General features: G+C 37.7%; 41 protein-coding genes and 1 other RNA gene (1 of these 42 cut by a window edge). 23 read left to right on the top strand and 19 right to left on the bottom strand.

Annotation, left to right across the window (positions count from 1 at the left end; genetic code table 11):
* Together dnaJ and ACE1ET_RS15270 are read right to left on the bottom strand one after the other, a co-directional pair.
* Positions 1 to 308, bottom strand: the 5' end (the start) of a protein-coding gene (gene dnaJ / locus ACE1ET_RS15275) for a molecular chaperone DnaJ (protein ID WP_375729291.1). It extends 847 nt beyond the left edge of the window; only the first 308 of its 1,155 coding nucleotides appear in the window; it begins with the start codon at positions 306 to 308; its stop codon lies off the left edge, out of view.
* 17 nt (positions 309 to 325) lie between these two features.
* Entirely contained in the window at positions 326 to 964 is a 639-nt protein-coding gene (locus ACE1ET_RS15270; protein WP_375729290.1) for a nucleotide exchange factor GrpE, read from the bottom strand.
* 308 nt (positions 965 to 1,272) lie between these two features.
* On the opposite strand from ACE1ET_RS15270, the gene ACE1ET_RS15265 reads away from it, so the two are divergent.
* Complete coding sequence (locus ACE1ET_RS15265) at positions 1,273 to 1,641, top strand: group III truncated hemoglobin (RefSeq protein ID WP_375729289.1); 369 nt, start codon at positions 1,273 to 1,275, stop codon at positions 1,639 to 1,641.
* Positions 1,642 to 1,753: 112 nt separating this feature from the next.
* Positions 1,754 to 2,137, top strand: a complete 384-nt coding sequence (locus ACE1ET_RS15260) for a DUF3276 family protein (protein WP_375729288.1) — start codon at positions 1,754 to 1,756, stop codon at positions 2,135 to 2,137.
* 53 nt (positions 2,138 to 2,190) lie between these two features.
* On the opposite strand, the gene ACE1ET_RS15255 is transcribed toward ACE1ET_RS15260, so the two are convergent.
* A complete protein-coding gene (locus tag ACE1ET_RS15255; RefSeq protein ID WP_375729287.1) occupies positions 2,191 to 2,931 on the bottom strand; it encodes a hypothetical protein in 741 nt (246 codons plus the stop codon).
* A gap of 248 nt (positions 2,932 to 3,179) precedes the next feature.
* Here ACE1ET_RS15255 and feoB point away from each other — a divergent pair, with 248 nt between their 5' ends.
* From feoB to ACE1ET_RS15240, 3 genes are all read left to right on the top strand, one after another.
* Positions 3,180 to 5,636, top strand: coding sequence for a ferrous iron transport protein B (feoB, locus tag ACE1ET_RS15250; RefSeq protein WP_375729286.1), 2,457 nt, complete (start codon positions 3,180 to 3,182; stop codon positions 5,634 to 5,636).
* 339 nt (positions 5,637 to 5,975) lie between these two features.
* Entirely contained in the window at positions 5,976 to 6,293 is a 318-nt protein-coding gene (gene trxA / locus ACE1ET_RS15245) for a thioredoxin (RefSeq protein WP_375729285.1), read from the top strand.
* 89 nt (positions 6,294 to 6,382) lie between these two features.
* Entirely contained in the window at positions 6,383 to 7,474 is a 1,092-nt protein-coding gene (locus ACE1ET_RS15240; protein ID WP_375729284.1) for a glycosyltransferase family 4 protein, read from the top strand.
* A 4-nt stretch (positions 7,475 to 7,478) separates the two neighbouring features.
* On the opposite strand, the gene ACE1ET_RS15235 is transcribed toward ACE1ET_RS15240, so the two are convergent.
* Positions 7,479 to 7,625 carry a hypothetical protein gene (locus ACE1ET_RS15235; protein ID WP_375729283.1) on the bottom strand — a complete coding sequence of 49 codons (147 nt, stop codon included), beginning with the start codon at positions 7,623 to 7,625 and terminating at the stop codon, positions 7,479 to 7,481.
* 105 nt (positions 7,626 to 7,730) lie between these two features.
* Here ACE1ET_RS15235 and ACE1ET_RS15230 point away from each other — a divergent pair, with 105 nt between their 5' ends.
* From ACE1ET_RS15230 to ACE1ET_RS15170, 13 genes are all read left to right on the top strand, one after another.
* Entirely contained in the window at positions 7,731 to 8,585 is an 855-nt protein-coding gene (locus tag ACE1ET_RS15230; protein WP_375729282.1) for a CvfB family protein, read from the top strand.
* 128 nt (positions 8,586 to 8,713) lie between these two features.
* Positions 8,714 to 9,172: a hypothetical protein gene (locus ACE1ET_RS15225; RefSeq protein WP_375729281.1), complete on the top strand. Its 459-nt coding sequence runs from the start codon at positions 8,714 to 8,716 to the stop codon at positions 9,170 to 9,172.
* A gap of 124 nt (positions 9,173 to 9,296) precedes the next feature.
* Complete coding sequence (locus tag ACE1ET_RS15220; RefSeq protein ID WP_375729280.1) at positions 9,297 to 9,944, top strand: ferredoxin--NADP reductase; 648 nt, start codon at positions 9,297 to 9,299, stop codon at positions 9,942 to 9,944.
* 6 nt (positions 9,945 to 9,950) lie between these two features.
* Positions 9,951 to 10,973 (top strand): dual-specificity RNA methyltransferase RlmN, encoded by a 1,023-nt coding sequence (rlmN, locus tag ACE1ET_RS15215; protein ID WP_375729279.1) that lies wholly within the window; start codon positions 9,951 to 9,953, stop codon positions 10,971 to 10,973.
* Positions 10,974 to 12,008: 1,035 nt separating this feature from the next.
* Positions 12,009 to 15,014, top strand: coding sequence for a protein translocase subunit SecDF (gene secDF / locus ACE1ET_RS15210; protein ID WP_375729278.1), 3,006 nt, complete (start codon positions 12,009 to 12,011; stop codon positions 15,012 to 15,014).
* Positions 15,015 to 15,374: 360 nt separating this feature from the next.
* Positions 15,375 to 15,779, top strand: coding sequence for a twin-arginine translocase TatA/TatE family subunit (gene tatA, locus ACE1ET_RS15205; RefSeq protein WP_375729277.1), 405 nt, complete (start codon positions 15,375 to 15,377; stop codon positions 15,777 to 15,779).
* Positions 15,772 to 16,425 carry an ABC transporter ATP-binding protein gene (locus tag ACE1ET_RS15200; RefSeq protein WP_375729276.1) on the top strand — a complete coding sequence of 218 codons (654 nt, stop codon included), beginning with the start codon at positions 15,772 to 15,774 and terminating at the stop codon, positions 16,423 to 16,425. The genes tatA and ACE1ET_RS15200 overlap by 8 nt, the downstream gene beginning before the upstream one ends.
* Before the next feature lie 1,711 nt (positions 16,426 to 18,136).
* Positions 18,137 to 18,532, top strand: a transfer-messenger RNA (tmRNA) gene (ssrA, locus tag ACE1ET_RS15195).
* A gap of 248 nt (positions 18,533 to 18,780) precedes the next feature.
* Entirely contained in the window at positions 18,781 to 19,905 is a 1,125-nt protein-coding gene (locus ACE1ET_RS15190; protein ID WP_375729275.1) for a site-specific integrase, read from the top strand.
* A 463-nt stretch (positions 19,906 to 20,368) separates the two neighbouring features.
* Positions 20,369 to 20,821, top strand: coding sequence for a DUF4231 domain-containing protein (locus ACE1ET_RS15185; protein ID WP_375729274.1), 453 nt, complete (start codon positions 20,369 to 20,371; stop codon positions 20,819 to 20,821).
* A 6-nt stretch (positions 20,822 to 20,827) separates the two neighbouring features.
* Positions 20,828 to 21,664: a hypothetical protein gene (locus tag ACE1ET_RS15180; protein WP_375729273.1), complete on the top strand. Its 837-nt coding sequence runs from the start codon at positions 20,828 to 20,830 to the stop codon at positions 21,662 to 21,664.
* Complete coding sequence (locus tag ACE1ET_RS15175; RefSeq protein WP_375729272.1) at positions 21,625 to 22,269, top strand: hypothetical protein; 645 nt, start codon at positions 21,625 to 21,627, stop codon at positions 22,267 to 22,269. The genes ACE1ET_RS15180 and ACE1ET_RS15175 overlap by 40 nt, the downstream gene beginning before the upstream one ends.
* Before the next feature lie 10 nt (positions 22,270 to 22,279).
* A complete protein-coding gene (locus ACE1ET_RS15170; protein WP_375729271.1) occupies positions 22,280 to 24,733 on the top strand; it encodes a hypothetical protein in 2,454 nt (817 codons plus the stop codon).
* 142 nt (positions 24,734 to 24,875) lie between these two features.
* On the opposite strand, the gene ACE1ET_RS15165 is transcribed toward ACE1ET_RS15170, so the two are convergent.
* The 3 genes from ACE1ET_RS15165 to hsdR are packed head-to-tail and all read right to left on the bottom strand — an operon-like array spanning position 24,876 to position 30,464.
* A complete protein-coding gene (locus ACE1ET_RS15165; RefSeq protein ID WP_375729270.1) occupies positions 24,876 to 26,636 on the bottom strand; it encodes a restriction endonuclease subunit S in 1,761 nt (586 codons plus the stop codon).
* 1 nt (position 26,637) lies between these two features.
* Entirely contained in the window at positions 26,638 to 28,119 is a 1,482-nt protein-coding gene (locus ACE1ET_RS15160) for a type I restriction-modification system subunit M (protein WP_375729269.1), read from the bottom strand.
* The gene (hsdR, locus tag ACE1ET_RS15155) at positions 28,116 to 30,464 is read right to left on the bottom strand and encodes an EcoAI/FtnUII family type I restriction enzme subunit R (RefSeq protein WP_473774478.1); all 2,349 of its coding nucleotides are present in this window, start codon (positions 30,462 to 30,464) and stop codon (positions 28,116 to 28,118) included. The genes ACE1ET_RS15160 and hsdR overlap by 4 nt, the downstream gene beginning before the upstream one ends.
* Before the next feature lie 546 nt (positions 30,465 to 31,010).
* Here hsdR and ACE1ET_RS15150 point away from each other — a divergent pair.
* Positions 31,011 to 32,063 carry a saccharopine dehydrogenase family protein gene (locus ACE1ET_RS15150; protein ID WP_375729268.1) on the top strand — a complete coding sequence of 351 codons (1,053 nt, stop codon included), beginning with the start codon at positions 31,011 to 31,013 and terminating at the stop codon, positions 32,061 to 32,063.
* A 463-nt stretch (positions 32,064 to 32,526) separates the two neighbouring features.
* Here the strand turns inward: ACE1ET_RS15150 and ACE1ET_RS15145 are convergent, their stop codons facing one another.
* From ACE1ET_RS15145 to ACE1ET_RS15130, 4 genes are all read right to left on the bottom strand, one after another.
* Entirely contained in the window at positions 32,527 to 32,826 is a 300-nt protein-coding gene (locus ACE1ET_RS15145; RefSeq protein ID WP_375729267.1) for a helix-turn-helix domain-containing protein, read from the bottom strand.
* A 381-nt stretch (positions 32,827 to 33,207) separates the two neighbouring features.
* Positions 33,208 to 39,963, bottom strand: a complete 6,756-nt coding sequence (locus tag ACE1ET_RS15140; RefSeq protein ID WP_375729266.1) for a carbohydrate-binding protein — start codon at positions 39,961 to 39,963, stop codon at positions 33,208 to 33,210.
* 230 nt (positions 39,964 to 40,193) lie between these two features.
* Entirely contained in the window at positions 40,194 to 41,099 is a 906-nt protein-coding gene (locus ACE1ET_RS15135; RefSeq protein WP_375729265.1) for a helix-turn-helix domain-containing protein, read from the bottom strand.
* 578 nt (positions 41,100 to 41,677) lie between these two features.
* Positions 41,678 to 42,661: a hypothetical protein gene (locus ACE1ET_RS15130; RefSeq protein WP_375729264.1), complete on the bottom strand. Its 984-nt coding sequence runs from the start codon at positions 42,659 to 42,661 to the stop codon at positions 41,678 to 41,680.
* 590 nt (positions 42,662 to 43,251) lie between these two features.
* Between ACE1ET_RS15130 and ACE1ET_RS15125 the strand changes: the two genes are divergently transcribed.
* Both ACE1ET_RS15125 and ACE1ET_RS15120 read left to right on the top strand, forming a co-directional pair.
* On the top strand, positions 43,252 to 46,572 hold the full coding sequence (locus ACE1ET_RS15125; RefSeq protein WP_375729263.1) for an arabinofuranosidase catalytic domain-containing protein: 3,321 nt from the start codon (positions 43,252 to 43,254) through the stop codon (positions 46,570 to 46,572).
* Between the two features lie 89 nt (positions 46,573 to 46,661).
* On the top strand, positions 46,662 to 47,861 hold the full coding sequence (locus ACE1ET_RS15120; protein WP_375729262.1) for a vitamin K epoxide reductase family protein: 1,200 nt from the start codon (positions 46,662 to 46,664) through the stop codon (positions 47,859 to 47,861).
* 308 nt (positions 47,862 to 48,169) lie between these two features.
* On the opposite strand, the gene ACE1ET_RS15115 is transcribed toward ACE1ET_RS15120, so the two are convergent.
* From ACE1ET_RS15115 to ACE1ET_RS15090, 6 genes are all read right to left on the bottom strand, one after another.
* On the bottom strand, positions 48,170 to 48,826 hold the full coding sequence (locus tag ACE1ET_RS15115) for a glycosyltransferase (RefSeq protein ID WP_375729261.1): 657 nt from the start codon (positions 48,824 to 48,826) through the stop codon (positions 48,170 to 48,172).
* Between the two features lie 511 nt (positions 48,827 to 49,337).
* The gene (locus tag ACE1ET_RS15110) at positions 49,338 to 49,769 is read right to left on the bottom strand and encodes a T9SS type A sorting domain-containing protein (protein WP_375729260.1); all 432 of its coding nucleotides are present in this window, start codon (positions 49,767 to 49,769) and stop codon (positions 49,338 to 49,340) included.
* Positions 49,770 to 49,771: 2 nt separating this feature from the next.
* Positions 49,772 to 50,980: a hypothetical protein gene (locus ACE1ET_RS15105; protein WP_375729259.1), complete on the bottom strand. Its 1,209-nt coding sequence runs from the start codon at positions 50,978 to 50,980 to the stop codon at positions 49,772 to 49,774.
* A gap of 137 nt (positions 50,981 to 51,117) precedes the next feature.
* Positions 51,118 to 51,759, bottom strand: a complete 642-nt coding sequence (locus ACE1ET_RS15100; RefSeq protein ID WP_375729258.1) for a class I SAM-dependent methyltransferase — start codon at positions 51,757 to 51,759, stop codon at positions 51,118 to 51,120.
* A 374-nt stretch (positions 51,760 to 52,133) separates the two neighbouring features.
* Positions 52,134 to 52,907: a T9SS type A sorting domain-containing protein gene (locus ACE1ET_RS15095; RefSeq protein ID WP_375729257.1), complete on the bottom strand. Its 774-nt coding sequence runs from the start codon at positions 52,905 to 52,907 to the stop codon at positions 52,134 to 52,136.
* Between the two features lie 761 nt (positions 52,908 to 53,668).
* A complete protein-coding gene (locus ACE1ET_RS15090; RefSeq protein WP_375729256.1) occupies positions 53,669 to 53,920 on the bottom strand; it encodes a DUF2061 domain-containing protein in 252 nt (83 codons plus the stop codon).
* Positions 53,921 to 54,137: 217 nt separating this feature from the next.
* Between ACE1ET_RS15090 and ACE1ET_RS15085 the strand changes: the two genes are divergently transcribed.
* Positions 54,138 to 54,425: a hypothetical protein gene (locus ACE1ET_RS15085; protein WP_375729255.1), complete on the top strand. Its 288-nt coding sequence runs from the start codon at positions 54,138 to 54,140 to the stop codon at positions 54,423 to 54,425.
* 219 nt (positions 54,426 to 54,644) lie between these two features.
* Positions 54,645 to 55,502 (top strand): Cbp1 family collagen-binding glycoprotein adhesin, encoded by an 858-nt coding sequence (locus ACE1ET_RS15080; RefSeq protein ID WP_375729254.1) that lies wholly within the window; start codon positions 54,645 to 54,647, stop codon positions 55,500 to 55,502.
* Between the two features lie 114 nt (positions 55,503 to 55,616).
* Here ACE1ET_RS15080 and ACE1ET_RS15075 read toward each other — a convergent pair whose 3' ends face one another.
* A complete protein-coding gene (locus ACE1ET_RS15075; RefSeq protein ID WP_375729253.1) occupies positions 55,617 to 56,051 on the bottom strand; it encodes a c-type cytochrome in 435 nt (144 codons plus the stop codon).
* Between the two features lie 23 nt (positions 56,052 to 56,074).
* Complete coding sequence (locus tag ACE1ET_RS15070) at positions 56,075 to 57,361, bottom strand: PQQ-dependent sugar dehydrogenase (RefSeq protein ID WP_375729252.1); 1,287 nt, start codon at positions 57,359 to 57,361, stop codon at positions 56,075 to 56,077.
* Positions 57,362 to 57,671 lie beyond the last annotated feature (310 nt).

Genomic DNA, 57,671 nt, shown 5'->3' with positions numbered 1-57,671 from the left:
TGCCCTCCGAATATATCACCAAACGCGGAGAAGATATCTTCAATATCACTGAATCCACCAAAACCACCACCATTGGAAGCACCACCTACTCCGGCATGTCCAAACTGGTCATAACGGCTCCGTTTCTGCGGATCCCTCAGTACCTCATAAGCTTCAGCTGCTTCCTTAAATTTCTCCTCAGCTTCTTTATCTCCAGGATTTTTGTCGGGATGGAACTGAATAGCTTTCTTACGATACGCTTTCTTTATCTCATCTTCCGATGCACCTTTCGATACACCTAATACTTCGTAATAATCTCTTTTTGACATACCTTAAATTTTTAACCTCACTCTCCTATCACAACTTTTGAATAACGGATAACCTTGTCATTCAACATGTACCCCTTCTGTATACAATCCACTACTTTGCCTTTGAGTTCTTCGTTTGGAGCAGGGATCTTTGTAACCGCTTCATGCAAATCTGTATCAAACTCTTTTTCTTCAGTTTCAATAGGTTTAACACCATTCTGATTTAAGAAACTTACAAATTTTGAGTAGATCAGTTCAAATCCCTGACGCACACTTTCAATGTCAGCGGCATCATGTAACATCTGCTGTGCACGTTCAAAATCGTCTATAACCGGAAGAATATTTACCAGAATACTTTCACCGGCTGACTTTGTCAACTCCATTTTCTCGCGCAATGTACGTTTTCTGTAATTGTCGAATTCAGCCTGCAAACGAAGATGCTTATCATTCAGTTCTTCATATGCTTTCTTAACCAGAGTCAGATCGTCAGCTTTATCCTCACATTCTGCCTTTAACTCTTCCTTTTCAGTATCAACATCATTAACAACTTCAGGATCAACTTCTTCAACTTCAATTTTCAAACCTTTATTTTCACCATTATCCTTAGTGTTCTTAGATGTCTCCCCCTGAACAGACTTTTTCTGCTCTTTTTCGTTGGTTTTCTGTTTCTTGGACATATTTTATTTTGATTTTTTCATTTTATGCGGCTAAGATGCAATTATCCTGCCATTACATTTTTTAAGCCAAAATGACATTTAATACATTTCTGGCTGCAAAAAAAATCGAAAAAATGACAATTCACAACAATAAAACACGAATATTTGGCATAAGCATTTCAATAAAGATTGAGATCGATTATTTTTGCCACTGATTAGTATGAATTAAAAAATCAGTGTCTGTACACGTAAAATGTTTACAACACATTGCAGCTTTGATTTAAAATTTGGACCGTTTCCTCATATTTGAATTTGTAAATCGTTTAATTATGAAAAAAGATATTGAAACTTTTGATGACATAAAAATGCTGGTAGATACTTTTTATAACAACGCCCGGAAAGATGCACAGATAGGCCCTGTGTTTGAAAAATACCTTGCCGGACACTGGGATGAACATCTTGAGAAGCTTTACAGATTCTGGCAGACCATCATACTTAAACAGATGGCGTATTACGGAAAACCTATTCCTGTTCATTTTAAAATGTTACTTGATGATAAGCACTTTGGAATATGGCTCGAAATATGGAACAGCACAGTAACGTCACTTTATGAAGGTCCGCTGGCTGACCGTGCAAAACTTCGGGGAAGAACCATGTCGGAAGCATTTCTTAAAAAAATTAAAAAAAGTTCGGTTTAGTTATTTAGAAATGGTATATAATTGCCACTAAATCAAAAAAAAAGCTGTTAAGATTTGAATTGTTAAATCTTTTTCACAAATTTGAATTCATAAATTATCAAATAAGTGTATTATGGAAGGATCAGAAAAGAGAGACAGAGATGAAGTGTTTTCTAAGATCGTAAGAGCCGGTAAACGTACATATTTTTTTGATGTGAAAAAAACCCGCAAAAAAGATGATTTTTACCTCACAATCACCGAAAGTAAAAAACGATTTGGTAACGACGGTGAGTTTCGCTACGAAAAACATAAAATTTTCCTGTACAAGGAGGATTTTGACAAATTCAGAGAAGCATTTTTGGAGTCTACCGAATTTGTTAACGAAGCTGTCGAAGGAAAGATTGAAATCGATTCCGATGGCTATTCCAACGATTCCGAACTGAACACCGAAGAAGAAGTTGAATTAACGGTCAGTTCAGGATTAACGGATGTTGATTTTGACGATTTAGGAAAATAAAATAAAACCCCGGAATTCCGGGGTTTTATTTTATTTAGTACTTTATTATTGAATTACCTGATATCTATCTCATCTATATCTTCCACATCATCACCGTTATCAATAAATTCAAAGATTTCGTTTTCATCCATTTCCTTTACATTGGTGATAATAAATTTATCGCTGATGAATTTACCGAACTGATTGCATGCATTAAATATCTTTACAACAATATCCTTGATCAGTACATCTATGGGAATCAGCGCAACAAAACTGATATAGGTCGATTTGGTTTCTCTTAATTCGAACTCACATCCTTCAAGATTAAGAACGAATTCAAATTCCTTACGTACAAAATCACGTTCAAAATCTGAAAAACCTTTGTCTTTATCGTGCGGAAACAATACAATAAAATAGCGCAGCATCTGCCCTTTTCCACCTAAACCGGTAGATATGAAGATTTGTTTCTCATCAGACAGCGAACTCTCCAAGCCCATCCTGGCCTCGATCAATGCCAGATAACTCCAATTCTTAAGTCCATTATCCTTTATTTTATAAAAAAAGTCTTCAATAATACGGTACGCTTTAACATCCTGCATTGATGCCAGCCATATAAGTATTTTCTTACGTTGTTCATCCGGCACATCATCATTCCAAAGACTTTCAGCCATGTCGAGCACATTATCCGGCATAAATTTCTTCAGGTGCTTCGACTTGTTGAAATATACCATCTGCTCTTCAAGGTCTATCTTCTTTTCCAGAATGTGAAAGTTACCCTTAAAATTTGCTATAATATCTTCTATCTTTTTTTCCATTACCTGTCACACAAAAATACACAAATAAAATGGCTATTTATCCTTTTTTATATAATTAACACCTATAAATGCACAATTATATTGGGGTTTTCGAAAAAAAAACGAAATTTGCACTTGTTTTGATTTAAACTAAATAAGACATTAAAAATCAACTTTTTGCGCCTGACAATCATTCAAAAACACTAGCAAATATGTTATTTTTAATTCTGATATAAAATTATATAATTTCGATTCGAAATAAGTTTGATATGAATCTATCCGAATTGCGGAATAATGAAGAGGCTGTTATTGTAAAGGTCAGAGGGCATGGGGCATTCCGCAGGCGAATTATTGAGATGGGATTCATCAGGGGAAAGGTGGTAAAAGTAATAAAGAACGCACCACTAAAAGACCCCATTGAATACCAGATTATGGACTACCAGGTTTCGCTTAGAAGAAGCGAAGCCGCCAATATAGAAGTTGTATCTGTCAGCGAAGGAAAAAATCTGCTTCAAAACGGATATGAAGGTGTTTATGAAGAAACGCAACTCCGTAATCTTGCCTTAGAAAAACGGAAACACATTAACATAGCATTTGTCGGAAATCCAAATTCCGGAAAGACAACGCTCTATAATAAGATAACAGGATCATACGAACACGTAGGAAATTTTAGCGGTGTTACGGTTGATGCCAAGCTCGGTGTGAGAAAATACAAGGGTTACGAGTTTAATCTTGTTGACCTGCCCGGTACATACAGCATGACCACTTATTCTCCGGAAGAAAGGTATGTACGGAAACATATCCTGGAACAAAAACCGGATATTGTTATTAACGTTATCGACGCCTCAAACCTGGAACGTAATCTTTACCTTACCACGCAGCTTATCGATATGGATATTCGCGTAATCGGAGTACTGAATATGTTCGATGAAATGGGTTCAAAAGGTATTGATTTTAACTATAAGGCACTCGGCGAAATGGTTGGAATTCCCTTTGTTCCAACAGTAGCATCAAAAGGCAGAGGAATCACTGAACTCATGGATGAGGTTATTGATGTGTACGAGGAAGTGGATCCGGTTGTACGCCATGTGCATATAAATTATGGCGACAATGCTGAATCTGCCATCCGAAAAATCAGAAGGGAGTTGTCACAGAATAAGGAAATCACCAATAGATTGTCCCCGCGTTTCCTGGCTCTCAAACTTCTGGAACGGGACGGTGATGCAGAATCATTTATTAAACAGTTCCCGGAATATGTGGCCATAAAAAATGTAACAAAAAAGGAGATCAGGCAGCTTGAAAGCATCTATAACAATGATAGTGAAACGATTATAACCGAAGCTAAATATGCGTTTATTGCAGGTGCTATAAGAGAAACTGTCAAGGTTGATCCTGAAATGGAAACGCTAAATACCTCCAGGGTTATTGATACAATCCTTACACATAAATTATTCGGGTTCCCTATATTTTTTCTGTTTTTGTATATCATGTTCAAAGCAACTTTTTCACTGGGACAATACCCAATGAACTGGCTTGATAGTGGCGTTGTATGGTTACAGGGTACACTGGATCAGCTTGTGAGTGATGGGCCGCTGCATGATTTGCTAATAAACGGTATTCTTGGAGGTGTAGGCGCGGTATTGGTATTCCTGCCCAATATTCTTATTCTGTATTTCTTTATTTCGTTTATGGAAGACAGTGGATACATGGCGCGGGCAGCTTTTATTATGGACCGGTTAATGCATAAGATCGGATTACATGGAAAGTCCTTCATCCCGCTTATCATGGGGTTTGGCTGCAATGTACCGGCCATTATGGCAACCCGTACAATTGAAGACAATAAAAACCGGTTGCTGACTATTCTACTGATTCCCCTTATGTCGTGCAGTGCGCGGTTACCCGTATATATTTTAATTATTGGCAGTTTTTTTCCTGAACATGCAAGTCTTTTACTACTAAGTATTTACGTACTTGGTATTTTGCTGGCCATAATATTTGCAAGGGTATTTAAGAAAACCATCATTAAAAAAAGCTCTGCACCCTTTGTAATGGAACTTCCGCCTTATCGTTTACCATCCATTAGAACCACGGGAATTCACATGTGGAAGCGCGGAGAACAATATGTGAAGAAAATAGCAGGAGTTGTTCTGCTGGCCTCTATCGCCATCTGGATGCTGGGATACTTTCCGCATAATCATGAGATGATTAATACATATGAAACTCAGATCGCAAAAATTTCGCAAAGTACGCTTCCACAATCCATACAACAGGATTCCATTAAAGCAGTACATCTTAAAATGAACGCAGATTTACAGGCCCATTCCTATCTCGGACAGGTAGGACGGTTTATTGAACCGGCACTCCGACCACTTGGATTCAACTGGAAGGTAGGCGTTAGTTTGTTATGTGGCATTCCGGCTAAGGAGATCATAGTCAGTACAATTTCCGTGCTTTATCAACAGGAAGATATTGAAACGGGAAAATTATCAGAAAAGCTGCGAAATCCTATAACAATTAACGGAGAAACATCACCCGGATTGAACAAAACAAGTGCCCTGGCGCTTGTAGTATTTGTACTGATCTATTTCCCCTGTCTGGCTACTTTATCATCAATTAAAGTTGAAACAGGAAGCTGGAAATGGGCTATGTTTACCCTGGGATACACATCAGTACTGGCTTATTTTCTGGCATTTGTTGTTAACAGTGCCGGAAATTTATTATTCTGAACATGCAGGAAGTAATAGTTTCAATAATAGGTTTAATTACCATAGTAATTATCGCGCGACGCCTGGTTAAAGTATTACAGAAACCGTCGTCCCCCTGCGATACCTGCCCTGGTTGTGATTTAAAGAAAAATTGGGAAGAATCGGGTAAACCAAAACATTGTTAAGCTGTTATAACAAGGTTTACAATTAAAAATGAATACAGGATACAGATTTACGATATACTTTGAGTTCTTTTTAAGTTGATATTTTGTTTAAAAAGACAGCCGGGAATAAATTCATATAAAAACCGGTAGACGTACTTTTGTTATCTGCGAAGCATAAAAATTAAAATAATATATCATGGCTATTGAAGTAACTGACAGTAATTTTGAAGAACTGATACTTAATTCAGACAAGCCAGCCCTGATCGATTTCTGGGCTGAATGGTGCGGACCTTGTAGAATGATTGGTCCAATCGTGGAAGATATGTCATCGGAATACGATGGAAAAGCAGTAATTGCAAAACTTAATGTGGATGAAAATCCTGAAGTCTGTTCAAAATACGGCATCAGGAATATTCCAACCGTTTTGTTTTTCAAAGGTGGTGAAGTTGCCGACAAACAGGTAGGCGCTGTGCCTAAAAATATTCTGGTACAAAAGATGGAAAATCTTTTATAATCAAACAGAAAGATTAAATACTACCCCGGTGCTTGCCGGGGTTTTTTGTTTTACTATCTTTATAATTGCTTTTAAATACCAACAACACGTTGAAAAACAACACACCCCGAATAACCATTGCCGTTATCTCTGATTTGAACACGGATCAGCGAATACAAAAGATTGCAACATCCCTTCATAATAATCTGGGGCAGGTAACTGTTATTTGCAGAAAGCTCAGACATGATAATCCAACATACGAATATAATGTCAGGAGAATAAGACTGCTGTTTAATAAGGGTTTTAAGTTTTATGCAGCCTTCAATATCCGTTTGTTTTTTAGGTTATTGATCCAACCATCAGACATCATAGTATCCAATGATGCTGACACACTTCTCCCCTGTTACTATGTCTCGAAACTTAAAAGATGCAAACTGGTGTTCGACAGCCATGAGATCATGTCAGAGGTTCCGGAAGTTATTCATCGACCTGCGGTTCAGAAATTCTGGAGATGGATAGAGCAAAAGTATATTCCAAAAATCCATTATAAATATACGGTATGCAAATCACTCCAAAACCATTACAAGTCAGGATTTGAAGTGATCCGCAATGTGCCGTACAGGTTTGAGATTTCTGAAAATAAACAAAAAAGGGAAGAAAAAATGATCCTTTACCAGGGATCAGTTAATATGGGCAGAGGCATAGAAGATATCATTGCAGCACTGCCGTTTATTAATAATGCTCTTTTTGTGATTGTTGGAGACGGTTACCTGATGAAGGAACTTCATTTAATGGTTCAGAACTCCAATGTGGCGGAAAAAGTTATTTTCAAAGGCAAAATGGATCCAAAAAAATTAAGCGTCTACACTCAGCTTGCAGATTTGGGAATCTCTATAGAAGAAAACCTCGGGCTGAATTATTACTATGCACTTCCCAATAAACTGATGGATTATATTCAGGCAGGAGTTCCTGTTCTTGTCAGTGATTTCCCTGAGATGAAAAATATTGTGAAAAAATATAAGGTTGGAGAAACACTTAAAAGCCGTGAACCGGAAGAACTGGCTCAACAAATAAACAGAATGCTTAACGACGAAGAACAGATACAAAAGTGGAAAGAAAACCTTAAAACTGCAGCCATTGAACTATGCTGGGAAAACGAAGAAAAAATATTGTTGAAACTGTACCGGGAAGTTCTGCACTAGCAAATCATACTTTATGAATCAGCTCAATAATAAACCTGGTAATGGTTCCGCCGAAGAAAATCAGTACCATTCCTTTTAAAAATAAAAACAGTAAACCCGCTGTTCCAAACCTTTTGATGATCCTCTTTGCCTTCTCGCCCATACCTTTCATAACCATCATATTTGAAATTAAACACACTGTTTTATCTTAAAGTTTATCCGGTTATGTTAAATGAAATGAAAAATATATACAGCAACTGAATTATAACATCTATTTTTGCAACACAAAGAAAAGTATATGATCCATATCGGTAAAATAAATAGTCTGACATGCGTTAAGAAAGTGGACTTCGGTGCCTATTTCGATGGAGAAAGTTTTGGTGAAATACTCCTGCCTAAACGGTATGAACCGGAAAATCTGCAACCGGGTGATTCCCTGGAACTATTCATTTACAGCGATTCAGAGGACAGGCTCATTGCCACAACCGAGAGGCCGCTGGCAATGGTTGGAGAAATTGCACGCATGAAAATAGCAGATGCGAATAATATCGGTGCCTTTGCAGACTGGGGACTAATGAAGGACCTGCTGATTCCTTTCAGAGAGCAGAGGTCAAAACTGAAGAAGGGACAGGAAGTTTTAATTGCCGTTGAATATGATTTTACGACACAACGTATTTTCGGATCAACAAAAATTGAAAAATACCTTGATAATATTCCGCCCGAATATGAAGAAGGACTGGAAGTAGATCTGGTTATATGGAATGAAACTGATTTTGGATACAAGGTTATAATCAATCAACAACATACAGGACTACTTTACAAAAACCAGGTATTTAAGCCTCTGAATCCCGGTGATGTCATGAAGGGTTATATTCAAAAAGTTCGCGAAGATGAAAAAATTGATTGCATTCTTACTAAGTCCGGTTTTGCCAAAACAGAAGGTTTAAGCGATCAGATTCTGGAAGCCCTGGAAGTAAATGGCGGAACACTGAATTTATCGGATAAAAGTTCACCTGAAGAAATCCAACAGCTTTTTCATTGCAGTAAAAAAGCGTTCAAAATGGCAATAGGAAGTTTATATAAAGACAAAAAAATTACAATTTCCCCAGAAAGCATTTCGCTAACACACTAATTATAAATTATTTTCAATACAGCGAACCATTTTTAATCGTTTAACTAATTGTTTATAAATACCTCTTTTAATCATTTTAAGTTTTAAACGGAATACCGAAATTTATATAATTTTAAAAACGCAATATCATGCAAAATATTCAAAACATTATTATTGGACAAGGACTTGGAGATTTACGGTTTGGTATGTCAATGGATGAAGTAAAAGGCATTCTGGGTGATCCGGACGAAATTGAAAAGTATACGGATGATGATGAAGATGATAACCTTACCGAGACATGGCATTATGATGAACAGGAACTTTCGCTTTCATTTGATGAAATGACCGGATGGATCCTGGTAACCATTGCTGTAAGTTCTGTAGATTATGCCTTTGAAGGCTTAAAACTGATAGGACTTTCATTCGATAGTGTTATGCAGAAAATCAAAAAACTGGAACTGGGTGACATGGAATCGGAAGACATTACCGATGATGACGGAATGAAACAAAAGCTGGTCAGTTTTGATGACGTCGCCGTCAGTTTCTGGTTCGAGGAAGACTTGTTATCTGAAATTATCTGGGCACCTGTCTGGGATGATGAAGCCTGAATACATTAAACCTTTTATTCCGGTTGCTGTTATACCCATTTGAAAATTAGCATAAAACAGACTGACCATTTTAATCGATAGTCTAAAAAACGGACTAAACGGATTGTGAAGGTTATAAATACTGATGGAATTAAAAAAGGTAAATATACTGGAGCATACACAGTTATCGCCTCAGGCTTTTCTTCTTAAAACAGAACGGATATTTGATTTTAAACCGGGACAGTCGGTTGCAATTTCTGTTGATGACTCTATCCCTCCCCGTTTGTATTCCATTTGTTCGGGTGTGAACCGGAATTATATTGCAATTTTATATAAAGTAATTGAAAACGGCACTCTTACACCGTTGCTTGCCAAACTAAAACCAGGCGATAAGATATGGATGTCAGAGCCACTAGGATCCTTTTTGCATGGCGTAGACAATGGTTTCTGGATCGCATCAGGAACAGGTGTCGCACCGTTTGTTTCCATGCTGGAATCGGGAGTTTCGCCTCCGGTTCAGCTTCTGTACGGATCACGGACATCCACCGAAACATATTTCGCTTCATTTCTGCGGGAAAAACTGGGGAACCGTTTTATACCATGTGTGACCCGTGAAAATATGGCTGATGCATATACCGGAAGGATAACAGAATGGCTCAAAGATGCTCATGATCTCCCTTTGGATTTAAAGTATTACCTTTGTGGCAGCCCCGAAATGGTAGTGGATGTGAGGGATATTCTGATTGAAAAAGGGGTGGAATTCAGGAACATCGCCTCCGAAATTTACTTTTAAGTGGATATGGATAAATTATTTGGGAAAACACTGGATGAACTGAAGGAAATTGTAGCAGAACTGGGACTTCCTGCATACACGGCTAAACAAATTTCAGACTGGCTGTACAAAAAAGATATTCATGATATTGATGCCATGTCTAACCTGGCAAAAAAAACACGCGATTTACTGAAAAAGCGGTTCGAATTTGGCCTTACTCCCAGTCATAATGTTCAGGAAAGTATTGACGGAACAAAAAAATACCTCTTCCCTACCCTAGACCGAAAGTTTATAGAGACAGCCATGATCCCTGAAGATGACCGGGTAACCGTTTGCGTTTCATCACAGGTTGGATGTAAAATGGGATGCCTGTTTTGTATGACAGGGAAACAGGGATTTCAGGGTAATCTGACTGCCGGTGATATCCTGAATCAGCTGAAAAGCATTGATGAATGGCAGAAGATTACCAACATTGTGTACATGGGAATGGGCGAACCGCTCGATAATCTGAACGAGGTATTAAAAAGCCTTGAAATCCTTACCTCGGAATGGGGTTTTGCCATGAGTCCCAGACGAATAACTGTTTCAACCATCGGTTTGGTTCCCGGGATGAAATCCTTTTTAGACAAAAGCGAATGCCACTTGGCTGTAAGCATGCACACACCGTTCGATGAAGAACGCCGGGAATTAATGCCCATTCAGAACGTATACCCACTGGAAGAAGTTTTAAAGGAAATCCGTTCATTTGATTTTGGTCGTCAACGCCGCGTTTCGTTTGAATATATCATGTTCAACGGGGTGAATGATACGCCAGCTCATGTTAAAGAACTCACCCGTTTGCTGAGCGGATTGCGCTGCAGAATCAACCTTATTCGTTTTCATCCTATTCCGGGCACACCGCTTACCGGTTCACCGGATCATAAAATTCAGGCATTTAAGGACGCATTGAATAAAAATGGAATTCTGACTACCATTCGTGCATCCCGTGGTCAGGATATATATGCCGCCTGTGGTCTGCTCTCTACCAAAGAGCTGATGAGAAAAGAATAATTCAATTACGAATTTATCCATTCCCTATAGCTACAAACCTGGTTACTGAGTGTGCCGATGCTAATCGGGATGTATCGAAGTAACCATATAATTCAATTACGAATTTGGAATTACGAATTTATCCATTCCCTATAGCTACAAACCTGGTTACTGAGTGTGCCGATGCTAATCGGGATGTATCGAAGTAACCATATAATTCAATTACGAATTTGGAATTACGAATTTATCCATTCCCTATAGCTACAAACCTGGTTACTGAGTGTGCCGATGCTAATCGGGATGTATCGAAGTAACCATATAATCAATTACAAATTACGATTCACAGTTCACGACTCACGATTCACGGCTTACGGGTGATGTTCTCAAAATATAAGCGTACCCTTATAACTTATTTCCCGCGGATTAACGCAGATTAAATCCACAGATGAACGCGGATTAATAACGAATTAAGATTCTTGACCTAACGCTCATGATGCCATTATAATCAAAAAAGCGCTGATCCTCCCCTTTGGGGGATTGAGGGGTAGCGAAGGAACATGTAGTAATTACAAATTACGAATTTGGAATTAAGTCCTAAGGTTTAAAGGTGAAGTTTTAAGGATATAGATGTAATCCTTTCATCTGTTTCTCGCAGATTAACGCAGATTAAAATCGCAGATGAACGCGGATTGTATAGGAATGGAGAATTACGATTCACGGCTCACGATTTACGGCTCACGAGAGATATTCTTTAAACATAGATGTACCCTTATAACTTATAACCCCCGGATTAACGCAGATGAAAAACGCAGATTTTCGCGGATTAATAACGAATTAAAGATGGCAAAACATGACTCGTGAATACGTCTTACAATTTATGTCTTATGTTTTATGTCTTGATTCCAGTATCTCGATACTTGATTCTAATTTGCCAAATGTTTTATAGCATCCGTAATAAAAGGGATTTATCTTTTTGTCTTCATAGGTTTTTAAAAAAGAACAACTATATTTGCACGTCAAAATTCAAAGTACTTAGAAATAGTAAAATTTAACCAAATGCAAAACAAAGGATTTGTAAGACTTTTCGCAATTCTTTTAGCTTTAGTGAGTATATATCAGTTATCATTCACATTTATAGCTGCCAACGTAGAGAAAAAAGCTAAAGAATATGCACAGGGCGATGCCCTTAAAGAGTTACATTACCTTGATTCTATGTCAAATGTAACTGTCTTTAATATCGGTATTGTTGACTATAATTACAAGGAATGTAAAGAATTAGAGATTAACCTTGGTCTTGACCTTAAAGGTGGTATGAACGTTATTTTGGAAGTATCAGTACCTGATATCGTAAGAGCGCTTTCAAATTACAGCCAGGATCCAACCTTTAATAAGGCAATTGAAATGGCCAAAGAGAAACTGACCAACAGTCAGAAGGATTTTATCACATTGTTTGGTGAGTCGTTTGAAGAGATTGATCCGGGAGCCCGTCTTGCGGCCATCTTCAATACCATGGAATTGAAAGATAAGATTTCCTATAATTCTACAAACCAACAGGTTATTGATGTTATCAGAGCCGAAGCCCGCGATGCCATCGATAATTCATTCAACGTGTTACGTACCCGTATCGATAAATTCGGTGTGGCTCAGCCAAACATTCAACGTCTGGGACTGGAGTCATCTGGCCGAATCCTCATTGAACTTCCGGGTGTAAAGGACCGTGAAAGAGTTCGTAAACTTTTACAGGGAACAGCCAACCTGGAATTCTGGGAAACTTTTGACAACTCCCAGGTCTATCAGTATTTGCTGGAAGCCAATAACATCATCAAAGAAATTAATGAGGATAAAGCTGCAAAACAGGAAAAAGAAACAGCTGCTAACACAGATTCAGAGGCTAATGCTGATACTACAGAAGCCAAAGATCAGACATCTGATGAATTCAGTGACCTTATACAGAATGAAAGTGCAACAAAAGACTCTACTGAAATTCAGACGGAAGAATCGATCCGGAAAAATTATCCGCTTTTCTCAGTATTACAGCCAAATACAAATCAGCAGGGTCAGTTAAGAAATGGTCCTGTAGTTGGTATAGCCCGTACGGCAGATACTGCCCAGGTTGACATATATCTTAACCTGCCCAGGGTGAAGGAGATCCTTCCACGTAACCTTAAGTTGTTATGGACCGCTAATCCAATGGATGAGGGCGGACAGTATTACCAGTTAATTGCGATAAAAGTTACCAACCGTGATGGTAGACCCGTTCTTGACGGTGACGCTATTTCTGATGCACGTGCAGACTTCGGTCAGAATAAAGCAAGTGCCGAGGTTGATCTTACCATGACTACTGATGGAGCAAAGGTATGGGCCCGTATTACAAAGGAGAATGTCGGTAAAAGCATTGCGATCGTACTGGATAATTATGTACGGTCATTCCCTAATGTAATTGAAGAGATCAAAGGTGGTCGTACGCAGATTACCGGTATGGAGTCGTTTGAAGAGGCGAAAGACCTTGCTAACGTACTTAAATCCGGTAGAATGCCGGCACCGGCACATATCATCAACGAAAACGTTGTTGGTCCGTCGTTGGGTCACGAAGCCATCACTGATGGTCTGATGTCATTTATAGTGGCATTCATCATTGTATTGCTTTACATGATCTTCTATTATGGTGTTAAAGCCGGTTTGATCGCTGACCTTGCCTTAATTGCCAACCTGTTCTTTATTATGGGTGTGCTTGCATCGTTCGGAGCCGTTCTTACCCTTCCGGGTATCGCGGGTATTGTACTTACCATTGGTACTTCGGTGGATGCAAACGTGCTGATCTATGAGCGTATCAGGGAAGAGATAAAGGCAGGTAAGGCTATCAAGAAAGCTGTTGCAGCAGGTTATAAAAATGCAATCTCTGCCATTATTGATGCCAACGTAACAACATTCCTTACCGGTGTTGTACTTTACACATTCGGTACCGGACCAATCAAAGGTTTTGCTACAACCCTGATGATTGGTATCGTAACATCGTTCTTTACAGCTGTATTTATGTCACGTTTAATTTTTGAACAACTGCTTAAGAAAGAAACACCGTTGAAATTCGATACAAAAATCACCAGAAACCTGTTTGCAAATGCACATATTCAGTTTATCAGTAAACGTAAAATTGCATATTTCATTTCAGGTGCTCTGATTCTGGTCAGCATAATTTCTCTTGCAACAAGAGGCCTTGATCAGGGGATTGACTTTACCGGTGGACGTACTTACGTAATTGAATTTGCAAAACCAGTTAATACAGTTGAAATACAGGATGCTATAAAAGGGCAGTTTGAGGGTGAGTTGATGGATGTAAAAACCTATGGTGAAGCAAACCAGGTTAAAATAGGTACAAACTATCAGATCTACAACGATGATCCGGAACTGGATAACATTATTGAAGACAAATTCTATAAAGCACTGAAACCATTCCTGGCTGAAGGAACAACCTTTGAGAAGTTCGTGGAAGATGACATCCGCTCATCCCAGAAAGTTGGACCAACCATTGCAGATGATATTAAAAAAGATGCCGTCTGGGCGATTCTTTTCTCGCTTGTAATTATCTTCCTGTACATTCTGATCCGGTTTAAAAACTGGCAGTTCTCGTTTGGTGCCGTTGCAGCACTGGCACATGACTCCATGATTACGCTCGGATTATTCTCACTCCTTTATGGCTATCTGCCATTCTCACTGTCGATAGATCAGGCATTTATTGCGGCTATCCTGACGGTGATTGGTTACTCCATTAACGATACGGTGGTTGTATTTGACCGTATCAGGGAACGTATCACAGAATTCCCGAAACGCAAACGTGAGGATGTAATTAACGAGGCTTTAAACTCTACTTTGAGCCGTACTTTGAGTACGTCATTGAGTACATTTGTGGTACTGTTGACCATCTTTATTTTCGGTGGCGAAGTGATCAGAGGTTTTGTGTTCGCGTTGATGGTTGGTGTTGTTGTGGGTACATACTCATCACTTTACGTGGCAACTCCGATTGCTTACGATACACAGAATGCAACAAAAAAGAAAAAGAAATAATTTATCTCTGGTAAATAATATGAAAGAGGCTTCTGTTGGGAGCCTCTTTTTTTTGCCCCCCTCCTCGTTTGCATCTACATTAACTGACTCACGCCAGTCCATAATTTCTGCTAGTCCGTATCAAGATTCCCCTCTCTCTCACTTCCATTGCATTTCGTGACAAAGAGGGGCATATTTAACATAGAAATCCTAAGGAAATTGCTTGTCCGAAGCACCCTCCATGTACGGACGTTACAGTCGGGATAGGGAGTGCAATACATACGAAACAATCAGGTTAACCAGATGCCAGAGTAGGTCATGTAATATCAAATTACTCCATTTCTTCGCAATCCTTAACATTTTTCCACTCAGAGCCAATGTTTGTTTGAACCAAAACTTTGTATATTTGAGCCTGAAAAAGAAATACCGCGATGTGTAGCGGTGGATTCGGATTATATGGGACCAAATTCATACATACTTCTCTCCTTCCCTTCCGGCGGTGAACTGATCATTGTGATCGTCGCCATCCTAATTCTGTTTGGTGCAGATAAGATCCCTGAATTTGCACGGATGTTTGGCAAGGGCATGCGCGAATTCAGAAAAGCTACCGAGGATATTAAACGCGAGTTCAACGATGAAACCAGGGAAATAAGGGAAGAAATAGAAACAGAAAAACAGAGTCTGACAGATAAGATTAAAGAATTCAGAGAAGAACTGAACTTTGAAAAGAAATCAACTGCAAAAAAGGATACACCTAAATCTGAAGAAACCAATACAAATGCTTAAAGCCATTGATATTCATAAAAGTTTCGGGAATGTAGATGTACTGAAAGGTATAAATCTGACCATTAATAAAAGTGAAGTTGTTTCAGTGGTTGGTGCCAGTGGTGCAGGAAAAACAACCTTGCTGCAGATTCTTGGATCATTGGACAAACCCACAAAGGGACAGGTAGTATTCGATAATATTGATATTCACAAACTGAAACCGGATCAGCTGGCAAGCTTCAGGAATACCAAAGTGGGATTTATTTTCCAGTTTCACCAGTTACTGCCTGAGTTTACTGCACTTGAAAATATTATTATTCCGGCATTGATAGCCAGAAAATCCAGGAAAGAGGCTGAAGAGCGTGCCAAAGAACTGATGGAATTTCTTAAACTATCACATCGTTCCACACACAAACCTGCGGAACTGAGTGGCGGCGAAAAACAACGTGTGGCTGTTGCCAGGGCACTGATCAATAATCCAGATATCATTTTCGGGGATGAACCAACGGGCAACCTGGACTCTAAAAACCGGGATGAACTGCATAAACTTATCTTTGAACTTCGTGAACATTTTCACCAGACCTTTGTCATTGTATCGCATGATCAGGCTATGGCCAAGATTTCGGACCGTGTACTGACCATAAAGGACGGGATTATTTTTAGTTGAGAGTTACGAGTGACTAAAGTTGGAAGTGACCAGAGTTACGAGTGACCAAAGTTGGGAGTGACTAGAGTTACAAGTGACGGGTGACAGGCATTGATAAAATGAAAATGAATAGTGAAAAATGACTCACCCCGGTTTTGACTAATAGCCCGTTTTCATCATTCTGACCCCTCTCTTTTTCTTCGCTGCTCTACGAAATAAAGAGGGGTAGTTCGTACAAGTTCATTGATTCATTTAAAAGATGAACACCAGCATATTTAAATTATCAAACCTGGGTTACTGACATATCTTATGTCTTAAGTCTTAAGTCTTATTTCTTAAATCTTACGTCCTGGTTCTAAACATGACTCACCCCAGCTCAGACTAATAGCCCGTTATCATTATTCTGACCCCTCTCTTTTTCTTCGCTGCTCTACGAAATAAAGAGGGGTAGTTCATACAAATTCATTGATTCATTTAAAAGATGGACACCAGCATATTTATAATTGTCAAACCTTGATTATGGACCTATCTTACGTCTTACGTCTTACATCTTAAATCTTACGTCTTATGTCTTGGCTCTAATACATACTATTTCATCAATTCGCCTGCAGTGCGGCCATGTAATGCCTATATTTCAGAAGACGATGCTTTCTCCGGCCTTAATTTACATAACTTCTAATTACCCATGGCGATGCCATGGGCTAAATTGCGTTTTGCCCTTCAGGCAAATTTGGAGTGCATTCATAAGGTATAATGAAAAACTTACTGCATGAGCATATCTATAATATGAAACTCTTAATAAATAATTTGAATTTACAACATTGAACTAAGGCATTAACACCCCGAAGGGGTGATATTACTATAGCCCAGGGTAAGTGAGCGAAGCGAGTGCCACCCTGGGTTATAGTAGAAATGTAAATGAAGGCCGGGGTTAAAATCTTTGGATGAAATGAAATCGTATCAAGGCCGCAAGTGAAGTTCTTCTATTGAAATGACTCACCCCGGTCTGGACGAATAGCCCGCTTACATCATTCTGACCCCTCTCTTTTTCTTCGCTGCTCTAGGAAATAAAGAGGGGTAGTTCGTACGAGTTGGTTGATACGTTTAAAAGAGGGTAACCAGCAAATTTAAATGAAACTTACTTTCAATTTCACAATTTCTTTTGTCTTATATCTTAAGTCTTGTGTCTTATGTCTTGGCTCTTGGTTCTAAATATGACTCACCCCAGCTCATAGCAGCAGCCCGTTCTCATCATTCTGACCCCTCTCTTTTTCTTCGTTGCTACCGACAGCAATCGGGACGAAATAAAGAGGGGTAGTTCATACAAATTCATTGATTCATTTAAAAGATGGACACCAGCATATTTATAATTGTCAAACCTCGGTTATGCACACTTATCTTACATCTTACGTCTTACGTCTTATGTCTTAAATCTTACGTCTAGGTTCTAAATATGACTCACCCCAGCTCATAGCAGTAGCCCGTTCTCATCATTCTGACCCCTCTCTTTTTCTTCGTTGCTACCGACAGCTATCGGGACGAAATAAAGAGGGGTAGTTCATACAAATTCATTGATTCATTTAAAAGATGGACACCAGCATATTTATAATTGTCAAACCTGGGTTACTGACATATCTTATGTCCTAAATCTTAAGTCTTATATCTTAAATCTTGTATCTTGTGTCTTGCTTCTTGGTTCTTTTTTCTACTTTTGTATTCATTATTACAACACGGGGCTGACTGGTTTTGACAGCAAGATGAGGTGTTGTGTAAGCATGCCGGGCTTTGTACGCTGGCCCGCAAATCTCAACGTTCAGACTTATAATTGGCGAAAACAATTACGCTCTTGCCGCGTAACCGAATCACAGTAGGTTAGCTTATCCGGTATAAGATACCGGAGCGAGACATCGTCGGAAAAGCCCCTGCCCTGAGGCGGTTCCATCAGACGGTGCAGTAAATTCAGGGATAGGTTAACGGAAGCTCCGGCCGTTAATTGAAATTCAGGAGATAAGGCAGTAGTCGGTGGTCCTGATCCAGCTGCTGCACGAAAACCAAGTCGGGACTAAGCATGTAGAAAGCACATGACTTCCTTGTTTGGACGAGGGTTCGAATCCCTCCAGCTCCACTTTTTGAAAAAGCAAGCCAAAGCAAAATCCTGTAAATCCCTCATTTACAGGATTTTTATTTTTTACCTTAAAGCAGGTTGATGCATAAAAATGCATTTTTTAAGGTGCAAATTCGGGAGTGATTTTTATCTCCCCAGAAACTACTCCCGAATCAGGACCTAATGCACTGTTTTGCAGTATTTTGCGTTTCATGTTTTTTTCACTTTGCTATACATTTGGGTATTAACATTTTAAACAAAAAGTGATGAAAATGAACACATTTAATTTGAGATTTGTAGCAAGAAGCGCAAGTAGTAAAGAGAAAAACATGCATAGAATTTATGCGAGAATTACGATCAACCACGAAAGAAAGGAGTTCAGTTTAGGTTACGACATTACAGCTAAACTATTCGACTCCAAAGCACAACGCTGTACCAGAACAACACGGGAAGCCAAACTTGCCAACGATTTTATTGACACTATGCGGTTTAGAATCAATAAGATTCGGAAGGATCTTATGTTTGAAGGATATGAAATCAATCTTGAAAACATCCAACGCCGTATTAATGGCATCATACTGGAAGGTGAAAATGAAGTACCTTTAATCATTGAATTTTACCTGAAGCACAACACAGACCTTAAACAGCTTATCGGCATTGATATTGCGTACGGCACATGGCAACGCCATGAAACCTCCGTGATGCATGTTCAAAAGTTTATTCAACATCACTATGGCGAAGACGATCTGCCCGTTGATCAGATTGATTTTAGCTTTCTGAATGAATATGCCATGTATCTTAAAACGGTTCGGAATTGCAACCACAACTCTGCCATGAAATACATTAAAAACATGGGGAAAGTGATTAGATTAGCCTTTGCAGAAGGACATATTTCAAAGAATCCATTTGACAAGTTTAAACTGACCTATAAACCTGTTCTTCGCGAAGCACTAAACCAGGATGAAATTAACAAGATAACCGTTGTGAAATTGACAGAGAAACGTCTGGACCAGGTACGGGACCTCTTTCTGTTTTGCATCTATACCGGTCTGGCCTTTGTTGACCTTAAGAAGCTCAGAATGGAACACATTGTAAAAGGGCAAGGTGACACCTTGTGGATAAAGAACTCCCGCCTTAAAACCCAAATTAGTTTTATGGTGCCACTGCTCCCACTTCCTTTAAAACTAATAGAAAAATACAGTGACCATCCATTAAGGAAAACAGAAGGTATTGTTATCCCCACCCCGAGTAACCAGAACTACAATTCCTATTTAAAGGAATTGGCAATCCGGGCAAAAATTAAAAAAAATCTGACTACTCATTTGGCACGGCATACATTTGCTACTACTATCACCCTTGAACAAGGCGTACCGCTGGAAGTCGTTTTAAAATGTTAGGTCATTCCAACATAAAAACAACTCAAATTTATGCCAAGGTGACTGAAAACCTGGTTTCTGAAAGCACAAAAGGGCTTCATGAAAAATTTAGTGACATAGAAAAAATAGAAGATCATAATTACAACTCCTCTGATAATAGCACAACTAGTTATTCCTACACATACCACATAAAAAAATGAATAACCTTATTTAATCCAATGCTAAATAAGGTTATAACGTATTGAGGCTATTGTTTTTATGAATTCAATTAACTAGTTTTAACACTTCAATATTTCGGAAACCTCTTTTCTAAGGATTTATTTTACTTGGATGCTTTATGAAATAAGCATACTGATATTAGTACATATAAAATTTATATATGACTGAAGTGGAGAAGTCTGCAGAAGACATAAATAAAACTTAATATCTTATTAATGCATTTAATAAGTCATAGGCATAATAACTGAAGATAATTTAAACTTTAATGAAAAATAGAGAAACATTGCCAAAAAAAGAATTTATTCATACAAAACTGAATGAACAACTAAACACCTTTGAAAAAAAAAGATTATGTAATAGAAATGCAGCTATCAGGTATAACATTTGTGTTGCAGTTCTTGGAGCTTTTATAACAGTCCTTGCTGGAATCAATATAACAGGTGGAGAAGAATATGCTCGTATTACTATTTTAATAATTTCCTCGATTATAGCTATTTTAGGTACTTATAATAGTTTTTTTAATTACAAAGAATTATGGATAAAATATACAATGGTAACTAATGAATTAAAGAAAATAAAAAGTGATTTTGAATTTTATTTAACAGGAAAAGAAGATGAAGATATAGAGTTATCAGAATTGGAAAATTTTAATAAAATGGTTGATGATATTCTTGATAGTGCTAATAAAAATTGGAAATTAATAAGATTAAAAAAATAGATACTTATGTCTGACAAATATTGGAGTACTTTTTCAAAACATATGAGGGACCAAGCTAAAGACCTTAAAAAATTACCAATTGCACATAATACAGATTATATAAATTTTCTATCCATTATGGAAGAAAGAGCCCTGTGCGGATTAAAAAAAGACATATTCTTTGGTGATAAAAGAATCTTCTTTTATTATGGTGTACCGGCTTATATTAATGAAGATGATATCTTCCCATCCATTTTTGTTTTTGATGTTAAAGATGACGATTTCTTAAATGAGTTTGACTGGGTCTTTATGGATAGCGGAACACTGAACTTATTGAGAACAAAATCTTTTTTGAATACTTTTCAGCATCTATCTTCAGACATTATTAAAGAGAATTATGTTTTAAAAAGAGAAAATGGAACTAATTCAATTGATTTTATTAAAGGTCATATAAAATATTTTTTTGGAAATAACTCAAATTACTATAATGGTAAAATTGTAATAAATACAAATGGAAAGATCAATAATACATACTTTCTGTTAGCACAAAAATATTACAATATTACAAAAGATTTAAATCCAGAAGATATAAAGAAAGTAATATATAGTGATTATAAAAAAATAGATAGACGAGATCGAATAATTGAAGGGAGTAGTAATATTCCGGTAAGACTTGTAAGTTTAAAATGTGTTGCATGTTTTATTCCAGAACATGCATTAAATGTAGTTCTGGATTTTTTTGACTTGGATGAAAAGGATATAAGATTTTATCCAGATTCGCCGAATGGACGAGCAAAAGAAGAGATAATAAAGGAAGGGATGGAATGGATAGAAAAAGTTCTAAAAAATCGTTTAATAGAATAAAAAAAATGGAAAAAGCTAATTTAGTTGGATATCTAAATACATATAGTCTAAAAAAGGATAAATTGATTTTTGAGAGGCCTATTTTTAAAATTAAAGATAAGCTATATTGGTTAGACTTTAGGAGAAGCAATGACAACTATGATAATGACTCATTATTAGTTGAGCTTGAGAACGAAATTACTCGAACAATAATCCGCGTTAATTTGGAAATTGAACTCGAATTTGACAACCTAAGAATATCTGGACGTTTTTATTTATTAAGAATAAATAAATTGATTTTATGTGGATTTAGAGATGAAATTGTTGAGCAATTGCTAAGTAAATTTGATTTAATGCAGGTAATAAAATATGATAAAGAATTATTATTCCTTCAGTTTATAATTTTCAACTATGATAATCAAATTCTTGAAAAATATCTTGATTTGATTGATAATGATAAACTACCACAGATAATAAATAAAGTTGTTGACGACGAATGGGTACCATTTTACTATAAGGTATTTTTTGAATGCCTTATTAACGAAAAATTTGAAGATGTAAAACTTAATCGTTCAAAAAACAAAGAATTATTGGTTGATGAGGTCATGGATTACTTAATTCCCTAAATAATATATAATGTTAAATAACTTAAATATTGCAAACTCATTATTAAATGATTTAGATGATGATGACATCAGAGAAATTCATAAAGATTATATATTAAGTAAAGAATATAATTTCAATTATGTTATTGATGCTGATGAAATTGTTGATTTTTGTTGGCCTTTACGAAATGATGTTGATAAAGACATTGGAGTAATTGCTGATGAACAATTTATATTAGAGTTTTTGTTTTTAGCAAAAAACATTAAAGTTTATTTTTTAAATGATTATTTCAATGAGCTAATAAATATCCGTGCATTTCTACTTAGTACACTTAATAATCAATATACTAAAGATAATATTGATAAATACATTGACGTGTTGCAATATTATATCGAAAACCTGGATAAAAATGTTGAAAATAATGATTTGTTTGTTAAACTTGTTATTCAATCATACTCATTTTTGTTATCAATATCAGAAGGAACTATAGGTAATGATATCAAAACCTTTAATGACCTTATGGCATCTCCCAATATCAATTTCGAGGGTAAAATTAAGGACTTAAAAATAAATAACTATTTAGAACAATATAAAAAAGATTTAAAGCTAATAAATAAATTATATGATTTTTTGCAATCAAAAAGAAAATCAAAATTCCATGATATTAATGCAGTCTTAAAAACTTACCATTTAACAAAAACATCTATTTCAAACAATGAAAAAGAGTTATTCTTTTTTCTTTCTTCATCAACTATGGAAGTAAAATCCCTTCGAAATACAATATTCGAGAACAGGTATGAAAATTCATTTAATATCAATAAATTACCTCATTCTTATTCTCTTATTAGAAGTAAAAAACAAATTTTTGCTTACTTAATTTATAATCTTTTTGGTAAGGATTCTTTTTCCAGTGAGAATAAACCTGATACTATTGAATCCTTTGATAGATTCTTTAAAACTTTCAAGGAAAGCATTCATGGATTTAATGAACACATTATCGACAAAAAGGAATCTGACAGAAACTTTATGTTAGTTAATATGTTGAAGGAAAGTAAATTCGCAAATAGAGAGATAATTGAAAATTTGACGATCCGTTATGCAGAAAGGAAATACCTCAACAAAATAGATGAAAAGAATAAAATAAAAGTTGAAGCAATACAGCGATTATTTCATTATAGACCTAACCAAAATGAAAAGAATAATTTAGTTTTAATTTTTAATAATTTACTGGATAAAGTAAATGATGTTATAAGTTCAAAATTCTCAACGATTTCTATATTTCAAGAATATAAAGACATAAAGAATTTCGTCACACATTCATTATTAGAAATGAATGTCTTTGATGAATTTCTTAATAAATTAGAAAGTTCTATTTCTGAAGTTGAACTGGACAGAGGAGCTGATCCAGTTGAAAGTACTTTTAGTGCTTTTCCAGCTCTATTTGAGTATAATTTTTATAAAAATATATTATTACCTCTTTTATTAAAAGTCAAAAATGAAACTTTTGGAAGCAGCAGTGAATTAACTAAATTTATTAATTTAAAAGGTAATATTGAAGACTTATCAAAGTCTAATCTTCTTCCCTATATTTTATATATTTTAACACTAGTGAAATATAAAAGTTCAGGCAGGGGATATTCAAACAATTTCTTAGCATATAAATACTCTCAAGATTTAATAAAAGAAAAAAGTCAAAGTATTCATGCAAAGAAATCAGAAATAACAGATGATAATAGTAGTGGAAATTTTAATTTATTCAAACTTGAACAAGAATTAGCTGATATTTATGCCATTGCATGTTGGGCAGCTCGAAGGAGTAGAAAATATGTATTCGCTTATGATTTATCGAAAGAAGCACAAAACATTTTTCCTAACGATCCTAGATTTGATTTTTCACTTGCTTTAATAGGTTATTGTTGGAAATATGAATATGAAAAGTTACTCAGGTATGAAATTTCATATAGTGAGTATTTTAGTGAAACGGGTAAAGGATCGATACTAGATTATGGCAATAATGCAATTGAAAAATTCAGAAAAATTAAAGGATATAACACCCTAGAACATTTAAAGTTTTCCTTTATTGCTGTTTTAAATTTTCAAGCGTTTTGTTATGTTGCAAAATATAAAGAAGTATTTGAAATTAGAAATTCTCAAAGTGGAAGGATTAGATTAAGAGGAAAAAAACAGCAAGAATTTCTTTTATATTCAAGGCAGTTTATGGAAGAACTAAAACAATTGTTTGATATAACTGATAATAGTGAAAAGAGAATTAAACTTCAGAATTTTCCTGAATACATACACACAGAGACTTTTTTAGATTATTATGAAATACAAAACGACTTATTTTTTAATAGAAATTTTAATCTTGAAAAAAAATTGAGTTGTGCAATAGAAGATATCAACTTAGCAATAAAAAACAGCACCAATAGAGTTGGATTAAGAAAAAGATGTATTCATCTTCTAAACAATTTAAAAAATGTTTAAATCATTTTGTAGAAAGAGAAAGCATCTCCGGTATTTTGATGTACCTTGTAAAGAATAACTAACACTTATATATTTGTAAGTATTCAATGGGGAAACGAAAAAGTTGTTTCTGACAATTTCGAGTTTATAAAAGAAATTAAATTTACCTCACCGCCCTCTCCACCACCGCATCAGCCAGTTTTACTTTTATTTCCTGCGAGGCCACAATGCGCTCTTTTAGCTGGTCACAAAGAGCCATTAATTCATCGACTTTGGTAACAATTCGATGCTGTTCTGAAAGTGGTGGCAACGGGAAATAATAATTTAAAACGCTATTAGCTGAAAGGTTGGGTTGAGCAGATCCATTATCAAATCTAAATAATTGTTGTTTTGCAAAAGGACTGGTCAGATATAGGAAGATAAAATGTTTCATTTCCTTAAACACTGGTCTGATAATCATCAATGAAGAGGCAATCGCACCTTCCTCATAGGGCTCCACAAAAGCAGTTTTACCAAATGTTGCACCTCTCAGACAATAAACTAAATCATCCCTCTCAATTTTACCACTGCGAAGCGAATCATATTTTTCACGTGTGATAAAGTTCATGTCTCTGGTTGTAAGTTTTCCAGTCGGCTCAATGTGTCCCGTATTTATCCACGCAACTCCTTCACTTACATATTCACTCTTGTTCGGATAATTTTTTCCCCTGTCACCGTTTATAAATTCACTAAATAATCCAAATTTAATCCATTCCCACCCCTCCGGCAATTCAAATGGTTTTTCGTCTTCTGTAATTTCAGGCAAGGGCTTTTGCTTTTTAAGTTTGCCTTCTTTAATCAGTTTAAGCTTTTCGGCTTCAATTTTCTTTAGCAATTTACTTGCCGGCTCATCGTTTTTATCCTGTGGCACCAGTTTTCCCATCACAGCCAGTTGCAGAATCGTTTGTTTAAGCAGGTCAATGCTTTCTTCGGTGGTGAACAGAATATCAAAGTGTGGTTCCAGGTGTTGCCAAGCGGCGTTTAATGCTTCGGCATCTTTGGCATCGGTTAAGGTTTTTAAAAGTGCTTTTACCAAAAGCAGGTGCGTTTCAATGTGGTTCATTTGCTGTTGTTCCAGCTTATCACAAAGTGCCATCAGTTCATCTACTTTGGCAACAATGCGGTGTTGCTCAGCAAGAGGTGGAATTGCTATGGGCATTAATCCAAGTTTGCCAAGATATATACCTTTTTGGGCAGTCCCTTTTCCATGAAAATCATAGTATCTTGTACAATTCGGGGCTATTAATTGCATTGAAAGAAAACGAGAATTTAACGGAGAACTAATTACAGCCACACTTCTTTGTAAAACAAATTTTGGTGCATTTTCAGGAACAACAGCTGATCTGCCTAACGAAGCAACAATTGTCAGTAGTATATCATTAGGTTCAATCAAGGTTCTCTGATTTTCAATTTCAAAATCTTTGGATGTAACAAATCGAGTTGGATTATAGAAGTCAATATATCCATTAGTTACATTTTGACTACTCAACATTGGGAATCCCTTTCCAGAGTTTTTTGGTGGATTATGTGAACCATCTGTCAATTTAGTGCATATATTTTGTAATCTTGACCATGTCCAATTTTTTGGTACATTATGTGGCTTCTCCGCACTTGTAATTTCAGCTATTTTTTTTTGCTTTTTGATTCTTCTTTCTACAATAAACTTTTCCTTATGTTTCTCAATTCTTTGTAGCAACTTAATCGCTGGTTCATCTTCTGCATCTTGCTCCACCAATTTTCCCCGAACTGCCAACTCCAAAATCAATTCCCTCAATCGATTAATTCCATGCAAACTTAAATTGTCAATACCGGCTTTTTTCCCTTTAGATTTTTGCGTTTGCGCGGTTCCCCAAATATTGAAGCTGTCAACCAAAGTTTCAATCATATCAGTTGTCTCCGTTTTTGGTTAAGGATTCCGTCAGTATTGCTTTCAACTGCTGGTGCAGGCCGGCAATTTTTTCCTGCTGATGGGTGTATTTCTGCAACAATTCGTCCGGGTCGTGGCTTTCCTGTTCAGCCTCATGCGGGTTTTTAATATCCAGGTTGTAGTTTCGGGCCACTATGTCTTCCCTGCGTACTTTCCATGCCTGTTCATTTTCAACCCGTGCAGCAAAGTTGTCGCTTTCATCGCCCCACCAGCTTATTTCCGGTTTAAACTCCTCAAAGCGCATGGGCTTGGTTTTGTTATAGCTTTTTACACCATCCGGATAAGGATGCTCATAATACCAAATTGTTTCGGTGGGTTTACCCTTGCTAAAAAACAAGAGGTTGGTTTTTATACCGGTGTATGGATTAAACACACCGTTTGGCAGACGTACGATGGTGTGCAGGTTGCATTCCTCAAACAGCTTTTCCTTAATACGGGTCTTAATGCCTTCACCAAACAGAAAGCCATCGGGCAACACCAGGGCTGCTCTGCCATCGGTTTTCAGCAGATGCATAATGAGCGTTAAAAACAGGTCAGCCGTTTCGCGTGTACGGTAAGCAGAAGGAAAGTTGTGCTCAATGCCGTCTTCTTCCATCCCTCCAAAAGGCGGATTGGTCACAATCACATGTACCCGGTCTTTAGGTTTATAATCGCGCAGTGGCCGGCTGAGCGTATTGTCGTGCTGAATATTAATAGGTGTATCAATGCCGTGCAAAATCATATTGGTGGTGCACAACATGTGCGGAAGCGTTTTCTTTTCTACCCCGAAAATGGTTTTCTGCAATTTCTTTTCATCGGCAGGTGACTTCACAAAATTGTTGCGCTTATAGTCAATCACATTCGTCAGGAATCCACCGGTTCCGCAGGCAGGATCCAACACCAGTTCATCCAGCTGTGGTTTTACCCTGTCCACCATAAACTGCGTCACGGCTCGTGGTGTATAAAATTCACCGGCATTTCCGGCACTTTGCAGGTCTTTAAGTATTTGTTCGTAAATATCGCCAAACAGATGACGGTCTTCAGATGCGTTAAAATCAACTTCACAGATTTTATTAATGACCTGTCGCATCAGGGTCCCCGACTTCATGTAGTTGTAGGCATCCTCAAACACATTTTTAATCACCAGGGCCCGTTTACCGTCTTCACCCTGTGTGTTGAGTTTGGTCTTTAAGGTTGGGAAAAGCTGAAGATTCACAAAATCCGACAGCTCCTCTCCTGTCATGCCTTCCGGATCAGCCGCCCAGTACCGCCAACGCAAATGTTTTGGCAAAGGAGAACTATAGGTATCGTCCAGTAACTCCAATTCTTCTTCGCGGTCGTCCACGATTTTTAAAAATAACATCCACACCAACTGGCTTATGCGTTGTGCATCGCCATCCACTCCTACATCCTTGCGCATAATATCCTGAATGGATTTTATGATGCCCGAAACATTACTCATGCTGTTCTATCCTGGTTAAATAATTCGTTTTCAATTTCCCTGACAGCCTGCTCGTACTGCTGTTTGCCTCCAAAAATATTTTTTATGATCTCCAATGGTGTACCAAAATTACTGAAAGGTTTTAACTGAAGAACCCTTGGATTTTCAATACTTTTTACACCCTTGTCGGCATAGTTGTCAAGCAATGCATTAATCACAGCCCTTGCCTGCTCGCCATACTTTGTAAAATAGTTGCGCTTTTTCACATTGTTAGCGCGTTCCTTTCGGGTAAGTGGCGGTTGGTCAAATGCCACATGGCAAATCAGATCAAAGTCGCCATAATCCTTTCCAACCAGTTCTGACAGGTTTTCAAGCACCACGCCATGTTCTTCCAGTTTTTCAACAATCTCCATTTTCTTCTCCGCTGAATTCCAGCTTTGCAGAAAATCATTCAATGACGCATACTCAGACTGCACACCCTTTCTTGAAAACTCTTCATACGATTCAGTAATTAAGTTTCCTTCGTTACTAATGTATTCCACACGCTCATTTAGGATCCATACCGGAACGCCATCCACTACGTATCTTCTGGCACCTGATTCATCATCATCTGAACCAATATCCTCATCGTCAACTGGTTCAGGATCCGGTGGCACGGGCGGATCGTCATCATCCGGTTCATAAATTACCACGGCTTCACCATCAAAGTCAGGATCATGAAACAGGTCGGTCGCCCGTTTAATATCCATGATGGTGAAAAAGTATTTATTAAAGTCCTCGTCAATGCGTGTTCCCCTGCCAATAATCTGCTTAAAGGTGGTCATTGAATTGATGGTTTTATCCAGCACAATGAGCTTACAGGTCTTGGCATCCACGCCCGTTGACATCAAATCGGATGTGGTGGCTATGACCGGGAATTTGCTTTCAGGGTCAATAAAATTGTCGAGTTCAGCTTTGCCTTCCTTGCTGTCGCCGGTAATGCGCATCACATACTTTGGATTATCCGTAGCCAACTTTCCGGCAGCGTTTACAATAGCTTTTCGCATGCGTTCAGCATGATCGATGTCCTCACAGAAAATAATCGTTTTATCAAAAGGATTGGTGGCATTCAGAAACTTCATCACACGTTTAGCCACAAGTTTGGTTCGCTGGTTCAGTACCAGAATCCGATCCATATCTGCCTGGTTATATAGCCGAGCTTCTATTTCATTTCCCAGATTATCGGTCATTCCGGCTGGTGGTGTCCATCCATCTATGTCTTTATCTATGTTTATTTTTACTACTTTATAAGGCGCCAGAAAACCATCCTCAATGCCCTGCTTTAAACTGTAGGTGTAAACCGGATCATTAAAATAGGTGATGTTAGACACGTATTTCGTTTCCTTGGGGGTGGCTGTTAAACCCAACTGAATGGCACTGTCAAAATATTCCAGAATTTCACGCCAGGCAGAATCATCGGCAGCACTTCCACGGTGACACTCATCGATAACGATCAAATCAAAGAAATCGCGCGACACGTTTTTAAATATCTTATCTGCTTCATCTGTTCCCGTAATAGCCTGGTACAATCCAAGGTGGATTTCGTATGATGGATCAATCTTCCGGTTCTTAATTTTAGTCATCACTGAACCAAAAGGTTTAAAGTCGTTCACCAGGGTTTGATCCGCCAGTATATTGCGATCCACCAGAAACAACACCCGCTTCACCTTTCTGGCCTTCCATAAACGCCAAATAATCTGAAAGGTGGTATAGGTTTTACCGGTACCGGTTGCCATGACCAACAGCAATCGTTTTTCACCACTGGCTGCTGCTTCCACTACCCTGTTTATGGCTTCTGTCTGGTAATACCTTGGTTCCTTTCCTGAACCATCAGAGTAATAAGGCTCTGTGGCTATTTTTTCATCTTCCTCTTCAATACCACGGAATTTTTTGTAGCGTTGCCACAACTGCTGTGGAGATGGGAATGCATCCAGAGGAAATTCCGTTTCGATGTCTTCACCATCCGCAGGCATTTTATTGTGCGATGCAAAAGCATCCCCGTTTGAACTAAACGCACTGGGGATTTTCATGATATCAGCATAACCCAATGCCTGCTGCATACCGTGACTGGCGGAATGATTATTATCCTTAGCTTCAATAACCGCGATGGGAATACCAGGTTCCCATGACAACACATAATCAGCAAATTTCTTTTTCTTCTTATTGCGGGCAGACATTTCGCCACGCACAATTACAGGTCCCGGAGTAAGCGTCACTTCACGACGAATTTGCAGCATCTGATCCCAACCGGCTTCTTTAATGGCCGGTGTGATGTACAGATCACAAATATCCGATTCGCTAAGTTCTTTTTTGTTTATCTCACTCACAGAAATTCAGGTTAAATGAAACCAAGTTGTGGTTTTAAAACTACTGATAATTCTTAAAAATCCACAGGACTTTCAAAGATAATAAAATTTAAACCTGATTGTCATTTACAGTGACTGTCAACAGTAAACATTTTGCTTTGGAGAATAAGAATTAGCTTTAAAGGTATACCGTTATACGAAGGTATCCATTTTCCGAATACCATATTATCAGTATTATACAGGCGAATACATTTAACGGAATAACATATTATCAATACATATACTAACCGTATATCGTATATTGGCGTAATACGAAACTGGAATACCGTATTATAAGCATATTATTTTGGCGCATACCGGAATACGTAAGTAATATGAGCGTATTATGTGCGAATACCCAAAAATGTGTTCCCAAAGGTAAACTACCAAAGTTTTTTAAATGTGTATATAGAATTTAACAAACTACAATAATCCGGTTGTATACGTTCTGAACTTAATTTTACGGTTATTGTTACTTCGTTAAGTGGCTCTATCCAGTTGCTGATGGATAGTTTAAATTTCGAAACTATGAAACAAAATTTAATGATTTACGGCGCTACAGGATTTGTTGGTCAGGAATTGGCGGCCATGGCTGTTAAACAAGGTCTGAAACCGATTCTTGCAGGACGAAATAAAGACAAGTTGAAACCGCTGGCTGAAAAGCTTGGTCTGGCATTCCGGGCATTTGATTTGAATGATGCTCAGTTCATTAAAGATAATTTGTCTGGTATTACGGTAGTGTTGAATTGTGCCGGTCCGTTTAAATACACCTGGAAACCACTTGTTGAAGCCTGTGTAGCTAATGGAGTTCATTACCTGGATATCACCGGAGAGATTCCGGTATTTGAGGGTATAGCTTCCTACCATCAGCAAGCAAAGGAAAAGAAGGTGATGCTGCTTCCCGGTGCCGGTTTTGATGTCACCCCAACGGATTGTCTGGCAATGTATTTAAAAGAGAAACTTCCTACAGGCACCAGATTGGATCTTGGCTTTTTCAGCGATGGCCCTGCAGGTCTTCCACCAGGCACGAATAATACCATGATAGAACAGATACCATATGGCAACCGGATTCGTCAAAACGGCGAACTCATTAAACCTCCAAAGGGCATTAAAACCAGGTTAATCGATTTTGGCAAGGGCATACAAAAGTCCGTCCGGCTCACCTGGGGTGATGTATTTACTGCTTACCAAAGCACAGGCATTCCCAATATTGAAGTGTATGCTTCTTTTCCTGAAACGGTTATAAAACAACTTAAAATGATTGAAGCCATCAGGCCCTTATTAAGTCTGCCCTTTGTGCTGAATCTGCTCAGAAAGAGAAAAACCCAAGGCTCAACCGAAGCAGAACGTCAGCAGACAGTTATGCATGTTTGGGGTGAACTAAGCGATGAAAAAGGAAATAAAGTAAGTGCCCATCTGCATGGTCCTGAAGGAGGTGTGGTTTGGACATCTGAATGTGCCCTGGCTATTGTCAATAAAATATTATCCGGGAAGATTGTCCCCGGTTATCAAACACCGGCTAAAGCTTACGGTGCGGATCTTGTTATGGAATGTGATGGGATAAGCAGGGAAGATTTGTAAGCCTAACGGATATTTACCTATTTAGTGGTAATCTTTTCAGTCCGTTTTGACTTGCGGCCTTGATTTGCTTCCATTTCATCAAAAGAATTCATCTCCGGCCTTGATTTACATGACGTAATTAACCCAGGGTTTCATTCACTTCGTTCATTTACCCTGGGCTACAATAATAATACCCTTTCAGGGTATTCTGGCGCGCCTTTAAAAGAATCTTCCTGTTTTTGTACGAACTACCCCTCTTTATTTCGAAGAGAAGCGGAGAAAAAGAGAGGGGTCGGTTTGAAAGATTCGAACTGTTTATACAGAGCGGGGTGAGTCATCTTCTCAGGCCCTTCATACCTACGGCCTTAAATTCAAAAATAATTTTTAAAAATTTAATTTCTCTGTCTTTATTTAAAACAAGATATCAAATACCGGGGCAACCCTCGTAACAACAAGTGCTGGTGTAACCAGAGAAGATTTATAATCACCCAGAACGCCCTCTGTTCGTATAATTTTCAGATAATAACCGCTCTACGTCGGTACTTTTGTAATAGACCTTCCCTCCCACCTTTGAATACGGAAGCATTTTAGTATGCCGCATATTCTGCAAGGTCCGCTGACTGATTTTCAGTTCAAGCATAACATCCTGGTTATCCAGCCACTTCTCAGATAAACCACCTACTTTTGTTTTCAATTCTGAATCAATTTTCTGATTCAGGTTTTTAATTTCATTAAACAGTTCATTCACTGTTTTTTCTTCTATTAATACAAAACTGTTGCTCATAAGAATGAAATTTTTATGGTTAAAACTTGTCATCCTGAGCATGGCGCCTTCTCGTAATGACCCTACAAAGGTTGCTCAACTAAAAAACGGAAGTTTGGTTTGCGTTGCTTTTCGTTGCTTTTCCTGACAATAAAGTGCTATAAAGTGGTTTGCGGTGAAGACATAAGAAATGCAAGCCTGATTCGAAACCATTCACATAACAGAAGATCATTTTGCTGGATTTTAAAGAGTTACGAATGCGGTGGTAATTGGGGAGTTTAAATTTTAGGAAATAGATAACTCACTTTTAACCAGAGGAATAAAAACCGGTTTAGGTTCTCTTAAGAAATGTATAAAAGAAACCTCCTGCAAATGCCGGAGGTTTCTTTTATTTTAAATTGATTATTTATTTTCAATTAAAAGTACCTTTTTCGTGCTGACTTTTTTATCAGTCCTTAGTTTGAAGTAATATATTCCGGGAGGAAGATTCCCTGCATCAAACGAGTAGTCATAAGTTCCATTTGTCATTTTAAAATCGACCAACCTGGCCACTTCAGTACCTAATGCATTAGAAATTATCAAGCTGACGTGAGATGGTTCTTCAATTGAAAACCAAATGTATGTTTGATTTGAGAACGGATTAGGATAGATTGTAAACCACTCCGCATCATCCATTTCAGGTATATCAATATCTTTCAACCTAAACAAAACCGGATTTTTAATCGTCCCATTAATCTTATCAATACTGAAGTAGATCTCTTCACCAATGAGCGGCATGCTTATTTGATGCATTTTATCCCATAAAACAACATCAACTGGCTTTCCTGCATCGGCCAGATCGCCATGAATCATAGCAAAAGCCATATTGTTTTGCATCGCTTCGATATACAGTACAGGAGCGCTTCCTCTCAATTCACCATCAATGAAGATCTGCAGACTCAGTCCTTCTGTTGAATTCAGACCATCCGGAATTAATACAGCCGTCAGTGTCATATTGTATTCATGTTCCCTTGACAGTTCTCCAGGAGAAACCGATTTAAGCATATCAACGGATCCTTCTTTTTCTACAAACAATTTATATCCCCATCCAGGACGGAAGTACTTAAGATCTCCAATCCAGGTCTCCGTACTTTCATTGTAGCTGGCAAAGGTATACTGACTTTTCAGAATATCGCCTTCAGAAACTGCCATTCCATCCAAGACATCATCAACACTCATAACACCGGGTTTCGGATATCCTATCCAGTTCCAACTTGGATTAAGAGATATGGATGAAACTGCCGGATCAGATCCTACCATACTTAAGGTATCTGCGTGACTGCTCAGATAAATCATATATCCTAAGCGCGGATCAACAGACGATAAACCACCCAGCCATCCTGACGAAATATTATACTGAGAATAAGCCGTTTGTGATTTGAGAGTGATGTCGTTTGACGATGTAGGAGGCGTGATACTTTCAAAGACTCTCGCCAGACTCATATCCGGACTTTCCTTATTGACAGATATCCAGGTCCAACCTTTTGAAAGTTCAACATCCTGAATGCCACCTTCCTTATGCAGTATGAACGGATATTCAGCATTACCCACAAACCCGTTGTTAAAGAAAGTCAGTTCTTCAACCGCACCGTACTCAATTCCGTTAAGTCCGTCCCACATTCTGAATTTAACGACCTCGCCGCAATGCTGATTTCTGACATTATATTCCGGGAAGTTTATCCAGTTCAGGTCAAATTCTCCTGTTGTCGATTGGATTCTGAACTTATGTGTTCCTTTTTCGATGGCAAGCGAAGAACTGATAGTGTTATATACAGCCAAACTTCCTGTATTCGGAACAACGATATTTTGAAGTAATATCCCGTCAATATATAGTTCAACATTACTTGGATTTATACTTGCTACCCTGAATTCAATCAAATGATCGGCATCTTTTGTTGCATAGATATCAAAATCCATCCAGTTGGTTTTCTTAAAGCGCTCCGCAACAGAGCTTACACCATTATCAACAATTTCAATATCCTGAACACTGTTATCTTCCACATTTTCTTCTGCTTCGAGAAGACTGCTGTTCTTACCGGCTATATTGCTGTACACATTAATAAACGCGGCAAATTTATCCAGTTCAGGTATGTAGCTGATATTTCCTACTCCTCTCAAATCGCCATCTATGTATGCAGCAATTTTATCGCGAAGTCCGGTGGACAGGTTGATATCTCCTTCATCAGAACTAAACTGGGCCGTGATGTTCATATTATATTCATAGTTGGATTGATTCACTTTCCAGTTTTTATCTTCTGCATATAATTCAAGCACCACAGAAAGAATTTCAGGTACATCATCGACCATTGCGACAACCTGTCCGTTATATAATCCCGGGCTAAGGTCCGGTACAGCATGTAACTGAATGGTATAACTATTACCAGGCAGTATTGAGGCAGATTTAACCGACGGCGTCAGCCAATCCGGCCATTCGGTAATGGTAAATGCTTTGCTGACTACGGCACTGTTATCAAGGTTAGCACTAATAATAACATCGTCGGTTTCCACTGCGGACAGAAAGACACTTTCAGGATTCCAGGACACAGGACTTACATTTACAAGGAACGACCACTTAGTAGTATATTTCTGCACATTAGCATTATTATCCTGAATGCCACTTACAACAGCAAAAAGTTCAACTCCTTCTAGATCCTGTTGGACAAAAAGATCAGTATCAGGAACCAGAACCAACTTATTACCGTAGCATCCAACGCTAATTGGGATTTCTGTTGAATCATCCCGCATAAGCTTAATATTATCAGTTTCATAGCTTCCCAGATCGCAATTAATATCTTTGTCAAATGTTACGCTGATTTCCTGTCCAAGTCGCAGATAACCATCTGAAGGCGTCGGCATACCAAATGGAGCAAGTGATGTCCTGTCAATAATTCCCCGTTGTTCAGATGAGTAAGAGAATCCACCTTCCGGTCCACAGTATGATTTGGCCCTGAGACGATAATTCCCATCGTTAAGATTGGATACATCGAATGCATAATCATAAAAATTCTGCGTTAGTTGATTCTTTAAAATGGTAAGATCGTCAACCCAGCCCTGGCCTTCTTTTTTATACTGAAGCGTAATACTTTGCAGCAAATCGTTGTTCGCATCATACCCGGTGAAAGCCACATCCAGGATATCGTTGTTGTTTTGATTAACCATCCATCCGTCCCCTGGCAAGTGAAGGGCAACATTGGAACATTCACTCTGGAAATTAACAAAAATCCATGCCGTATCGCCACTGGTTATATCGCCTCCTTCATCCCAGAGGTCCATTTCGCATGATGGAAACATCATAATTCCAATAGAATCATAGTTTGATGCCAGAGGGCCCTTTCCCACTGTAAGCGCCACATTGGTTTCCTGGTTATAATCCATCCAGAAGGATGCCGCGCCAAAATTAATTATCTGACCGGCAAGTTTTACCAAAGCACCGTCCGGGTTGGACGTTGAAATTACCTGAACACTGTATTCCCTGGTTTCCCGGCTCTCACTTTGGTTAAGCAGTTTGGCTGTAAATACAGCCTCTCCACCGATGGGAACATTGTTAATTTGTGGCGGATCGATTATGATTCTGGCCTTATCCCTCGCCTGGGTTCCGGGTTCATGAGGACAACTCGATGTGCCTGTCACCACGCAGAAAGCTGGAACTCCGTAGGCAGTATCTTCTTTTATGTCAACGCTGAAGAAGTCACCCATGTCTCCGTCATCTAAGGTATAGCCAACCGTTCTTTTGGAGGTTGCATCTTCCCCGGATTCTCCTTTGGTGGACCATCTGAATTTTCCCGTAACTCCTGTTTCAATGTCAATCCAGGCGCCTCCTCCCTCAAAGTTGATTTTGGCTCCTATTGCGAATTCGAGATTTACAAAGGCGTTATACTCAAATGATTCAGAGGACTTTTCTGAAGACGTGTATGTATTTTCAAATGGCGCCCCCGCACTAAATGAGACATTCTCTTTAAATACAGCTCCTGTGTCCCTGTTATAAGCATTCCTGGCTAAAATATACTCCCAGTGCAGACTATCAAATAAAAGCTGGTTGGCCTGTATTTTTTCTTCTTCTGATAAATCGCTGGTATCTCTGCCGGCAAGAATAAGAGATCGCAATTCACCCAGTTTTGGCAGAAGGGTATATCTTAAATGCTTTTCAGTATATATAAAAGTGGTGGCGAATCCTGTAACATCCATAGTCGGAATAGTTCTGATTACAGGTTTGCATTCATCAAAATCAAAGGTAAGTTCATCACCTATTGCAAATTCCTGATTCAGAGAAGCACCAATATATACATCTCCATCATTCCCTGCTAAATTTCCCATATCAGAGGTGGAATATTTTTTATTAAACGTTACAGTAGTTTCGTATCCCTCTCTGTTATATTCATCGGTTCCGGCAGCAAGGCTGAATTTAAGGTCTGCAGCCGTACCACCTTCTAAAAACAGGGCCTTAACCTTTGAACCGAGAACAGTATTTAAATATACGCCAGCCTCTCCTCCATATTGAACCTGGGTAGTTTGGAAACTTCTGAATTCAGTTCCTTCTTCCACGGTTGCCACACTTTTGTCTCCCGGAGGATCGTGCAGAACCAGGAAGGGCAGTTCAGGCGAACGTGTAAAAAAGGAGGGAGCCTGAATTTGTACCCCGGTAACCATTACCCAGAATTGCTCAGGATCAGCATCGAGGAATCCAACTTCGGGAAGAACATAGATAAATTTTTGGTGATTATGAGTTCCTTCGCTTGTGGCAATTTCAGGTAATCCAGCTTCGACCGTATAAAAAGCAAAACCATTAACAATAGGTACTTCCACCGGTTTGTCGCTTTGATCGCTCACTGCATCGAAAATGCGTAATACTCCTTCTTTAACAGGACAATTCCCCAGCTCTTCCACCACTTCAAAAACCAAAGGATAGGAAACATTTTGCTCCATCAGAACAATTGTATCATTTCCACAATCAACAACCCTTGCACCGGCATCTTCAAAATTGACTGTTATTTTCAATGGTGAATGGTATATAAAGTCTGCAGCCGGAATAACTTCACTTCGGACAGTATCAATGATTGTGTTATAGGTTGTGTCCGGAAGGGTGACTACCGTTGAACTATCAGGCAAAACAGTTATTTTACCCGGAGTAATGATCATGGTATCCCGCGTTGTTATTACCTCTGCCGTATCCCTGACTGTCAAATCAACACTAACAGGATTGTTCCCGATCTGATCCATAACATTAGTATTTACCGAGTCAATATCGATGATCTGTATATTATATTTACGGGCAGGTAAATTACTGATGGTTAACAATCCGTTCGCATCTGTGTATAAAATATCTTCGTAACAATTACCTGGAGAAGTAATCCTGATTGTAGCATATTCGAAATTTTTTGAAACCGGATTTCCACACCCTCCCTGTACCTTCACCTTTATGCTATCAACCTGCATATCCGTAAAGTTTATGTTGCTGATGTCTCTGTTAACATTATATGTCACTGATGCAGCACCAGCACCGTTTTCAAAACGGTGATGAAGAAATACCGGTGTGAAAGTATATGTTCCTTCTTCCTGTATTGAATGTTCCCACTCTCCATTCGCATGTGTGTAAATACCTCTGCTCTGATTATTTATTTTTATTTCCACATCTGGCACACCACATACAACTTTATTCGGCGAAGGGGGAAATGTAATCCGACCGGTAACGGTAAAAGAACTTTCGTCTGTAAAATCAGCTCCGGTGCTTGTTTTCGCACTGACATCGAGAGACCTTATTATTGTATCGGGGGAAAATATATGCGTAAATCCTCCAGCTGATTTAGTAGGGACAATTGCAAATTCAGCTTTGTCATAATAATAAATATTACGAATTTCATAGTGCCCGTCAGCGCCAGTTGTGGCGCAATAGCCATTTTCAGGCATTGCAATTGCTCCATCCGGTATATCTGTAAGTAGTGTCGCGCAAACAGTAACGTTACTTACACCGGCATTCTGCAGAGATTTCACATATCCTGAAATAACACCATTTGGCAATATGTATCCTGTATCAGAAACTGCAGAGAAAATCCGTTCTGATTTGATAGGTGTAACGTAATAAACATAATTATAGCCGGGAATGATATCCAAGTCGTAGTAAGAAGTTGAATTTTTACTTAATATTTCTATTTCTTCTTTATCTGAGCTCTTGGGGATGCTCCTTTCGATACGTATATTTTCAGAAAATGATGACAGGTCGTCCCAATTGATCTTCACCTTTCCGGTATATGTTCCTTCAGATGCAGTTACTGAAAAATTTTTAGATTTCCCTGAAACATAGTTGTCCATTGTTCTTGCCGATTCATGTCCATTCCAACCATCAGTATTAGTTGTTACCCAATAAAAATATTCTTGTCCATTTCCCACGTTGTTATCAGTCCATGAACGGGAGTCTGCAGGAAGTGTAGCTACAAGGGATGCTAAATATGGATTAATGGAGCTGCCACGGTATACACGATAATACAGAATATACTGTGTTGTATCAATCATTACGGTGTCAGGTATTTCTGATCCTTTCTCCCAGGTCAGATTAATTTTATCATAAAAGTTTTCTGTAGAAGCTTCAATATTTGCAGGCGATTTGATTGGTTCTGTTGATGCATAGATTGCCACAGAATAGATATGTAAGTTGAAACATGTATCTTTGTCAGTCTCACTTAAAGCCGGATTTGGTTCCCATTCACCTGTCTCCTGATTTTCTTTAAAACCACTCCAGACCCAGAATATATCGTTACTTGCGCAAGCGTCACAATTCGACTCGTAGCGCAAGGCCCATCTTCCCCAAACCTGAGGACCAGTAACGTACTCAACGGTATCAGCAGTAAGGTGCCCATTACCACTTTCAATGCGTTTCTCAAGGTATTCAGGAGTATCACCATTTTTATATATATCCAGGTAATATTTTTCCTTTTTCTCCATTACACAATCGCATATAGCCGAGTTCGCGCCAGAATAAATAAAGGTTAGTTTGTAATCCGATCCGCCGGAAGAAATATCTACCGTCATATCAGGATACTTTCTCTTACTAACTCCAGATACGTCAATGTTTATTCCTGTTAATACAACAAGAATAATTCCGAAATGTAAAAGTTGTTTTCTCATTGGGATAAATTTCAAAGTTTTTTAATTGGTTAATATGCAGTAGCAAAAGCCATTAATTAGAGAATTATCGGAATACTTTCGATATGGATAAAATTTTTAGATTAATACATTTAGTTTGTAAAATAATATGTCCAAGTTCTGAATTTTAAACAGTGAGAGTTCACAAAAAAAAATAATTCTTGCATCAACTTTATAAAAAAGATGCAAGAAAAAATTTCATATTGCGTAAACTATTCTTTTATCTGAGAAGCAAAAGTACTTGGTGAAATTCCTTCAATTTTTTGAAAAGTGATGCGAAAAGAATTGCGATTAGAAAAGCCGGAAAGTGATGCAATGGCTTCGAGAGTGTAATCATTTACTTTACCATCATTTATCAGCTTCTTTGCATGTTCAATACGCCATTCGTTTCTGTAATCTGTGAAATGTTGTTTTTTTACTTCCCTGAAAAAGTAACCTAAATGATGTTCAGGAATTTGAATTTGAACTGATAACTGTGCCAGGTTAAAGTCAGGTTGTAAATACGGTTTAGATTCTTTCATGAAAGAATCTGCTCTTTCACTGATAGTAGTGAAATATTTCGAATTAAAATGATTTATTTTCTTCAGTTCATTAGATTCAAAAGACGGGCCTTGATTTTCTTCCTGAACATTTGATAATTCGGATTCGGGTATACGTGGTAATCCATATAAAATAGCCGGGAATAAGAGAGGTGTTACAAATAATCCAATAAGTCCTGCCCCGGACAACATTCTTAAAATATTCAAGGTAAAAAACAACTCCGGCATTTTCATTGAAAAAAATCTGATTATTAGCAATGTATGTGTTAAAACCACAATGAAAAAAAATCCCAGAAGAAGAATCAACCAGTGCGCCACAAAATTTTGATTGGGAAAAATAGCAGTAACTTTCTTTTTTGTATAAAAACGGATTATAAGTCCTGTTGACCACAGTGTATATAAAAGCATTGATAGTGGCCGACTTAGATAAATAACAGATAAGGGAAACAACTCAGATAATAAGGTAGCTTTATACGTCTGTATATAACCAACATCCTTCACCACAATTTTAGCTGCTTCAACTTTTTCATTAAAAGGCACTAATGTATAAGGCAAAGAGGCAACAAAAAAGATCGCCATGGGTAGTAAATGCAAAAGGTCTGATTTTTTTAAGTGTGAATCATCATTTAAAATACTTCGCACATAGAGGTATAAAGCAGGACCAATCAGGTAAAGAGGAGGAAATACAATAACATAAACCTCGAGGAAGAAACTAATAAGGAATACCGACTTTGAATAGAGTAAAACATATTGACTTAAAATGTAAAGACTTACAAAGAAAAAAAAGGCGCAAAGATAAATAGTTGAGGAATTCTTTCTTGCATTAAACGAAAAAAGGATTAGTGAGAAGAGCACCCCAAGTATAAAAAAAAATAAAAGCATGCCAGCTTAATTTTTTGCAACAACTAATTTACAAAGTTTTATGCGTAAAACAATATATTTATCAAGCTAAATTGGAAAGGTTGGTTAAAAAATAAGCGACTCTTATTGGTCATATTTCCCCCAGTCGCACAGTATTGTTTCAAATTTGAATTTTTAGACATAACATTGATAATTATATAAAATAATAAGGCAAAGGTTCAAGTTGTATTAGGAAAATCAGACGACATAAAAAACCGGAGTGGTAAGCTCCGGTTTAAATTCATTCATTCGTAATATTACCATGGCCAGGAACTCCATATGCTGCAATGTCCGGCCAGATCTGTCCCTGTTATTTCCCTGTTAGCAATAGAGTAACCACTGTTCATTAAGGCATACGGTGCAAAATGAATTGTCCCGTCAGCTGCTGCAAAAGCCTTTCCGAAATGTGCCTGGCACAGTGCATGACCTGTTTCATGAAGAACAACTGTTTCAAAGTCATAAATATCGTTTCCAATAACATCATCCGGGGCATCCATCCAGTTAAATTCATCATTAATGTAGATTTCTTTGAAAGCCACGTCATTTTTTCCATTATTATCAATATCTGTAGGTTCCCCTCCGTCATCAGTCCAGATAAATGTAAATGTAACTCCAAGTATAAAATCTCCACCATTGGTTTGTATGGCATCAAATAAATCACGTGGCAAAATACCTCCATGAACAACTCCGCCAGTCAAATAGCCTGGGAATCCTCCTAACCCTAAAATAAACTGCACATAACCCAGGTCAAAATCAGTCGTTCCCAAAAATGGAATTTGAAGTCCGTAAGAACAGGTATTATTATCCCAGGTATTCATGGCACTTATTATAGCGTTTATTGTTTCCGTCTCTGACATACCTGACGATGTTCCCATTTCTGTACCATCAATTACATAAGGAACCTCAGAGCCAGTGCCATTCCTTAGATCGTTGGGAACAAAGCATGATTGTAGTTGTTTATTACCTACGTCCTTGAAGAAAAGGGTCATTCCCTCCTGCTCAGCAGCATAAGTCTCTATCTTTTCAACCATTATACCATGCTCTGATATAGCTTCGTTTATAGAGGTAATAATGCTATTAAGCTTTACGGACTTAAGATGATTGAGATTCAAAGTATTAGGCTCAGCTTTAACAAATAACTGTGTGAGATCCTTACTGGAAGATTGATCCATTTCATGCTTTTGGCAACCAGAAACACCCAGAATAATGAGTGCAACAAGAATAATAGAACTTGTTTTCATAATGCTATGTTTTAAGTGAAGTGAAAAAAATAAGTGATTATAATTCTCAGGATTATCATAATTCAATGATTATAATTAGCTTAATAAGTTTCATGAAAGGCAATCCTTAGAAAATTGCCCTTTAATCTACAATAGGCTAATTCTAACTTAATTAGGGTAAGTTAAATGGATGATTCTATTCCAAATTTACGACAATAATTTTCTTATTATCGAACGGTATCGTCTCAAATTTGAACGGTATCGTCTCAAAAAAACGAAATTATTCCAAAATGATAAAAGTTGTTCACAATAACCATTACTATAAGAACTTCCAACAAATACCTTTATTAATATCCTAATATGACTATTTCCTACTATCTGTTCATAAAATAAACAATACAGTAAAGTCAATGATTTATAAATCATTGACTATGGGCAAAGGGACAAAGATATATTACGAGAATTGGAATGATCAGAAGGGGAAAATCAAATCTTCATTTTAAAGAAAACTTTCAGAATTTAGTATAAAAAAATAAAATCAATTATTTTTATATGTTCCTTTAAATGGGAAACTTACAAACCACAACAATATCACAATTAAAAAAGGTACCATGAAAAACAAAAATCGACTTTTACTCATTCTTTCTTTGACGCTTGTTTTACCGGCTACTTTAATGATGATTCTGGCTATGTCCGGAGTCGGAAGTAGTGCGGTTCCCCAAAGACCGGAAGGTCCGTGCGATGTATATGCCGCCGGAGACTGTCCGTGTGTGGCAGCACACAGTACTACCCGTGCCTTGTATGCATCGTATAATGGCCCGTTATATCAGGTCATGCGTATGTCCGATGGGAAAACACTGGACATTGGCGTTGTACAACCCAGCGAAGGGGATCCGGGCGGTTATGCTGATGCAGCTGCACAGGATAAATTCTGTGCAGATACCTATTGCTGGATTACAATTCTGTATGACCAGTCAGGCAAGGAGAATCATCTGATACAGGCTCCACGTGGCGGAACCGGTGCCCCGACAATGATGGGCGGTTTTAACAGCCTTCCCATTGCAGATATGGCACCTGTTACACTTATGGGACATAAAGTTTATGGTATTTTCATTGAGCCGGGAATGGGCCTTCGTTTAAATGATACCAAAGGAACGGCAGTGGATGATCAGGCCGAAGGTCAGTATTGGGTGATTAATGGTCTTCATTATAACGATGGCTGTTGTTTCGATTATGGTAATGCCGAAACTGACAGCCGGGATGACGGTGACGGAACCATGGAAACCACATACTACGGTAATGCTCCCTACTGGTATCACGGACAGGATCAGGGACCATGGATCATGACAGATCAGGAAAATAACCTGGTGGGCTGTGTTAATCCCGATCCAAGGGATAAATACTGTGCAGACTTACCCAGTATCAGCTGGCGTTTTGTGACGGCCACAGCTGATGGTGAACCACACCACTGGAGGTCAATGGGAGGAGATGCGCAAAAAGGCGATCTTCAGGTGATGTATGATGGACAACGGATCATTAATGACAGAAGCAGTTATGACCCCATGCGTAAGCAAGGTGCCATACTTCTGGGTAACGGTGGCGATAACAGCAACGCTTCACAGGGTACTTTCTACGAAGCTGCCATGACAGCTCCCGGGACGTTTCCATCCAAAGAGACAAACCAAAAACTCCAGGCTAATATTGTGGCTGTAAAATACGATGTACAACGGGTAAGTATTACACCGGCATCAAATACAGGTATGCCTCCAGGTCTGCAAACCTTTACGCCTAACTCATCTCAAAATACTACGGTAACATTTACCAACACTACCGGAGAACCTATCAAAGATCTTACATTGAGTATATCAGTACCTAAAGGATGGAAGTCTGTGGCATTAAACTCTGAAAAGGATACGAAGAAATTTACCGGTAAAATTGCACCGGGAGCCAGTGTAAGTGCAACCTTCACGGTCACTTCAGGTTCAGATGCATTTAATGGTGACCTGGTTGGAAATGCAAAATGGACAGGTTCCACACAAGGAAAATCACAGTCAGAAACTGCTATTGAAAAGGTAAGAAATGTGAGCCCTGTAAAAATTAATGAGTTCCGGGTCAGCGATGGATCCAACTCAACAAACACCTTCATCGAACTCTATAATTCAGGGAATGATAATGTTGACATTTCAAACTGGACATTGACGGAGCATGCCACACAAATGCCAGTCTTTACAAAAGTTCAGATTCCGGAGAAAACAGAACTGGCGCCTCACAGTTTCTACCTGTTGGGACTTTCCAATTCAGGGTTAGCCGTTCCGGTAAAAAAAGGCGAATCAACTATTTATGTGCGAAGCACAGAAGGAATGTCTGTTGGCGATGAAGTGATCATAGGCACAGGTTCAAACAAAGAGATCAGGAGAATTGCAGGAATATCAACTCCTGCTGAACCCGAAAACGATCCGCGTCGGAGATGGCGTCGGGGTACTCCGGGTCAGACCAACATATGGCAACCGGTGCCCGACGGACCGGTGGTTACCTTCCCTGCCGGTTCAAACAGTATTTCTGTTAACAGCGTAGATGGATTCGAGGTTGGCCAGAAAATGGCGATTGGTTACGGAGCGCAATACCCTGTGGTTGGAACTGCTGTTGAAAAATACGAAGTGGTGACCATTACCAAAGTTGGGAAGCCCGGAACACAGGCCTGGCTCTCGATGGATGCAAAAGCTGGTGACACAAACATTAAAGTATCTTCTGTAGAAAATATTTCTGTTGGCGATAAAATCAGACTGGATATCGATAGTGAAGGCCATGGAATAGAATGGGTCGTTGTTAAAAGTGTTGGAACAGCTTCTTCCCGCAGCACATTTGCCGGACCATTAGGCGAAAATGATAACCCGGGAACCGGTCTTGAATTAGAAGAACCGTTGAAATTCGATCATGCGTCTAACATGCCGTTTAGTGCCTGGGGAACAGGGATCAGCTTTGAACCAAAATCTAAATTTGATCATTCAAGCAATGAACCTGTACTGGCACTGCATACTAACATCAAATTGGATAAACCTCTGGCTAATGACCATGAAATGGAAGAGGTTGTTCTTGACCAAAAAGTGACAACTGCAGGCTACCAGGGACCCCGCAATCCGGATCAATGGTTCGGAGGCCCGGCTCTTTCTTCCCGTTCGGGCAGCATGGTATTGCGCGATGCAGAAAACAATATCGTTGACGGATTAAATTACGGAGCGCTTGTAGATCCTTACCTGGCAGAAGGGTACCAGGCTGTTTCAGGGGCTCGTGAATATGGCTGCTTTGCTCCTACTCCTATCGGCAGGGGAAGCTTCCGTTGGTTTGGTGGCGGTTCCGTATCCTTACCGGATATCAGTACAGGTCGTTATCCTGATGGTGCTGATAAAGACAGTAACTGCGGTGATTTCCATACACAAATAAGTACCTCCATCGCAATTGCTTCTGTTAAAGGTGATGAAAACCTTAAAGTCTCTGGTGTAAACGATTTTACTCCGGGCCAGAAGGTTGTTGTCGGAAGTGGCAGCGAAAGTGAAATAGCTACTATTGCTCTTATTGGTACAGCCGGTGGAACAGCCATAGCTACAGCTACAAAAGAAGGTGATACCGTTGTTCCGGTTGAAAGCGTGGATGGATTCAGTGAAGGTCAGACCATCACAATTGGCAGTGGTGCCAATAGCGAAAAAGCAGTTGTTGCGTCAGTCACCAACAGACGCTTCCGTCGCAACAACAATAATGATAATGGTCCAGGTATCTTTATCACGGTTTCTGCGCCGCTAAAGAACATGCATAATAATGAAGAACCGGTTTCTGGTACAGGGATCACATTTTCAAAACCTTTGGTTAAAAATCATGAGATTGGAACCATTATTGCCAGCAATATTCCAACTCCGGGAGAACCAAATCAGTATTAATTACAATTATCATTGATAAGATACAAGAACTCCGCTGCATATCGTTCTCCCTTATAGCAGCGGAGTTCTGTTTAAAAGAAGAAGGTGCAATGATCCAATATTCTCAGGATAAAAATAACTGGCCGTTCTGGCGACTACTATTTACCGGGCTTAACGTACTGGCCATTGGTTTAAGTCTTATTTTAAGCTGGCACTATTTTACTGAAGGAGCAATGCCGGGATGTGGCATTGGCAGCTCCTGCGATCAGGTATTAAGTAGTCGCTGGTCAACGCTGGCAGGCCTTATTCCTGTTAGCGGCATGGCACTGGGGGTCTACCTTGCCATGTTTGTAGCCGGTTTAAACATAAGTTCTACCACTGAATTATCAGTTCGACGCACGTCATGGAGTGTAATGACACTTCTGGGAGGTGTGATTATTGGCAGCGCAATCTGGTTTACCGTATTACAAAAATGGATCATCGGAAGTTTCTGTATGTATTGTATGACGACTCACATTACAGGCGTTTTATTATCGTTTGTAATAATCCGGAGAGCATTTAAAGCCTATGAAACAACCCAAAAAGAAAAGCACCTGCTGAAATCTAAACGCATAGTTCTAATTATGCTGACCGGCCTGATTATATCTGGATTTGTAACAGTATTTCAGTTCGCAAATACGCCGTCTGCTGATGTTCACGACAGCAATACGCAGGAATATACCTTAAAAACTGATTATAGAAAAGTACCCATAATTGGTTCACCAGATGCACCGTACAAGGTTACCTTGCTTTTTGATTATCAGTGTTCACACTGTCAGAAATTACACTTTATGTTGAATGAGGCCGTTCGGCAGTATAACGGTAAACTTGCATTTGTACTGCGCCCAACACCATTAGAACATAGCTGTAATCCTTTTATTCCGGTCAGTACAACAAACTTTAAAAATTCCTGTGAACTGGCAAAAATCGGATTAGCTGTATGGCGCGCAAATCCGGAAGCTTTCTCCATGTTTGAAAGCTGGATGTTCACCTTTGATTCAGGCAACCGTTGGCGTCCAAGAACGCTTGAAGAAGTTATGATGAAAGCTGCTGACATTGTGGGTCCTGAAAAGCTTGAGGCTGCCCTGGCTGATCCATGGATTGAGCGGTTTTTACAAAGCAGTGTGCAACTGTTTGGACAAACCCTGCAGAATGGCCGGGGCGCAATACCCAAACTGATTTATGGTTCAAAATGGATTATTCCGGAACCATATAATGCAGACGATCTTGTAAGCATTCTTCAGAAAAGTCTGGGGATTCCTAAAAAGTGAATTGAGCCTAAATGCATTGAATAACAGTACCACATTGAAACTTTTGGAATCGACCTTCCCTCCTATTTATCAAAACCTGAAATTAAGGAATTGAAAACCATAATCAAGGGAACCTTTGTTGATTTAAAAACGAATTTAGCCGAACATACCCTATATTTCGGTGACTAAACACAAATTGGTTTATTATTTAAAATAAAAAGAGATTGAAATGAAATTCAACCTCTTTTCGTGTGAATGCTTATTTAGTATTACCAATTCTGTTATTCTTTACACACCGCTATTACAATTCACCAGATTATTATGATAGATTATGCGGTCAGGTTTTGACCTACCCTTCCGGATTCCATTCTGAAAGAATTTGAATTCCTCAGGTAAGCGTATGTATCCATGTAATATGGCATTACATCAGGTTGCAAACTCAATAAACGGTAAAGTTCATATTCACTGCTAAATTTTTGTTTCCCTGACAGAATCCCCATTTTCAGCAACAATTCCCTTTTAATAAATATCGCTGTATACAAAGGCATGTCACCAAATGGTACTTGCCATTTCCTGTTTTTTGATATCCGAAGGGAAAAGATGGAACTCAGGTTATTACTCCCGTTATACAGCATGTTTTTACCGTATATCAGATTGCAATTCCTTTTTTGAAAGCTATTGACAATTCGGGACAAAGTACTGGAATCATATAAAACTTCTCCAGGATTCAAAATGCAAAGTATTTCACCTTCTGTTTCATGTATAATTTTCATCATACCTTCATAAAAACTATCCTTTATTAAACTGACTTTCAGGTTGTTTACATCATGAAGATCTAAGGGAAGTTCTTCAGTATTAACCGTTGATTTATAACAAGCAAGTATATGCTCAACGTTGCTGTAAGTTTGATTTACAATTGAATCTATTGTTAGATCCAATAATCGATCATATTTGATGGATGGCGTAATAACTGATATTTTCATCATAGACATTTTTTAAATATTTTTTCTTCAATACTCAAACATTTCATCGAAAGTCTGCCCTTAGACTAAAGATGCTTTCAAATCACTTGTTGCTTTTATAGTAAATGTACACGTGCTGTAAAAGAAACTCAGGCCGCTTGCTGAACAAACGCATTGCTATCAGTAGAATTGCCGTTAAAATGAAAGGGAAGAGTGTACTTAAAGAAACCTGTTCAAAAACACTCAAGCTTGCTAACAAAGCTACGATTAATGAAGTAATGGTTTTATTCATAATTCATATATTAAGTATGAGATATTCAAACTTTTAAATCTTGATCTCAATTATCGAAATCGTAGGCGCTAATTCAAACAGATTATAAATTTACGGTTATAGGGATATTCTTTCAATTGGTATTTGTACGCAAAAGGAATACTTAAGAATAGGTAGGGTTTTTACCTATGAACCGAATTCGATTTGAGCAAAAGTAAAAGGTATAACAAAATAAAAAGCTTAAATATTTTTGATTCGCACCATTTATTTCTTCACAAACTTGCTTCGAACCAGTTTCCCATCCTGTACTATTTCAATGATATAGACGCCTTTAGTAAGATTTGAAATATCAATATTAGGATTGGAGCCGAAATATGCGTTTTGGGATAACCTCTTACCCGAAAGGTTGTAAATGCTTAGCAAACCGGAATCACCTTTTAAGTTTAATTGAATTTCATCGTGAGCAGGATTAGGGTAAAAATTCAGGGGTGTAAATTCCCTGTTATTCAAACGTGTTGTTTCTTTTAAACTGTAAAACCAGTCTGACTTTGTACCGGTTGTCCAGTCGTTTTCATTAGTATTCCAGTCATAAGATAGTCCTGAAATTATAAGACCATTTTCATCAAAAACATATTCACTTTTATATACGCCTGACCAGATATCTTTCATTGAATCCCAAACATAATATGAATCCATTGTTAAATTCCTGATTCATCGTAAGCATTTTCATCCTTTTCGGAACCTTCCCAATCACTTGTTAAATCACTCCAAAAGTAAGTTATAAATGAAATCGGATTACCAAACGCATCATAAGAAGATTCAATTTTTATGAACTCATTCCATTTATTTGTCCCTTCTGACCAACTATAAGTTATTGATTCATACACCTGTCCATTCTTATTAATACTATTGTCTGATTTATTGGAAGGTATCCATGTTTCTGAATTGTAATCCCAATTTAGCCTTTCGCTATGGATTACATTACCATCAGAATTATTGGTGAAATCATACTTAATTATCAGTGTCCAATTATCCTCATTAACCGTTTCGTCCCATACATAAATATTTCGACCAATTAAATAATTAGCTTCGTCATAAAAATTTTCAGTTTTTTCAACCTCAACCCAATCTTCAAGTTCTGAATCCCTGGCATATTTAATTAACCAATCATATTTCCCTTTTTCTCTGTAAGAATACTGAAACCTTTGACTAGCGATCCACGATTCGGAGCTAACGTTCCAATAATAAGAACGTTCATCTTTCTTGTTCCCATATTCATCATAGGTATCTTCATATTTGTAAACAGCTGACCATGTCCCGGTATCTATATTCCATGCATAATCTACATGCATTACCCTATTTCCATTTTCATCATACGAATTTTCGTATTTACTACTATATACCCATTCATTTAATGAGACATCCCAACTGGAGAATGTCCATTCAATAATTTCCTCTAAATCATTGTATTTATTTTGAATTTTGCTCGTACCGACCCATTGAACAGCATCACTATCCCATCTATAAGATATTTCAATTTCAAGATTTTCTGAAGTTAAATAGACATATTCCTTTTTTGACTGTTGAATTGCAAACGAATTAGTTAAGGTATCCCATTTCATATATAAAATACTATCCAGCTGATATCCATTGTCATTTTGAACTTTTTTTATGATAACATGGTTTAAATCATTTTTATATTGATCAGCATGGATATTTTGAGCATCATCTCCTTTAAGGTTGTTTTTGCGATGCATAGATGGCAGAACACCAAGGTTCACATCATTAATGATCCGTAGTGTTTCAATATTAATATTAGAAGTTGACTTTATTTGTCCAGGTAATTGAGTTGAAACAGTTAATAAGCATATCAGTAGCAGATTGAATAAAGTATTGGATTTTAGCATGACATATTAGATTAATGTAGACCTATTAAAAATAACAGAACAAAAATCCTTTATGTTCAATTCGAATTCTATTAGATTTTTTTAGGATAACACAGATAATCTATATCTGTAGATACCCCCCTTTTTAGATAATAAAATTATTTCTTCAAATCATAATAGGTATAAACAGGGAACAGACTTCCGGATAACTTATTCATAGTTCCTTTTTTAACCATTTTGAAGTTGCTTTCCAATTCATTTGTTACGAACTGTCTTGCATTTCCAAATTCTTCTTCCGGTTTTTTGTCGGTATAAAATGACAGAAAGATATCAAGAAAACTGCTTTCCATTGGGCATATGGTATAGAAATGACCATCCGGGGACAGAATTCTCCTAATTTCTGCTATGGAAGCTCTTAAATCGTCAACAAATTCAAGTGTACTTATTGCAACAATGCCATCAAAATAATTATCGGGATAGCTGGTCTCCTGAATACTTTGTTTTGATATAAAACAGTTATCCAAATTACATTTACTGGCTAGATCACTTACTACATCTATGCGATCATGAATATCACATGCATAAAGATTATTGCAGTGTCGTTTTAGCTCGGGAAGAAATATACCACTTCCTGTGCCTGCCTCCAGGAGATTGTTAAATTTTCTATCCCCAATAAGCTTTATTATGCTTTTAAATCGATAGCGTTGAATATATTTTATCAAAAACTGATAATTCCAGTTTGCATAGTCAACCTCCGATGTACGAGCCACTAAATTTTCTGGCGGAAATAATAGCTTCATCTTACTTTCTCTAATTATGTTAATGAAAAACACATAAATGCATATAATTAAGATGTGTTTTAGATTATTGAAGTAAATGGAGAGAGTTAAAGAATAATATACAATCCAGATATCCTTAAAACTAAATTGTGAGTTTTCAGTACGTATGATTATACAGTTATTCTGAATAATCAGGACCCAAATCAGTTATATATTTAACTTAGTATAATAAACATCTGATTCAATAAATAAGTTTATAACCTAACTGAAAATATTTCTATAATCTCAAAATCATTTTTTATAACCAAATTACGAAATATACAAAGAACCTAAAGGAAATAAAAGGCTGTCCAAAAATTTGAACAGCCTTTCGTATGAATATGTCTTAAATAATTTTACTTATTAATGAGCATCTTATTAATAACGACATCTTTACCGGCTTGTAGCCTATAGAGATAAAATCCTGGTGACAAGTTCTGTGGAGACTGCCAGTTAATTTGATTTTCACCGGCAAAGTAAAATCCTTTTGTAACAACTTCTATTTCCTGACCTGAGAGAGATAAAACTGTCAAAGTTACTTCACCGGCTTCCGGTAAATTGAAAGAAAATGTTGTAGAAGATTTAAATGGATTCGGTGAATTTTGAATTGATACAGTTGATTCCATAACATCAGCTTCCATTGCCTGGGACTTTTCCTGGAGAAAATCATCACAGTGAGGAATCCCATCCACAAGACCATTATTATAGTTATCAAGAATTTCTGCTAAATCAATAAACTGTGCTCTGAGTTCCCTGTCGTTCTTTACATCATCCGGTGTTACTTGCCAAATAATATCAGCAGTCGCATGCCAAGCATTATATACTTCTTCATTTGTAATTGCTCCACGAAATCTGTTTAAAGTTGCCGCAATATACTGATGAGCTAAAATATAATACGCATTTCCTCTTGGTGATGTATTAAGCACTTCAAGCCAGGACGCACCGCTGAGATAGAAAGGTCTATTTGTTCCATCCGCAGGATCATCTGATTTACCTAAAACTGCCCATTCATGATCACCAGTATGGTTTTTCCAATATCCTACTGTCGTGGTACAATTTAGTCCATTTGGTAATGCCTCCTGAAATGCAAATACCATTGCTAATACAAAAAAAAGTCTGAAACGTTTCATACGAAATAATATTAAAGGTTAATAATTTGATTTAGTGAGATACTGAGTTGTTTTGTTTAAGAGAGAAGTCTCCGTCACCAATATGATGCCAAGAGGCTAAGTTCCATAGTATTGTCCTTACACAAAAATGGATATTAATTATGCAAAAGATAATTCGCTATTCTGAACCAGTTGTACATTTTAATATCCTATTTATTTTATAACACTTATAGCTAAGTTAAGTTTAACAAGAATTATAATTTTTGTAGTTTGACATATACCCTACTGATCTTTGATACATTTAACAACAAAAGTTTTATTTTCTATCAAACTGATAGTATAAAACTTTCATGATAATAAATTTACGACTTCAGTTTATATATAAAAACAGTATTTATACCCATAACCAAACCATTTCATATTACAGTAATTCTACCCGGTCATCAGATTAAGAACCGCTTGCAATTTTTAATTCAGGTATTTGTTTGACAATTTTAAAATTCACAAACATATTAGACATGGAATTTATCATTTGAGTTTATAAGGTATATCAAACATCCCTTATAAATATTATCAAGGAAAAGTTTTTCTTGCAGATGATAAATTTTCTAAATTTGAACTGCAAATTGAAGCAAACTGAAGCAAACTGAAGCGTATTTTGTGTAAATCCAGGTGGGAATTCGGGAGCTTTACTATTTTTCAAAAAGACAATTATCTGATAACCAGATTAATAAAAACAGGGTAACGTTCCCTCCAGTTCTCCAATTAATCCTTAGATTTAATCACTTTCTCTTTTTGCGAAATAACGGTTTTGTAAGATGTTCTCCATCATTAATCACTCCGTAGCTGGAATGATACCAGGCACGTTCATGAAGATAATAAAGCACCAGCTTAATAATAACATCAGCAGCACCGATAGCCATTCCAAAATCAAGATTTCCTGTTACAATCCAACCAATTATAAACGTAGTTAACGATGCTATAATTCTCCATGTTATTGCTTTGGCGAGGTGTCGTTTTGGTAATACTGACATATAATTTTTGTTATTTGTTTATTACAATTCAAATAATTGTACAAAATAATCAATTATAACGAAACAAGCCTAATTGTAAAATTAATATGCCTAGGAAAAAACATTTGCGAGACTAATCAATTCTGAATAATAAACTACTTTGTTTATCTTTGAAACCAATAATTATGTGCTTTTAAACACATTAGAAATATAACGTTACATTATAAAGAGACCTTACATGAAAAAACTATCCAGATTTTTACTGATATTGATCCTGTTAGCTTTAATATTTGCGGCCATCAGTAATCCTTCCAGGGATGAATTCATAGATTATTGTAAAACTGAATATGTCAACGATTCGGATTCAGGACTGGAAGGTATTATATCCCGGATTGCCAAAGGTGCGGTTGGAACCATTGCTTCACAGGCCACCCGACATAACTATGTTATTTTCTCGGTTTATGATCTGGCAGATGCCAAATTTGTAGGCATATACGGAAATTTTTTCCGTTTGGATAGCAACTAGGCCCCAATAAAGCTATCAATATATAAAGCCGGTCTTTCTTTGAAAGATTTATGCGAAATCACCCGAGAGTATAATAACGACAAATCTTTTCCTCAATTAAATACGCACAAAACGTACTTTAGTTGTCATTCAATACGTTATTATAAAGGTATTGAGACATATTTGTTTCTGATCCAATTAAAAGAAACTACTTTTGTACAAATTTTAACTCCATAAATTATGAAACACTTAATTTTATTTTTTGCTCTTGTTTTAACTGTATCATCGTGTATTAGTAAAAACAAACATCAGGAAGAATTAACTGCAGTTCGTGACAGCTTAAATACTGTAGTAGCTAATCGTGACACTGAAATAAATCAGTTTATTTCTGATTTTAACGACATTCAGACAAACCTGGATTCTATAAAAAAAATTGAAAACCTTGTAAAAGTTAAATCCGGCAATAAGGAGATATCATCAACAACAAAAGATGAAATCATTCAGGATTTAATCCAACTGCAACAGTTACTGGACGAAAATAAAAAGCTTGTCGACAAGCTTAAAGGGATGCGCGTTGCAGACTCCAGAAAGCTCAAAAGCTTACAAAAAACAATCAGCCTTCTGGAAAAACAAATTACAGATAAAGATAATGAACTGGCAGCTCTTAACGCAAAAATAGAAACTTTGAATATTGATGTTTCTGACCTTAAGTCAACACTGGAACAGCTTAATCAGGAAAGTGAACGCAAATCCCAGGAACTTCTCCAACGTGAGAACATGATGAATCAGGCCTGGTATATTGTTGAATCTACCGATTCACTAATCGATCAGCAGATCGTTGAAAAAACAGGTGGTTTTATCGGATTGGGTAAAACACTAAAAGTCAGCCAGTCTCTTAATAAAGAAGATTTTACCATGGTAGATATACGTTCATTCAGTTCTGTTCCGGTAAATGCAAAAAAAGCTAAACTCCTGACCGTTCATCCTGAGGGAAGTTTTCATTTTGAAAATGCAGAAAAAAGTGTTGAATCTTTTGTCATTGATGATCCTCAGGCATTTTGGAGTGTTTCAAAATACCTGGTTATAGCCAAAGATTAATCTGATTTTAAATAAATTATAATAGTAGCCGTCGGATTCTCTCCGGCGGCTTTTTTCTTATTCCTAATTTCAAACTCAATCTACAGCTTTAGTAAAGTCTAATAATTAGAAAACTTATTTCCCTTCCTTCATTTTTTCACGCACGGCCTTTACTTCTGTTGATGACACCGGTTCAGCCTTATTTCCGAAATTACTGCGGATGTACGTCAAAACTTTAGCAATTTCTTCATCCGAAAGATGCGCAAAAGGAGGCATCGGATTGGAATAATATTCACCTTCTATCTCTACATCCTCATTAAATCCTTTAAGTACAATATCAATTAACTTGGTTTTGTCACCCAAAACGAAAGTAGTTTGTTTTAAAGGCGGTGCAAGGTTAGGAACCCCGCTCCCATTGGCCTGATGACAAGCCAGACAATTCATACGATAAACCTGTTCTCCCGTTTTGGTCGCCTCACCTGTAGTATTCTGAGCATCGATAACGGGTATTAAAAACAGTGAAAATAACGTCGCAACCAAATAACTGTGTTTCTTTACGTAATTCTTCATCTTATTGTTGGATATATTGATTTCTATTTATACAAAATACGGTATATGGTTCCGTGAGCATCGTCTGACACATACAACGAACCGTCAGGTCCCTGGGCCAGACCACAAGGGCGGTGTACAGCATCGCCGGGCGAAACCACATTTTCCATGCCGGCAAAATTATCGGCGAATATCTCCCATTCTCCTGTAGGTTTCCCATCTTTGAACGGTGCAAAAACCACATAAAATCCTTCCTGAAGTTCAGGAGCACGATTCCATGAACCATGAAATGCTACAAAGGCTCCGTTTTTATATTTTTCAGGAAACATATTACCTGTATAAAACAATAATGCATTCGGTGCCAGGTGACCGGGAAATGCTAATGCCGGATCAATAGCAGGCCCATCATACTCTTTTTTCCCGTCTCCGCCATATTCCGGGGCCAGTATTTTTTTGTGCTGAATCTGATCGTAGTACATATATGGCCAACCACAATTGTCTCCTTCTTTAAGGGCATACATAGCTTCTGAAGGTAAATCGGCTGATTCCTGAGTTGTGTAAAGGTCCGGAAACAAATCATGCAACTGATCCCTTCCATGCATCATCACATATAGTTGATTATCCTGTCTGTTCCAATCCAAACCTACCACATTTCTTAGTCCGGTAGCAAAACGTATTCCGTCCTCGCATGACTGATCCAATCCATCTGCCTTGAAACGCCAGATTCCACCTGCCTGCTCAAGAATAGGACAAGGATCTATTCCGGGAGAACCTTTGGTTCTGTCCCTCTCCTGACATGCATTTGAATAAGCACCGATATTTACGTATATGTACCCGTCATCGTCCAAAGTAAACGATTTGGAATTATGCTGACGCCTGTCAATCAGTCCACTAACTACCACCTGCGGTTGATCCGGATTCAGCACATGTTGCTTATCATCCAGTTTATAACGGTACACTGTACTGTTTGAACTTGCATACAGGTAATCGTCATTCAAATGAATACCGGTTCCGCCATAATCACCAAATCCTGACTGTTCATCTGCACGTCCATCACCATTTGTATCTGCTAAAAGCAATATGCCTTTGCCATCCACGGTACGATTTAGTTTTACATAAACCTCGCCATTTTGTGTGACCGCTATATGACGTGCCCTTCCTACATTGTCAGCAACCTTTAAAGCTGAAAATCCATCAGGCAGTTTTAGTTCCGCATTATCTGCATCAGGCTTAACACCTGCAACATTGGCTTTATTATTCTTTGCATCCATGCAATTAGTCATAACAAGCATGAGACCCAGTATTACTGTAAAGATGTACGTTTGTTTCATGACAAAAAGTTTTATGTTTACCGGAATAAGGATTGATATAGTAAAAACAGAATTAGACGCATTATGTTTGATTTTTAACTATTAATCTCAGGCAAAATATATTCAGGTACTTAAAAACTCTTGCTACACCCAAGATATGGCATAAAAAAATGAATCCACGCATTCTTTGGACGAAATCTTAAAGAATCTGAAATACGTTAAGCTTTGTGAATTTAAATTATTTAACAGTAGTACTTAAATGTTTGATTTATTGAAAACTATATCATGAAAGGCTTGCCATTAAAGGATTTAAGCAGGTTTAGCGGTTTTT

The sequence above is a fragment of the Quyinboa mangrovi genome (assembly GCF_042219825.1).
Classification (GTDB): Bacteria; Bacteroidota; Bacteroidia; order Bacteroidales; family UBA5342; genus JBHJHP01.
The sequence above is the reverse complement of the archived record's forward strand: the minus strand, read 5'-3'. Positions and strand labels throughout refer to the sequence as shown.

Coding starts and splice junctions, on each gene's coding strand:
- ACE1ET_RS15270 (WP_375729290.1), bottom strand. CDS start 964: ATGTCCAAGAAACAGAAAACCAACGAAAAAGAGCAGAAAAAGTCTGTT.
- ACE1ET_RS15265 (WP_375729289.1), top strand. CDS start 1,273: ATGAAAAAAGATATTGAAACTTTTGATGACATAAAAATGCTGGTAGAT.
- ACE1ET_RS15260 (WP_375729288.1), top strand. CDS start 1,754: ATGGAAGGATCAGAAAAGAGAGACAGAGATGAAGTGTTTTCTAAGATC.
- ACE1ET_RS15255 (WP_375729287.1), bottom strand. CDS start 2,931: ATGGAAAAAAAGATAGAAGATATTATAGCAAATTTTAAGGGTAACTTT.
- feoB (WP_375729286.1), top strand. CDS start 3,180: ATGAATCTATCCGAATTGCGGAATAATGAAGAGGCTGTTATTGTAAAG.
- trxA (WP_375729285.1), top strand. CDS start 5,976: ATGGCTATTGAAGTAACTGACAGTAATTTTGAAGAACTGATACTTAAT.
- ACE1ET_RS15235 (WP_375729283.1), bottom strand. CDS start 7,625: ATGAAAGGTATGGGCGAGAAGGCAAAGAGGATCATCAAAAGGTTTGGA.
- ACE1ET_RS15225 (WP_375729281.1), top strand. CDS start 8,714: ATGCAAAATATTCAAAACATTATTATTGGACAAGGACTTGGAGATTTA.
- ACE1ET_RS15220 (WP_375729280.1), top strand. CDS start 9,297: ATGGAATTAAAAAAGGTAAATATACTGGAGCATACACAGTTATCGCCT.
- rlmN (WP_375729279.1), top strand. CDS start 9,951: ATGGATAAATTATTTGGGAAAACACTGGATGAACTGAAGGAAATTGTA.
- secDF (WP_375729278.1), top strand. CDS start 12,009: ATGCAAAACAAAGGATTTGTAAGACTTTTCGCAATTCTTTTAGCTTTA.
- ACE1ET_RS15200 (WP_375729276.1), top strand. CDS start 15,772: ATGCTTAAAGCCATTGATATTCATAAAAGTTTCGGGAATGTAGATGTA.
- ACE1ET_RS15190 (WP_375729275.1), top strand. CDS start 18,781: ATGAACACATTTAATTTGAGATTTGTAGCAAGAAGCGCAAGTAGTAAA.
- ACE1ET_RS15185 (WP_375729274.1), top strand. CDS start 20,369: ATGAAAAATAGAGAAACATTGCCAAAAAAAGAATTTATTCATACAAAA.
- ACE1ET_RS15180 (WP_375729273.1), top strand. CDS start 20,828: ATGTCTGACAAATATTGGAGTACTTTTTCAAAACATATGAGGGACCAA.
- ACE1ET_RS15175 (WP_375729272.1), top strand. CDS start 21,625: ATGGATAGAAAAAGTTCTAAAAAATCGTTTAATAGAATAAAAAAAATG.
- ACE1ET_RS15170 (WP_375729271.1), top strand. CDS start 22,280: ATGTTAAATAACTTAAATATTGCAAACTCATTATTAAATGATTTAGAT.
- ACE1ET_RS15165 (WP_375729270.1), bottom strand. CDS start 26,636: ATGATTGAAACTTTGGTTGACAGCTTCAATATTTGGGGAACCGCGCAA.
- ACE1ET_RS15160 (WP_375729269.1), bottom strand. CDS start 28,119: ATGAGTAATGTTTCGGGCATCATAAAATCCATTCAGGATATTATGCGC.
- ACE1ET_RS15150 (WP_375729268.1), top strand. CDS start 31,011: ATGAAACAAAATTTAATGATTTACGGCGCTACAGGATTTGTTGGTCAG.
- ACE1ET_RS15145 (WP_375729267.1), bottom strand. CDS start 32,826: ATGAGCAACAGTTTTGTATTAATAGAAGAAAAAACAGTGAATGAACTG.
- ACE1ET_RS15140 (WP_375729266.1), bottom strand. CDS start 39,963: ATGAGAAAACAACTTTTACATTTCGGAATTATTCTTGTTGTATTAACA.
- ACE1ET_RS15135 (WP_375729265.1), bottom strand. CDS start 41,099: ATGGCGATCTTTTTTGTTGCCTCTTTGCCTTATACATTAGTGCCTTTT.
- ACE1ET_RS15130 (WP_375729264.1), bottom strand. CDS start 42,661: ATGAAAACAAGTTCTATTATTCTTGTTGCACTCATTATTCTGGGTGTT.
- ACE1ET_RS15125 (WP_375729263.1), top strand. CDS start 43,252: ATGAAAAACAAAAATCGACTTTTACTCATTCTTTCTTTGACGCTTGTT.
- ACE1ET_RS15120 (WP_375729262.1), top strand. CDS start 46,662: ATGATCCAATATTCTCAGGATAAAAATAACTGGCCGTTCTGGCGACTA.
- ACE1ET_RS15115 (WP_375729261.1), bottom strand. CDS start 48,826: ATGATGAAAATATCAGTTATTACGCCATCCATCAAATATGATCGATTA.
- ACE1ET_RS15110 (WP_375729260.1), bottom strand. CDS start 49,769: ATGGATTCATATTATGTTTGGGATTCAATGAAAGATATCTGGTCAGGC.
- ACE1ET_RS15105 (WP_375729259.1), bottom strand. CDS start 50,980: ATGCTAAAATCCAATACTTTATTCAATCTGCTACTGATATGCTTATTA.
- ACE1ET_RS15100 (WP_375729258.1), bottom strand. CDS start 51,759: ATGAAGCTATTATTTCCGCCAGAAAATTTAGTGGCTCGTACATCGGAG.
- ACE1ET_RS15095 (WP_375729257.1), bottom strand. CDS start 52,907: ATGAAACGTTTCAGACTTTTTTTTGTATTAGCAATGGTATTTGCATTT.
- ACE1ET_RS15090 (WP_375729256.1), bottom strand. CDS start 53,920: ATGTCAGTATTACCAAAACGACACCTCGCCAAAGCAATAACATGGAGA.
- ACE1ET_RS15085 (WP_375729255.1), top strand. CDS start 54,138: ATGAAAAAACTATCCAGATTTTTACTGATATTGATCCTGTTAGCTTTA.
- ACE1ET_RS15080 (WP_375729254.1), top strand. CDS start 54,645: ATGAAACACTTAATTTTATTTTTTGCTCTTGTTTTAACTGTATCATCG.
- ACE1ET_RS15075 (WP_375729253.1), bottom strand. CDS start 56,051: ATGAAGAATTACGTAAAGAAACACAGTTATTTGGTTGCGACGTTATTT.
- ACE1ET_RS15070 (WP_375729252.1), bottom strand. CDS start 57,361: ATGAAACAAACGTACATCTTTACAGTAATACTGGGTCTCATGCTTGTT.